This window comes from Halomarina salina (assembly GCF_023074835.1).
Lineage (GTDB): Archaea > Halobacteriota > Halobacteria > Halobacteriales > Haloarculaceae > Halomarina > Halomarina salina.
Map to the genome: position 1 here is coordinate 1,950,227 of NZ_JALLGW010000001.1, position 53,447 is coordinate 2,003,673.

General features: G+C 62.8%; 68 protein-coding genes, 1 tRNA gene and 2 pseudogenes (2 of these 71 running past the window's edge). 47 read left to right on the top strand and 24 right to left on the bottom strand.

What is annotated here, in order from left to right; all coding sequences use genetic code 11:
- A protein-coding gene (locus tag MX571_RS09880) for a dihydrofolate reductase family protein (RefSeq protein WP_247416045.1) crosses the window boundary here: on the bottom strand, positions 1-201 show its 5' portion. The gene continues 363 nt to the left of window position 1, outside the view; the window shows 201 of its 564 coding nt (coding positions 1-201); the start codon lies at positions 199-201; the stop codon falls past the left edge of the window.
- A gap of 117 nt (positions 202-318) precedes the next feature.
- Positions 319-630, bottom strand: coding sequence for an MTH1187 family thiamine-binding protein (locus MX571_RS09885; protein WP_247416047.1), 312 nt, complete (start codon positions 628-630; stop codon positions 319-321).
- Between the two features lie 133 nt (positions 631-763).
- On the opposite strand from MX571_RS09885, the gene MX571_RS09890 reads away from it, so the two are divergent.
- Together MX571_RS09890 and MX571_RS09895 are read left to right on the top strand one after the other, a co-directional pair.
- Entirely contained in the window at positions 764-1,681 is a 918-nt protein-coding gene (locus tag MX571_RS09890) for a DUF4349 domain-containing protein (protein WP_247416048.1), read from the top strand.
- 111 nt (positions 1,682-1,792) lie between these two features.
- Positions 1,793-2,875 carry a YihY/virulence factor BrkB family protein gene (locus MX571_RS09895; RefSeq protein WP_247416050.1) on the top strand — a complete coding sequence of 361 codons (1,083 nt, stop codon included), beginning with the start codon at positions 1,793-1,795 and terminating at the stop codon, positions 2,873-2,875.
- A 43-nt stretch (positions 2,876-2,918) separates the two neighbouring features.
- Here MX571_RS09895 and MX571_RS09900 read toward each other — a convergent pair whose 3' ends face one another.
- From MX571_RS09900 to MX571_RS09910, 3 genes are all read right to left on the bottom strand, one after another.
- Complete coding sequence (locus tag MX571_RS09900) at positions 2,919-3,863, bottom strand: orotate phosphoribosyltransferase (protein WP_247416051.1); 945 nt, start codon at positions 3,861-3,863, stop codon at positions 2,919-2,921.
- 167 nt (positions 3,864-4,030) lie between these two features.
- Positions 4,031-4,231, bottom strand: coding sequence for a hypothetical protein (locus MX571_RS09905; RefSeq protein WP_247416052.1), 201 nt, complete (start codon positions 4,229-4,231; stop codon positions 4,031-4,033).
- A 302-nt stretch (positions 4,232-4,533) separates the two neighbouring features.
- Positions 4,534-4,604: transfer RNA gene (locus MX571_RS09910), tRNA-Gly, on the bottom strand.
- 202 nt (positions 4,605-4,806) lie between these two features.
- On the opposite strand from MX571_RS09910, the gene MX571_RS09915 reads away from it, so the two are divergent.
- The 26 genes and pseudogenes from MX571_RS09915 (at position 4,807) to MX571_RS10040 (ending at position 20,560) form a co-directional block, all read left to right on the top strand.
- Positions 4,807-5,712 (top strand): putative RNA uridine N3 methyltransferase, encoded by a 906-nt coding sequence (locus tag MX571_RS09915; protein ID WP_247416053.1) that lies wholly within the window; start codon positions 4,807-4,809, stop codon positions 5,710-5,712.
- A 3-nt stretch (positions 5,713-5,715) separates the two neighbouring features.
- Entirely contained in the window at positions 5,716-6,717 is a 1,002-nt protein-coding gene (locus tag MX571_RS09920) for a 50S ribosomal protein L3 (protein ID WP_247416054.1), read from the top strand.
- Positions 6,714-7,454, top strand: coding sequence for a 50S ribosomal protein L4 (gene rpl4p, locus MX571_RS09925; protein WP_247416055.1), 741 nt, complete (start codon positions 6,714-6,716; stop codon positions 7,452-7,454). The genes MX571_RS09920 and rpl4p overlap by 4 nt, the downstream gene beginning before the upstream one ends.
- Positions 7,451-7,702 carry a 50S ribosomal protein L23 gene (locus tag MX571_RS09930; RefSeq protein WP_247416056.1) on the top strand — a complete coding sequence of 84 codons (252 nt, stop codon included), beginning with the start codon at positions 7,451-7,453 and terminating at the stop codon, positions 7,700-7,702. The genes rpl4p and MX571_RS09930 overlap by 4 nt, the downstream gene beginning before the upstream one ends.
- Position 7,703: 1 nt before the next feature.
- Positions 7,704-8,438, top strand: a complete 735-nt coding sequence (locus MX571_RS09935; protein ID WP_247416057.1) for a 50S ribosomal protein L2 — start codon at positions 7,704-7,706, stop codon at positions 8,436-8,438.
- Positions 8,435-8,863 (top strand): 30S ribosomal protein S19, encoded by a 429-nt coding sequence (locus MX571_RS09940; protein ID WP_247416058.1) that lies wholly within the window; start codon positions 8,435-8,437, stop codon positions 8,861-8,863. Before MX571_RS09935 ends, MX571_RS09940 begins: the two co-directional genes overlap by 4 nt.
- A 2-nt stretch (positions 8,864-8,865) precedes the next feature.
- Positions 8,866-9,327, top strand: a complete 462-nt coding sequence (locus tag MX571_RS09945; protein WP_247416059.1) for a 50S ribosomal protein L22 — start codon at positions 8,866-8,868, stop codon at positions 9,325-9,327.
- Positions 9,327-10,247, top strand: a pseudogene (locus MX571_RS09950) (30S ribosomal protein S3); the annotation flags it as partial. The gene MX571_RS09945 and the pseudogene MX571_RS09950, both read left to right, overlap by 1 nt.
- A gap of 173 nt (positions 10,248-10,420) precedes the next feature.
- Positions 10,421-10,642, top strand: coding sequence for a 50S ribosomal protein L29 (gene rpmC, locus MX571_RS09955; protein ID WP_247416063.1), 222 nt, complete (start codon positions 10,421-10,423; stop codon positions 10,640-10,642).
- A complete protein-coding gene (locus MX571_RS09960; RefSeq protein ID WP_247416065.1) occupies positions 10,643-10,969 on the top strand; it encodes a ribonuclease P protein component 1 in 327 nt (108 codons plus the stop codon).
- Positions 10,960-11,388 carry a 30S ribosomal protein S17 gene (locus tag MX571_RS09965; protein WP_368409010.1) on the top strand — a complete coding sequence of 143 codons (429 nt, stop codon included), beginning with the start codon at positions 10,960-10,962 and terminating at the stop codon, positions 11,386-11,388. The genes MX571_RS09960 and MX571_RS09965 overlap by 10 nt, the downstream gene beginning before the upstream one ends.
- Positions 11,388-11,786, top strand: a complete 399-nt coding sequence (locus tag MX571_RS09970) for a 50S ribosomal protein L14 (protein WP_247416067.1) — start codon at positions 11,388-11,390, stop codon at positions 11,784-11,786. Before MX571_RS09965 ends, MX571_RS09970 begins: the two co-directional genes overlap by 1 nt.
- A gap of 2 nt (positions 11,787-11,788) precedes the next feature.
- Positions 11,789-12,145, top strand: coding sequence for a 50S ribosomal protein L24 (gene rplX / locus MX571_RS09975; protein WP_247416069.1), 357 nt, complete (start codon positions 11,789-11,791; stop codon positions 12,143-12,145).
- A complete protein-coding gene (locus tag MX571_RS09980; protein WP_247416076.1) occupies positions 12,142-12,933 on the top strand; it encodes a 30S ribosomal protein S4e in 792 nt (263 codons plus the stop codon). Before rplX ends, MX571_RS09980 begins: the two co-directional genes overlap by 4 nt.
- On the top strand, positions 12,930-13,457 hold the full coding sequence (locus MX571_RS09985; RefSeq protein WP_247416079.1) for a 50S ribosomal protein L5: 528 nt from the start codon (positions 12,930-12,932) through the stop codon (positions 13,455-13,457). Before MX571_RS09980 ends, MX571_RS09985 begins: the two co-directional genes overlap by 4 nt.
- A 1-nt stretch (position 13,458) precedes the next feature.
- Positions 13,459-13,635: a 30S ribosomal protein S14 gene (locus tag MX571_RS09990; RefSeq protein WP_247416082.1), complete on the top strand. Its 177-nt coding sequence runs from the start codon at positions 13,459-13,461 to the stop codon at positions 13,633-13,635.
- A complete protein-coding gene (locus MX571_RS09995; protein ID WP_247416085.1) occupies positions 13,635-14,027 on the top strand; it encodes a 30S ribosomal protein S8 in 393 nt (130 codons plus the stop codon). Before MX571_RS09990 ends, MX571_RS09995 begins: the two co-directional genes overlap by 1 nt.
- Positions 14,024-14,602 (top strand): 50S ribosomal protein L6, encoded by a 579-nt coding sequence (locus tag MX571_RS10000; RefSeq protein WP_247418465.1) that lies wholly within the window; start codon positions 14,024-14,026, stop codon positions 14,600-14,602. The genes MX571_RS09995 and MX571_RS10000 overlap by 4 nt, the downstream gene beginning before the upstream one ends.
- The gene (locus tag MX571_RS10005) at positions 14,602-15,570 is read left to right on the top strand and encodes a 50S ribosomal protein L32e (RefSeq protein WP_247416087.1); all 969 of its coding nucleotides are present in this window, start codon (positions 14,602-14,604) and stop codon (positions 15,568-15,570) included. The genes MX571_RS10000 and MX571_RS10005 overlap by 1 nt, the downstream gene beginning before the upstream one ends.
- Positions 15,567-16,013: a 50S ribosomal protein L19e gene (locus tag MX571_RS10010; protein ID WP_247416090.1), complete on the top strand. Its 447-nt coding sequence runs from the start codon at positions 15,567-15,569 to the stop codon at positions 16,011-16,013. Before MX571_RS10005 ends, MX571_RS10010 begins: the two co-directional genes overlap by 4 nt.
- A 1-nt stretch (position 16,014) precedes the next feature.
- A complete protein-coding gene (locus MX571_RS10015; protein ID WP_247416093.1) occupies positions 16,015-16,569 on the top strand; it encodes a 50S ribosomal protein L18 in 555 nt (184 codons plus the stop codon).
- Positions 16,566-17,198 (top strand): 30S ribosomal protein S5, encoded by a 633-nt coding sequence (locus MX571_RS10020; protein ID WP_247416096.1) that lies wholly within the window; start codon positions 16,566-16,568, stop codon positions 17,196-17,198. Before MX571_RS10015 ends, MX571_RS10020 begins: the two co-directional genes overlap by 4 nt.
- Positions 17,195-17,659: a 50S ribosomal protein L30 gene (rpmD, locus tag MX571_RS10025; protein WP_247416099.1), complete on the top strand. Its 465-nt coding sequence runs from the start codon at positions 17,195-17,197 to the stop codon at positions 17,657-17,659. The genes MX571_RS10020 and rpmD overlap by 4 nt, the downstream gene beginning before the upstream one ends.
- Positions 17,656-18,165, top strand: coding sequence for an uL15m family ribosomal protein (locus tag MX571_RS10030; protein WP_247416101.1), 510 nt, complete (start codon positions 17,656-17,658; stop codon positions 18,163-18,165). The genes rpmD and MX571_RS10030 overlap by 4 nt, the downstream gene beginning before the upstream one ends.
- Positions 18,166-18,367: 202 nt before the next feature.
- Positions 18,368-19,846 carry a preprotein translocase subunit SecY gene (gene secY / locus MX571_RS10035; RefSeq protein WP_247416103.1) on the top strand — a complete coding sequence of 493 codons (1,479 nt, stop codon included), beginning with the start codon at positions 18,368-18,370 and terminating at the stop codon, positions 19,844-19,846.
- Between the two features lie 456 nt (positions 19,847-20,302).
- On the top strand, positions 20,303-20,560 hold the full coding sequence (locus MX571_RS10040; protein WP_247416106.1) for a hypothetical protein: 258 nt from the start codon (positions 20,303-20,305) through the stop codon (positions 20,558-20,560).
- A gap of 55 nt (positions 20,561-20,615) precedes the next feature.
- Here MX571_RS10040 and MX571_RS10045 read toward each other — a convergent pair whose 3' ends face one another.
- Complete coding sequence (locus tag MX571_RS10045; protein ID WP_247416109.1) at positions 20,616-20,768, bottom strand: hypothetical protein; 153 nt, start codon at positions 20,766-20,768, stop codon at positions 20,616-20,618.
- 200 nt (positions 20,769-20,968) lie between these two features.
- Here MX571_RS10045 and MX571_RS10050 point away from each other — a divergent pair, with 200 nt between their 5' ends.
- Together MX571_RS10050 and MX571_RS10055 are read left to right on the top strand one after the other, a co-directional pair.
- Positions 20,969-21,649: a helix-turn-helix domain-containing protein gene (locus MX571_RS10050; protein WP_247416112.1), complete on the top strand. Its 681-nt coding sequence runs from the start codon at positions 20,969-20,971 to the stop codon at positions 21,647-21,649.
- A 438-nt stretch (positions 21,650-22,087) separates the two neighbouring features.
- Positions 22,088-22,378 carry a hypothetical protein gene (locus MX571_RS10055; protein ID WP_247416116.1) on the top strand — a complete coding sequence of 97 codons (291 nt, stop codon included), beginning with the start codon at positions 22,088-22,090 and terminating at the stop codon, positions 22,376-22,378.
- A gap of 250 nt (positions 22,379-22,628) precedes the next feature.
- Here MX571_RS10055 and MX571_RS10060 read toward each other — a convergent pair whose 3' ends face one another.
- Both MX571_RS10060 and MX571_RS10065 read right to left on the bottom strand, forming a co-directional pair.
- Positions 22,629-22,805 carry a hypothetical protein gene (locus tag MX571_RS10060; RefSeq protein WP_247416119.1) on the bottom strand — a complete coding sequence of 59 codons (177 nt, stop codon included), beginning with the start codon at positions 22,803-22,805 and terminating at the stop codon, positions 22,629-22,631.
- Positions 22,802-22,969 (bottom strand): hypothetical protein, encoded by a 168-nt coding sequence (locus MX571_RS10065; protein ID WP_247416121.1) that lies wholly within the window; start codon positions 22,967-22,969, stop codon positions 22,802-22,804. The genes MX571_RS10060 and MX571_RS10065 overlap by 4 nt, the downstream gene beginning before the upstream one ends.
- Before the next feature lie 382 nt (positions 22,970-23,351).
- Between MX571_RS10065 and MX571_RS10070 the strand changes: the two genes are divergently transcribed.
- Positions 23,352-23,930 carry an autoantigen p27 domain-containing protein gene (locus MX571_RS10070; protein WP_247416123.1) on the top strand — a complete coding sequence of 193 codons (579 nt, stop codon included), beginning with the start codon at positions 23,352-23,354 and terminating at the stop codon, positions 23,928-23,930.
- A 110-nt stretch (positions 23,931-24,040) separates the two neighbouring features.
- On the top strand, positions 24,041-24,619 hold the full coding sequence (locus tag MX571_RS10075; RefSeq protein WP_247416126.1) for a hypothetical protein: 579 nt from the start codon (positions 24,041-24,043) through the stop codon (positions 24,617-24,619).
- Positions 24,620-24,864: 245 nt separating this feature from the next.
- Here MX571_RS10075 and MX571_RS10080 read toward each other — a convergent pair whose 3' ends face one another.
- Positions 24,865-25,380, bottom strand: a complete 516-nt coding sequence (locus tag MX571_RS10080) for a hypothetical protein (RefSeq protein WP_247416128.1) — start codon at positions 25,378-25,380, stop codon at positions 24,865-24,867.
- Between the two features lie 299 nt (positions 25,381-25,679).
- Here MX571_RS10080 and MX571_RS10085 point away from each other — a divergent pair, with 299 nt between their 5' ends.
- A complete protein-coding gene (locus MX571_RS10085) occupies positions 25,680-26,429 on the top strand; it encodes a tyrosine-type recombinase/integrase (RefSeq protein ID WP_247416131.1) in 750 nt (249 codons plus the stop codon).
- A 657-nt stretch (positions 26,430-27,086) separates the two neighbouring features.
- Here MX571_RS10085 and MX571_RS10090 read toward each other — a convergent pair.
- Positions 27,087-27,257 (bottom strand): hypothetical protein, encoded by a 171-nt coding sequence (locus MX571_RS10090; RefSeq protein ID WP_247416134.1) that lies wholly within the window; start codon positions 27,255-27,257, stop codon positions 27,087-27,089.
- 265 nt (positions 27,258-27,522) lie between these two features.
- Between MX571_RS10090 and MX571_RS22690 the strand changes: the two are divergent.
- Both MX571_RS22690 and MX571_RS10095 read left to right on the top strand, forming a co-directional pair.
- Positions 27,523-27,663: pseudogene (locus tag MX571_RS22690) on the top strand (hypothetical protein); the annotation flags it as partial.
- 923 nt (positions 27,664-28,586) lie between these two features.
- Positions 28,587-29,147 (top strand): hypothetical protein, encoded by a 561-nt coding sequence (locus tag MX571_RS10095; protein WP_247416136.1) that lies wholly within the window; start codon positions 28,587-28,589, stop codon positions 29,145-29,147.
- 148 nt (positions 29,148-29,295) lie between these two features.
- Here the strand turns inward: MX571_RS10095 and MX571_RS10100 are convergent, their stop codons facing one another.
- Both MX571_RS10100 and MX571_RS10105 read right to left on the bottom strand, forming a co-directional pair.
- Positions 29,296-29,604: a HalOD1 output domain-containing protein gene (locus MX571_RS10100; RefSeq protein WP_247416139.1), complete on the bottom strand. Its 309-nt coding sequence runs from the start codon at positions 29,602-29,604 to the stop codon at positions 29,296-29,298.
- Positions 29,605-30,049: 445 nt separating this feature from the next.
- Complete coding sequence (locus MX571_RS10105; protein WP_247416142.1) at positions 30,050-30,319, bottom strand: DUF7344 domain-containing protein; 270 nt, start codon at positions 30,317-30,319, stop codon at positions 30,050-30,052.
- Between the two features lie 285 nt (positions 30,320-30,604).
- Here MX571_RS10105 and MX571_RS10110 point away from each other — a divergent pair, with 285 nt between their 5' ends.
- Positions 30,605-31,321 carry a helix-turn-helix domain-containing protein gene (locus MX571_RS10110; RefSeq protein WP_247416144.1) on the top strand — a complete coding sequence of 239 codons (717 nt, stop codon included), beginning with the start codon at positions 30,605-30,607 and terminating at the stop codon, positions 31,319-31,321.
- Positions 31,322-31,324: 3 nt separating this feature from the next.
- On the opposite strand, the gene MX571_RS10115 is transcribed toward MX571_RS10110, so the two are convergent.
- On the bottom strand, positions 31,325-31,498 hold the full coding sequence (locus MX571_RS10115) for a hypothetical protein (RefSeq protein WP_247416145.1): 174 nt from the start codon (positions 31,496-31,498) through the stop codon (positions 31,325-31,327).
- Between the two features lie 566 nt (positions 31,499-32,064).
- On the opposite strand from MX571_RS10115, the gene MX571_RS10120 reads away from it, so the two are divergent.
- On the top strand, positions 32,065-32,379 hold the full coding sequence (locus MX571_RS10120) for a nucleoside triphosphate pyrophosphohydrolase (protein ID WP_247416147.1): 315 nt from the start codon (positions 32,065-32,067) through the stop codon (positions 32,377-32,379).
- Between the two features lie 50 nt (positions 32,380-32,429).
- On the opposite strand, the gene MX571_RS10125 is transcribed toward MX571_RS10120, so the two are convergent.
- Positions 32,430-33,104 carry a trimeric intracellular cation channel family protein gene (locus MX571_RS10125; RefSeq protein WP_379751947.1) on the bottom strand — a complete coding sequence of 225 codons (675 nt, stop codon included), beginning with the start codon at positions 33,102-33,104 and terminating at the stop codon, positions 32,430-32,432.
- A gap of 186 nt (positions 33,105-33,290) precedes the next feature.
- Here MX571_RS10125 and MX571_RS10130 point away from each other — a divergent pair, with 186 nt between their 5' ends.
- The 3 genes from MX571_RS10130 to MX571_RS10140 all read left to right on the top strand — a co-directional run bounded on the left by MX571_RS10130 (position 33,291) and on the right by MX571_RS10140 (position 35,796).
- Positions 33,291-33,770: a hypothetical protein gene (locus tag MX571_RS10130; RefSeq protein WP_247416149.1), complete on the top strand. Its 480-nt coding sequence runs from the start codon at positions 33,291-33,293 to the stop codon at positions 33,768-33,770.
- Between the two features lie 183 nt (positions 33,771-33,953).
- Positions 33,954-34,445, top strand: a complete 492-nt coding sequence (locus MX571_RS10135) for a hypothetical protein (protein ID WP_247416151.1) — start codon at positions 33,954-33,956, stop codon at positions 34,443-34,445.
- Between the two features lie 148 nt (positions 34,446-34,593).
- Positions 34,594-35,796, top strand: coding sequence for a hypothetical protein (locus MX571_RS10140; protein WP_247416153.1), 1,203 nt, complete (start codon positions 34,594-34,596; stop codon positions 35,794-35,796).
- Between the two features lie 66 nt (positions 35,797-35,862).
- On the opposite strand, the gene MX571_RS10145 is transcribed toward MX571_RS10140, so the two are convergent.
- The 5 genes from MX571_RS10145 to MX571_RS10165 form a co-directional block, all read right to left on the bottom strand.
- Positions 35,863-36,534 (bottom strand): recombinase family protein, encoded by a 672-nt coding sequence (locus MX571_RS10145; protein WP_247416155.1) that lies wholly within the window; start codon positions 36,532-36,534, stop codon positions 35,863-35,865.
- A 1,151-nt stretch (positions 36,535-37,685) separates the two neighbouring features.
- Entirely contained in the window at positions 37,686-39,893 is a 2,208-nt protein-coding gene (locus MX571_RS10150) for a hypothetical protein (RefSeq protein ID WP_247416157.1), read from the bottom strand.
- On the bottom strand, positions 39,890-41,731 hold the full coding sequence (locus tag MX571_RS10155; protein WP_247416159.1) for a 3'-5' exonuclease: 1,842 nt from the start codon (positions 41,729-41,731) through the stop codon (positions 39,890-39,892). Before MX571_RS10155 ends, MX571_RS10150 begins: the two co-directional genes overlap by 4 nt.
- Positions 41,728-42,705, bottom strand: a complete 978-nt coding sequence (locus tag MX571_RS10160) for a hypothetical protein (RefSeq protein ID WP_247416162.1) — start codon at positions 42,703-42,705, stop codon at positions 41,728-41,730. Before MX571_RS10160 ends, MX571_RS10155 begins: the two co-directional genes overlap by 4 nt.
- 152 nt (positions 42,706-42,857) lie before the next feature.
- A complete protein-coding gene (locus MX571_RS10165) occupies positions 42,858-43,076 on the bottom strand; it encodes a hypothetical protein (protein WP_247416165.1) in 219 nt (72 codons plus the stop codon).
- 1,196 nt (positions 43,077-44,272) lie between these two features.
- Between MX571_RS10165 and MX571_RS10170 the strand changes: the two genes are divergently transcribed.
- From MX571_RS10170 to MX571_RS10185, 4 genes are all read left to right on the top strand, one after another.
- The gene (locus tag MX571_RS10170) at positions 44,273-44,734 is read left to right on the top strand and encodes a hypothetical protein (protein WP_247416169.1); all 462 of its coding nucleotides are present in this window, start codon (positions 44,273-44,275) and stop codon (positions 44,732-44,734) included.
- Between the two features lie 295 nt (positions 44,735-45,029).
- The gene (locus MX571_RS10175; RefSeq protein ID WP_247416172.1) at positions 45,030-45,485 is read left to right on the top strand and encodes a hypothetical protein; all 456 of its coding nucleotides are present in this window, start codon (positions 45,030-45,032) and stop codon (positions 45,483-45,485) included.
- Positions 45,482-45,619 carry a hypothetical protein gene (locus MX571_RS10180; RefSeq protein WP_247416175.1) on the top strand — a complete coding sequence of 46 codons (138 nt, stop codon included), beginning with the start codon at positions 45,482-45,484 and terminating at the stop codon, positions 45,617-45,619. Before MX571_RS10175 ends, MX571_RS10180 begins: the two co-directional genes overlap by 4 nt.
- A gap of 627 nt (positions 45,620-46,246) precedes the next feature.
- Complete coding sequence (locus tag MX571_RS10185) at positions 46,247-46,531, top strand: hypothetical protein (RefSeq protein ID WP_247416177.1); 285 nt, start codon at positions 46,247-46,249, stop codon at positions 46,529-46,531.
- Here the strand turns inward: MX571_RS10185 and MX571_RS10190 are convergent.
- Complete coding sequence (locus tag MX571_RS10190) at positions 46,528-48,066, bottom strand: tyrosine-type recombinase/integrase (protein WP_247416178.1); 1,539 nt, start codon at positions 48,064-48,066, stop codon at positions 46,528-46,530. The genes MX571_RS10185 and MX571_RS10190 overlap by 4 nt on opposite strands.
- A gap of 168 nt (positions 48,067-48,234) precedes the next feature.
- Entirely contained in the window at positions 48,235-48,441 is a 207-nt protein-coding gene (locus MX571_RS10195) for a hypothetical protein (RefSeq protein WP_247416181.1), read from the bottom strand.
- A gap of 146 nt (positions 48,442-48,587) precedes the next feature.
- Here MX571_RS10195 and MX571_RS10200 point away from each other — a divergent pair, with 146 nt between their 5' ends.
- The 3 genes from MX571_RS10200 to MX571_RS10210 all read left to right on the top strand — a co-directional run bounded on the left by MX571_RS10200 (position 48,588) and on the right by MX571_RS10210 (position 50,102).
- Positions 48,588-48,800: a Zn-ribbon domain-containing protein gene (locus tag MX571_RS10200; RefSeq protein WP_247416184.1), complete on the top strand. Its 213-nt coding sequence runs from the start codon at positions 48,588-48,590 to the stop codon at positions 48,798-48,800.
- A 106-nt stretch (positions 48,801-48,906) separates the two neighbouring features.
- Positions 48,907-49,527 carry a protein sorting system archaetidylserine decarboxylase gene (locus tag MX571_RS10205; protein WP_247416189.1) on the top strand — a complete coding sequence of 207 codons (621 nt, stop codon included), beginning with the start codon at positions 48,907-48,909 and terminating at the stop codon, positions 49,525-49,527.
- Positions 49,528-49,622: 95 nt separating this feature from the next.
- On the top strand, positions 49,623-50,102 hold the full coding sequence (locus MX571_RS10210) for an SHOCT domain-containing protein (RefSeq protein ID WP_247416192.1): 480 nt from the start codon (positions 49,623-49,625) through the stop codon (positions 50,100-50,102).
- A gap of 83 nt (positions 50,103-50,185) precedes the next feature.
- Here the strand turns inward: MX571_RS10210 and MX571_RS10215 are convergent, their stop codons facing one another.
- The 3 genes from MX571_RS10215 to MX571_RS10225 form a co-directional block, all read right to left on the bottom strand.
- A complete protein-coding gene (locus tag MX571_RS10215; RefSeq protein WP_247416195.1) occupies positions 50,186-51,514 on the bottom strand; it encodes a polysaccharide deacetylase family protein in 1,329 nt (442 codons plus the stop codon).
- Between the two features lie 238 nt (positions 51,515-51,752).
- A complete protein-coding gene (locus MX571_RS10220; RefSeq protein ID WP_247416198.1) occupies positions 51,753-52,079 on the bottom strand; it encodes a hypothetical protein in 327 nt (108 codons plus the stop codon).
- Between the two features lie 78 nt (positions 52,080-52,157).
- Positions 52,158-53,447: the 3' portion of an amino acid permease gene (locus MX571_RS10225; protein WP_247416229.1), read on the bottom strand. 1,023 nt of this gene lie beyond the right edge of the window; only the last 1,290 of its 2,313 coding nucleotides appear in the window; its start codon lies off the right edge, out of view; the stop codon is at positions 52,158-52,160.

Consider the following 53,447-nt stretch of genomic DNA (forward strand, 5'->3'; position numbering starts at 1 on the left):
GTTCTCCAGCAGGTTCTCGTGCTCGACGACCCACTCGTAGGTCGTCGAACCCATGGCGATGGCACCGACCCGGTCGACGAACTGGGCGTACCCCTCTTCAGACTCTTCACTGTCTCCGAACTGGAAGAGCCAGTCGAGGGAGTTCTCCTCGTCGGCGATGTACCCGTCGATGCTCGTCGCGGTGTAGTACTGGGTCTTCATCTGCTCGATTACCCTTCGGGAAGCGCTCCGACGCGATAAGGCTGCGTACCAACGTCGGATGGCCCGGTCGTCCCGCTCTCGTGGTCCGGCGACTGTCGTCGCGGGTCCGGCGATCGTTCAGCGTTCTCGTTTCGCCTCGTGGCCGAGGTGCTCCTCGACGGCGTCGACCTTCTCGCGGGCGGTCTGGTCGCTGGTGCGCTTGTCGTCCACCTTCAGGAGGGTGCTGACGCGGTCGCCGTCGACGGCCTCGTGGGCGGCCTGTGCGGCCGCGAACAGGTCGTCGACGCTGTCGGCCTCGATGGTCGTCCCCATCGGGGTGGTCTCGTAGGAGACGTCGAACTCGTCGAGGGCGGCGACGGCCTTCGCCACCTCCTCGCCCATCGAGCCCTCCTGTACCGGTGCGACGCTGAGGAATCCGATGACGGTCATGGTCGCGTCGCCGTTCGCGGCCACGCGGCGAAAGCGTGGCGGTGGCGAGTGCAAGACGGCCCCGAGTTCGTGTAGGTAAAACGACCGTTTGTTCCTTGGGGCGTGTTAGGTACTGGCACTACGACGCTCGTCCATGGTCTCACGCAGACGCGTCGCGGTCGTCCTCGGAGTGCTCTGTCTCGTCGTACTCGCCGGCTGTGGAACCGGGGGGAGCGGTGGCGACGCTGGCAACGCCGCACCGAACGGGAGCGGCGGTAGCTCCGGTGGCGCGGGGGGTGGTGCGGCCGACGGCGGCGGTGGCGGCGCGGCGACCGAGCAGGCGGCACGCGGTTCGAACGACGGTAGCGCGGCGACGGGCGCACAGGCTGCCGAGCGCGCGCTCGTCCGCGACGGGACGATTCGCCTCGAGGTCTCGGCGTACGACGCCGCGCGGGCGAACCTCACCGCTGCCGTCGCCGCGAACGGCGGGTTCGTCGCCGAGTCCAGCGAGGAGGTCCACGAGGCGGCCAACGAGACGTTCACGACCGGTCGTATCGTGTTCCGCGTACCCTCGGGGAACTTCTCGGCGTTCGTCGAGCGGGTCGGGGCGACGGGCGAGGTGCTCTCCTCCCAGTCGACCACCGAGGACGTGACCGACCGGCTGGTCGACCTGCGAGCGCGGCTGTCGAACGCCGAAGCCGAGCGCGACCGACTCAGGAACCTCTACGAGTCGGCCAACGAGACCGAGGACGTGCTGGCGGTGAGCCGGGAACTGAGCGCCGCCCAGGAACGCGTCGAACGCCTCGACGCCCAGCTGGCCGCGCTGGAGGGTCGGGTCGCGCTCTCGACGGTGACGGTCGACCTGCGCGAACCGCACCCCGAACCCGCCGCGGCCGAAGCGGGGACGGCGTTCCACGAGACGGACGTCGTCGCGGCGCTCGCCTGGTCGGTGGGCGGGGTCGTGCGCCTCGTCCGGTCGCTGGTGGTCGCGCTCGCCTACGCGCTGCCGTACCTGGTCGTCCTCGCGGTTCCGGTCGGTGTGGCGGCCGCCCTCTACCGGCGCGTCGGGTGAGTCGGGGACGAACCTGACAGGCGTCCGAACCGCCGTCTCGGGTCGTGTCGAGTCGTCTCCTGGGCTGCCGCGGCCCCGCGGTTATTTGCTGACCGGTCGCGTCCGGTGGGTATGGGCGGTGTCTCCGAGACGATCGACCGACACGAGGGGCGACTGGAACGAGCCGAGGAGGTGCTCCGTGCCATCGTGCGCGAGGCGCGGGTCGAGAAGCTGACGTTTATGGCCGGTTCCATCGCCTACCACGCGTTCGTCTCGCTGTTGCCCGCACTGGTCCTCCTGTTCGCCGTCTCCTCCACGCTCGGCGTCTCGGTCCAGGGCGGCATCGAGGAACTCACCGGCACGCTCCTCTCGCAGGACGTCTCGAGGCAACTCATCGACGACATCACCTCGACGAACCAGTCGACGAGCCTCTCCATCGTCGGACTGGCGGTGCTCGTCTGGGGGAGCCTCCGCATCTTCCGGGGCCTCGACACGGCCTTCTCGGACATCTACGAGTCCGAGGCCGCCAACACGTTCACCGACCAGATTACCGACGGAGTACTGGTGCTCGGGACGTTCGCGGTCGCCATCGTCGCGGCCGTCTGGGTCCAGTCTCGCTTCCCCATCACGGGCGGCGGTCCCCTGGTCGCGCTGGTCGGGGGTCTCGTCACCGTCGTCGGCCTCACCGTCGCGTTCCTCCCGATGTACTACGTGTTCCCTGACGCGGACGTCAGCGTCACGGAGGTCCTTCCGGGGGTCGTCGTCGCCTCCGTCGGTCTGACGCTGTTCGCACTGCTGTTCAAGGTGTACATCACCTTCTCGGGGAACGCGGACTCGGCGCAGTCGGGGAGCCTCGTCGCCGCCATCATCCTCCTGCTGACGTGGCTCTACTTCAGCAGCCTCGTCATCCTGCTGGGCGTCGCGGTCAACGCCGTCCTCTCGAACCGCTCGCGGGACGTGAGCATCGACCCGGTCGTCGGGGGCGTCCCACGCGGTGAGCGCCGGAAACTCGCCACCCGCGACGAACTCGTCGCGGAACTGGAGGCGTTCGCCACGCTGCTCGACGACGACCCCGAGACGTTCGTCGCACACATCGACGACCAGGAGGTGTCGCTACACCCGCCGCAGGCAATCACGGTCGATACGGACCCGGAACTCGGCTTCGGAGACGGCTCGGTCGCCGTCGAGTTGCGCTGGACGCCCCGAGAGGAGTGAGGCCCGTCTGGGCCTGGAAAGGAGCGCGAGCGATTCGGCGATACTACCGGAAGGACCCGACGGTCCGACCGACCGTACTGACGCCCTTCGCCGCCACGTACCGACCGGCCATCGTCACGAACGACCGCGGGTCCTCGGCGAACCGGACGAAGAGCGGGTCGTACCCGAACTCGTCGGCGGCCTCCCCCGGCGGAATCACCTGGTTCTCGTCGAAGCAGTACACCGGCTTCTCCGCCTGCCGGGCGATGACGATTGCCTGATGTCGCGAACTCTCGACGAACGACGACGCACCGGTCGCCTCGTACACGTCGGCCTTGTACTCGCCGTGGCCGCCCCGTTCGTCCCTGACGGCCTTGCTCGGCAGGTCCCACATCACGAGTTCGTCGTACTCGATGCCGTGTTCGTCCAGCCACTGCTCGGTCTCGGGGCGGTACTGCTCCAGCCGACAGGTGACGAGCCACCCGACGCGCGTGTCGGGAATCAACCGTGGCTCGACCGTCGTGAGGAACTCCCGGTAGCGCGGGCCGTCGTCGTTCTCCTCGGGCGTCGGGTCACGACAGAGCACGCCGTCGATGTCGACGCAGGCGTTTCCGAGCGTCTCCGGGTGCAACAGTTCCCACTCGAACGCACACGGGTCCGCGACGGTCTCGGTCCAGTAGTCGGGCCGGTCGGCTGCACGCTCGGAGACGTACACCGCCGCGCTCCGCACAGTGGCGGAATCGGCGAGGTCGCTCGGCCGGACCCGTCTCTCGACCGACTCGTCGGGTCCGACGTGGTCCGCGAGAACCAGGAGGACCTCGCCGTCCACCGCCTCCTCGCCTCGAATCTCCTCGGTGTCGACGACCGGCAGTCCCGTCGTCTGCTGGAGCAGGCTCGCCGCCACCGAACTGCTACCGTCGAGGTGGACGATGCGGTCGACGTCGTTCGGCAGGTCCCAGGCCAGGCGACGGACGGCCGCGTTCAGGTCGTCGACGCTGCGATAGTCCATCGTCTACGCTCTCCACCGGCCGACGCATTAATTCATCGTACAGAGAACGTAGTAGCGCCACTGACCGGTCGAATGAGATACTGTGACATTGCGAGGGTTCCCGCCGGCGACGACGATTCGCCACGACTCGCGCCTCGACAGAGACGTGTCGGCCGGTGGTCAGAACGTCAGCGAGCGATGTACCGTGCGACGAAGACGATCGGGACGACCGGTATCGCCAACCCCGTTACGACCAGGAAGACGGCGATGAGTATCCGCTCGCCGGTGGTCGAGTCGCCCCACACGGACTGCCAGGCGTCGTCGATAGCCTCCGCGGTTCGTCGAATCAGGTCGGCCTTGCCCGATTCGTGACGCCGAGTGCCCCGCAACGCTTTCCCTGCGTCAGGACCCGTGAACGCTCGACCACGACGAGGACCCGTGGCCTCGTGAACGCCCGACTCGACTCAGCGTCGTCTACACGCCGATTTCGAGAGGTTACGCAGACGAAGTCTCTGCGCGGAGTAGAACTCGGGAGAAGTGCACCGACCGAGATTTGAACCACGGTCGCTCGCTTCCTCGCTCTGCTCGGACTGCGTGCTCCCTGCTTCAAATCTCTTCGTCGAGAATTCACGGGGACCACTCAGTTGCAGCGCGACGAGACGCGCTGCTGGAATCGTTGGTTCCTGAGAAGTGCACTGACCGAGATTTGAACTCGGGTTGTGACCATGGCAAGGTCACGTGATACCACTACACTATCAGTGCGCTTTCTGCATCCCAACCTGGGACGGAGAGGAATAAAAACGTACCGGAGTATCGGTGTCGGTGAACCCTCGTGGCATGGGACTGTCTCTCACCGAAAACGGTCGTGTGAGGCCCCCACACGCCCGTAGGGAAACGCTACCCTTTTAGGAGCGCACTGGGTACCACTGGAATAGTCTCGTGTACAGCGAGGAAGCGCATCGGCATGACACGCACCGTACTCGTGCCGTCGTCGCTGGTTCGAGAGTCCCGTGACAAACGGGAGGCGACCCGAAAGCTCGGGTACGTCGCCCGTGCCGCCACGGTCTTTCGAATCGACCGCCTGCTCGTCTATCCGGACCCGGATGGCGAGGGGCGCTGGGACGACGGGTTCGTCCGCACCGTGCTGGCCTACGCGGCCACACCCCCGTACCTCCGAAAGGAGGCGTGGGGGCGGCGCGACGAACTGGAGTGCGTCGGTGTCCTGCCGCCGCTCCGCGCTGTCGCGCAGACCGGCTCCGAATCTGACGGTTCGGGGTCGTTAAGACAAGGAATCGTGACCGAGGTCGGACCTGACGGGCGCGTTCGGGTCAATTGCGGACTGCAACACCCAGTCTCCCTGCTCGTCCCGCCGCAGATGGCGGTCGAGGAGGGGGAACGCGTGACCATCAGGGTCTCTTCGCGACGGCCGCTCCGGGCCCGCATCGTCGACGAGTCCCTTCCGGGACTCTCGGTGTGGGGCGAGGAGCTGGATACGGCACTCTCCCGGGCCGACGCTGGCGTCTCTATCGCCGCGTCGCGCCACGGTGAGGAACTCGACGTCGCACTGCTGGGCGAAGTCGCCCCGCGTGTGCGCGATGGGTTCACTGCCGTCTTCGGCTCGCCGGAACGCGGCCTCCCGGAGATTCTTGGCGTCCACCCGCCGCGGGTGGACCCACGCGACGAGCAATGGTCGCCCGACGGCGACCACGAGTCCCGAGACGGGGGTACCGAACCCGCCGACGGGACGCGGTCTCACGAACCGGCAGCCCGGTTCGACCTCTGGTTGAACACGGTTCCGCACCAGGGCAGCGAGGTGGTGCGAACGGAAGAAGCACTGTTCGCCACCCTCGCCTGCCTCAACCTGAGGTAAACCATGCCACAACCAAGCAGACCACGCAAAGGCTCGATGGGCTTCGGCCCCCGCGTCCGCGCGTCCAGCGAGGTGCCGCGTCTCAAGACGTGGCCCGAGGACGACGGACAGTCGGGGCTCCAGGGATTCGCCGGCTACAAGGCCGGCATGTCCCACGTCGTGATGGTCAACGACGAGCCCAACTCCCCCCGTGAGGGGCAGGAGGAGACCGTCCCCGTGACGGTCGTGGAGACGCCGCCAATGCGCGCGGTGGCGCTCCGAGCCTACGAAGACACGCCGTACGGCCTGCGACCACTCACCGAGGTCTGGACCGGCGAGTTCCACGAGGACCTCTCCCGGACTCTCGACCTCCCCGAGTCGGCAGGTCAGGAACAGCTCATTCGCGACGCGCTGGAAGCGGGCGACCTGGGCGACGTGCGTCTCATCACGCACACCGTCCCGAACGCCACGAGCGTCCCGAAGAAGAAGCCCGACGTGATGGAGACGCGAGTCGGCGGTGGCTCGCTCGACGAGCGCGTGGAGTACGCGCTCGACCTCATCGAGGACGGCGGCGAGCACTCGTTCTCGGACGTGTTCCGAGCGGGCGAGTTCGCCGACGTCGCAGGCATCACGAAGGGGAAGGGCACCCAGGGCCCGGTCAAGCGCTGGGGCGTCCAGAAGCGCAAGGGGAAACACGCCCGGCAGGGGTGGCGCCGACGCATCGGCAACCTCGGCCCGTGGAACCCCTCGCGCGTGCGCTCGACGGTCCCCCAGCAGGGGCAGACCGGCTACCACCAGCGCACCGAACTGAACAAGCGCATCGTCGCCATCGGCGACGAGGACGTCACGCCCGACGGCGGCTTCGTCAACTACGGCGAGGTCGAGGGCGACTACGTGCTCGTCAAGGGGTCGCTGCCGGGCCCGAACAAGCGCCTCGTGCGCTTCCGCCCGGCGGTCCGACCGGCCGAACAGCCGCGTCTCGACCCCGAAGTGCGCTACGTCTCCACGGAGAGTAACCAAGGATGACTGTCGTATACGACCTGGAGGGCGAGGAGACGGGGGAGATCGACCTCCCCGAGGTCTTCGAGACGCCGTACCGTCCGGACCTCATCCAGCGGACCGTCCGCGCCGCCCAGGCCAACCGGAAGCAGGACTACGGTGCGGACCCCTACGCGGGGATGCGCACCCCGGCCGAATCGTTCGGTAGCGGTCGCGGCATGGCCCACGTCCCCCGTGAGAACGGGCAGGGTCGCCGCGTCCCGCAGACGGTCGGTGGCCGCAAGGCCCACCCGCCGAAAGCGGAGAAGGACCGCTCCGAGAAGGTGAACAAGAAGGAGCGACAGCTCGCGACCCGCTCGGCGCTCGCCGCGACGGTGGACGCCGAACGCGTGGCCGAGCGCGGTCACCGGTTCGACGGTGACTCGCTCCCGCTCGTCGTCAGCGACGAGTTCGAGGACCTCGTGAAGACCAAGGAGGTCGTCGCGCTGCTCGAATCGCTCGGCGTCTACGCCGACGTACAGCGCGCCGACGAGGGCAAGAAGGTGAAAAGCGGCCGCGGGACGACCCGTGGCCGCAAGTTCCGACGCCCTTCGTCCATCCTCTTCGTCACGACCGGCGAGCCGTCGAAGGCCGCCCGCAACCTCGCGGGCGTCGACGTCGCCACCGCGAAAGAGGTCAACGCGGAGGACCTCGCACCCGGCGGACAGGCCGGTCGACTGACCGTCTTCACCGAGTCCGCCATCGAGGAGGTAGCCAACCGATGAGCATCATCAAACACCCGAACGTCACGGAGAAGGCGATGAACGAGATGGACTTCCACAACAAGCTCCAGTTCATCGTCGACGCCGACGCGACGAAGCCGGAGATCCGTGACGCGCTGGAAGAACAGTTCGACATCGGCATCGACGACGTGAACACCCAGATCACGCCGAAAGGGAACAAGAAGGCGACCGTGCGTCTGTCCGAGGACGACGACGCACAGGAAGTCGCCTCGCGCATCGGGGTGTTCTGAGATGGGGCGACGAATCCAGGGCCAGCGCCGTGGCCGCGGGACGCCGACGTTCCGCGCACCGAGCCACCGCTACAAGGCCAACCTCGACCACCGGACGGTCGAGACGGACGTCGTCCGCGGCGAGGTCGTCGGCATCGAGCACGACCCCGCACGCAGCGCGCCCGTCGCCGCCGTCGAGTTCGAGGACGGCGACCAGCGCCTCGTCCTCGCCCCCGAGGGCGTCGCGGTCGGCGACGACATCCAGGTGGGTGTCAGCGCCGAAATCGCGCCCGGGAACACGCTCCCGCTGCGGGAGATTCCCGAGGGCGTCCCCGTCTGTAACGTCGAGCGACAGGCCGGCGACGGTGGGAAGTTCGCCCGTTCGTCGGGCGTCAGTGCGACCCTGCTGACCCACGACCGCAAGGCCGCGGTCGTCCAGCTCCCGAGCGGCGAGATCCGCCGCCTCAGCCCGGACTGCCGGGCGACCATCGGCGTCGTCGCCGGTGGGGGTCGCACCGAGAAACCGTTCGTCAAGGCCGGGAACAAGCACCACAAGATGCGTGCCCGCGGTACGAAGTGGCCGCGCGTCCGTGGTGTGGCGATGAACGCCGTCGACCACCCGTTCGGTGGCGGCGGCCGCCAGCACCCCGGTCGACCGAAGAGCGTCTCCCGAGACGCGCCGCCGGGCCGGAAGGTCGGTGACATCGCGTCCCGCCGGACGGGCCGCGGCGGCAAAGGAGGGCGAGACAAGAAATGAGTTCAGACTACCAGATCGGCCGCGACAAGGACGAGGAGTTCACGTACCGCGGTCACACGCTGGAGGAGCTCCGCGAGATGGACCTCGAGGAGTTCGCGGAACTGCTACCCGCACGCAAGCGGCGAACCATCGAGCGCGGCCTGACCGAGGAGCACCAGAAGCTGCTCGCGAAAGCCGACAAGCGCGACGCCGAGACGTCCGCGAACAACCCGCTCCGAACGCACCTGCGCGACATGCCCATCGTGCCGGAGTTCGTCGGGAAGACGTTCGCCGTCTACAGCGGTCAGGAGTTCGAGCGCGTCGACGTAGAGCCCGAGATGCTCGGGCACTACCTCGGCGAGTTCGTCCTCACGCGCAAGTCGGTGACGCACGGTCAGGCGGGTATCGGGGCGACGCGCTCCTCGAAGTTCGTCCCGCTCAAGTGACCATGGGAATCAGTTACAGCGTCGACGCCGACCCGGAGACCACGGCGAAAGCCATGCTCCGAGAGCGTCATATGTCCCACAAGCACAGCAAGGAGATCGCGCGAACCATCAAGGGCGAGACCGTCGCTGACGCCGTCGAGTACCTCGAAGCGGTACTCGCTGGCGAGCGCTCGGTCCCGTTCAAGTCCCACAACTCGGGCGTCGGACACCGTTCCGACATCGAGGGCTGGGACGCGGGTCGCTACCCCGAGAAGGCCACCGAGGCGTTCCTCGACCTGCTGGAGAACGGCGTCTCGAACGCCGACCACCAGGGGTTCGACGGGGACAGCATGCGCATCATGCACGTCGCCGCCCACAAGGTCGGCGAGTCCCCGGGGCGCAAGCCCCGCGCGTTCGGTCGCGCCACCTCGTGGAACACGCCACAGGTCGACGTCGAACTCATCCTCGAAGAGGTGGATGACTGATGGCAGACGAACACGAGTTCATCGAGAACGGCCTGCAGCGCACCCAGATCGACGAGTTCTTCGGTGAAGAGCTCGCTCGCGCCGGCTACGGCGGCATGGAGGTCGCGAAGACCCCCATGGGCGTCCAGATCGTCCTCCGGGCGGAGAAGCCCGGGATGGTCATCGGCAAGGGCGGGAAGAACATCCGCAAGATCACGACCGAACTGGAGACGCGCTTCGACCTCGACGACCCGCAGATCGACGTGCAGGAGGTCGACGAACCCGACCTCAACGCACAGATCGTCGCGGACCGACTCGCGAACGCGCTCGAACGTGGCTGGTACTTCCGGAAGGCCGGCCACACGACCATCGACCGCATCATGGACGCCGGCGCGCTGGGTGCCGAGATCGTCCTCAGCGGGAAGGTGACGGGCGCACGCTCGCGCGTCGAGAAGTTCAACCGCGGCTACATCAAGCACAACGGCGAACCCGCCGAATCCATCGTGGACGAGGGTCAGGGCGTCGCGGTGATGAAGCTCGGTACCATCGGCGTGACGGTGAAGATCATCCCGCCCGGAGCGCGCCTCCCCGACGACTTCCAGGTCGCCGAGGACGCCGACGTCTCCGAGTGGATCGTCGAACCCGAGGAGGACGAGGGTGTCGAGGAGCTGCTCGACCGCGACCCCGACGAGGTCGCCGACACGGGCACCGAGCCCGTCACCGAGGCCGAGGCCGACGACGAGAGTCCGCCGACCGCCGACGAGGAGGTCGTCGAGGAGGAGGTCCTCGACGAGGAGCAGGAGGTCGCTCCCCCCGAGGACGGCGACGTCGAAGAGGAACTCGACGACCTCGAAGAGGCCGTCGAGGGCGAACTCTCCGAGGAGAGCGAGTCCGAAGCCGAGGACCTGCTCGACGAGATGGAGAACGAGGACGCCGCCGAAGCGGACGTCGAAGAGACCGTCGAGGGCGAGGACGACGAGGCTGGCGGGACCGACCGCGCCGCCGGTGCTCCCCAGGCCGACGCCGACACCGAACCCGAGGAGGGCGAGGACAGCGAGGCCGCTGCCTCGGACAGCGAGGCCGCCGACTCCGAAGACGAGGAGGGCGATAACTGATGGCCATCCTCTACACCGACGAGATCCGCGACATGACGCCCGCCGAACGACAGTCCGAACTCGAGGAGCTCGAGACGGAACTGCTCAACGCAAACGCCGTCCAGGCCGCCGGTGGCGCACCGGAGAACCCGGGTCGCATCAGCGAGATGCGCCGGACCATCGCCCGCATCAAGACGATCCAGGGTGAGGAAGGCGACGACGTGGGCGGAGGAGTCGAATAGATGTTGACCGCCGAGACCCTGCCGCGACACGAACTCGTCGGCCTGCACGTGCGGGTCGCCGACTCGTCGGACCCGACGCTCGTCGGGACCGAGGGCGAGGTCGTCTCCGAGACGACCAACACCCTCGTCGTTAGCGTTGCGCGCGAGAGCGGGCGACGTCAGGGGTCTCGGTCCGTGCGGGTGCCGAAGGCGGTCGCGACGTTCGAGTTCCGTCTGGACGGCGAGTGTTCGGAGGACGCCTCCGAGTTCGTCGTCGTCGAGGGAGACCGACTCGTCGCGCGCCCGGCCCGACGCACCGAACGCACAGGTGATTCACGATGGCAATAGGACTGAACGTACCAGAGCCAGAGGAGACCTGCTCCGACCCGAACTGCCCGTTCCACGGCGAACTGTCCGTGCGCGGTCAGACGATCGAAGCCGAGGTCGCCTCCACGGCGATGGACAAGACCGTCGTCGTCGAGCGAGAGTACGACGTGCGCGTGCCCAAGTACGACCGGTACATGAAGCGCCGGTCGCGCATTCCGGCACACCACCCCGCATGTCTCGACCTCTCGTCCGGCGACATCGTACGTATCGCAGAGACTCGACCGCTGTCGAAGACGAAATCCCACGTCGTAGTGGAGATCGTCGAGGCGGCCGAGGAGTCGGGCGGCATCACTGCCCCCGCGACAGAGACCACCGAGGACACCGACGGTGACGTCACCGAGGGTGCCTCCGGAGACCGCTCGCCCGAGGGTGAGAGCTGATGCAAGCGTTGAACGCCGACGTGACGCAGGGCCTGGAGAAGGGTTCGCTCGTCAACTGCGCCGACAACACCGGCGCGCGCGAACTCAAGGTCATCAGCGTCTCGGGCTACCACGGCACGAAGAACCGCCACCCCAAGGCCGGCGTCGGTGACAAGGTCACCGTCTCGGTCACGAAGGGGACGCCGGAGATGCGACGTCAGGTGCTGGAGGCCGTTATCGTCCGCCAGCGCAAGTCCATCCGCCGGCCCGACGGCGTCCGCGTCAAGTTCGAAGACAACGCGGCCGTCATCGTCGACGAGAACGAGGACCCCCGCGGCACGGAGATCAAGGGGCCCATCGCTCAGGAGGTCGGCGAGCGGTTCGGCAGCATCGCCAGCACGGCGACCATGATGTACTAACGATGACGAAACAACCACGCAAACAGCGCAACCGACGTGCCAACGCGCCGCTCCACGAGCGCCAGAAGCAGGTCCGCGCGACCCTCACGCCCGACCTCCGCGACGAGTACGGGCAGCGGTCCGTCCGCGTCAACGCCGGAGACACCGTCGAGGTACTCCGGGGCGACGGGGCCGGAACCGAGGCGGAGGTCCAGAAGGTGGACCTCCGGAGCGCGACCATCCACGTCGAGGGCGTCACGATTCAGAAGGCCGACGGCGAGGACGTCCAGAAGGGCATCGACGCCTCGAACGTCCGCGTCACCGGCCTCGACCTCGACGACGATCAGCGCGAGGCACGACTAGAGGGTGATGACGAATGAGTGACCACCAGAAACGACTGTCCGCACCGACGTCGTGGCCGGTCGCACGCAAGACGAAGAAGTACACCGTCAAGGCGGGCGCGGGCCCCCACGGTCAGGACGGGGTTCCGCTGCTCATCCTGCTTCGCGACGTGCTCGGCTACGTCGACTCGAAGAAGGAGGCACGCTACGCGCTCGAACAGGGCAGCGTCGTCGTCAACGGCCAGCAGGCCACCGACGAGCGACGCCCCATCGGGATGTTCGACATCCTGGGCTTCGTCGAGCGAGACGAGTACTACCGCGTGTTCCCCGACGAGGGCGGTCGGCTGGCGCTGACCCCCATCGACGCCGAGAGCGCCGACTCGAAGCTCGGCAAGGTCGTCGGCAAGACGACCGTCTCGGGCGGGCGCACGCAGTTGACGCTCCACGACGGGCAGACGCTGCTCGTCGAGGACGACGCCATCGGCGGCAGCGACTCCGTCGTCGTCGACAACGACGACAAGAGCGTCGTCGCGCACTTCCCCTACGAGGAGGGTGCGCTCGTCACGGCCGTCCGCGGTCAGCACGCGGGCGAGATCGGTACCGTCGGCGACATCGCCATCACGGCCGGCTCCGGCCCGAACAACGTCACCGTCGAACAGGACGGTGACGCGGGCTTCGAGACGGTCGAGGACTACGTCGTCGTCATCGACGAGAACTTCGTCGAGGGCGACGGCGAGAGCGCCGACGCGCCCGAGGACGCGACCGAAGAAGCGTCCTCGGACGTCGAGGCGGACACGAGTGACGACGACGAGGTGAGCGACGAATGAGCTCCGAGAGCGAGAGCGACGGACTCCACGAGATGCGCTCGCCGACCGTCGAGAAGGTCGTCGTCCACATGGGTATCGGCGAAGGTGGGCAGCCGCTCGCCAACGCCGAGGAGATCCTGCACGAGGTCACCGGTCAGGACCCGGTCCGGACCGTCGCCAAGCGCACGGTGCCGGAGTTCAACATCCGCGAGGGCGACCCCATCGGTGCGAAGGTGACCCTCCGGGGGGACCTGGCCTACGAGTTCCTCGACACGGCGCTGCCGCTGGTCGACATCAGCGGGAGCCAGTTCGACGAGACGGGGAACTTCAGCTTCGGTGTCGACGAACACACCGAGTTCCCGAGCCAGGAGTACGACCCGAGCATCGGCATCTACGGGCTGGACGTGACGGTCAACCTCGTCCGCCCCGGCTACCGCGTCCGCAAGCGCGACGTGGCCACCCAGCAGATTCCGTCGCGACACCGTCTGAACGTCGAGGACGCGGTGCGGTTCCTCCAGACGGAGTTCGACGTGGAGGTCAACTGAGATGAGCGAAAGCGAGACAGAAGAGACGGGCGACTCCGACTCCCCGCGAACCGGCCAGCTCGAAGCGTGTCAGCGCTGCGGCCGCAAGCAGGGACTCATCGGGAAGTACGACGTGTGGCTCTGCCGCCAGTGCTTCCGAGAGATCGCCCGCAACATGGGATTCAAGAAGTACAGCTAATGACGGGCAACGATCCACTGGCCAGCGCGCTGTCGGAGCTCAACAACGCCGAGAGCGTCGGCCATCTCAACCAGACGGTCCAGCCCGCCTCGAACATCATCGGCTCCATCCTCGAGGTCTTCTACGACCGAGGATACGTCGACGGCTTCCAGTTCGTCGACGACGGTAAGTCGGGCCGATTCGAGGTCGAACTGAAAGGTGCCATCAACGAGTGTGGCCCCGTGAAACCGCGCTACTCCGCCAAGGCGGACGGCTACGAGAAGTGGGAGAAACGGTTCCTCCCCGCGCGCGACTACGGGACGCTCATCGTCTCCACATCGGAGGGCATCATGAGCCACTACGAGGCCCGCGACTCGGGCATCGGTGGCCAGGTAATCGCCTACGTGTACTGATGAGAACGCATATCGAACTTCCGGACGACGTGGACGCGTCGCTCGACCACCTTGACCTCACCGTCGAGGGTTCCAACGGGTCGGTGACGCGCAAGCTGTGGTACCCGGACGTGACGGTCTCCGTCGAGGAGGTCACCGTCGAAGGCGACGAGGACGAGGACGACCGACAGGTCGACGCCGTCGTCGTCGAGAGCACCGAGGACGACCGCAAGACGGTCGCCACGGTCGGCACCTTCGAGAGCCACGTGCGGAACATGGTGTTCGGCGTGACCGACGGGTGGGAGTACCAGATGGAGGTCTTCTACTCTCACTTCCCGATGCAGGTGAAGGTCGAGGGCGACGACGTCGTCATCTCGAACTTCCTCGGGGAGAAGTCGCCGCGCCGCACCCCCATCCACGGTGACACACAGGTACTGGTCGACGGCGAGGAACTCGTCCTCAGCGGTCCCAACATCGAGGACGTGGGCCAGACCGCCGCCGACATCGAACAGCTCACGCGCGTGAACGACAAGGACACCCGCGTGTTCCAGGACGGCGTGTACATCACGCAGAAACCGAAGCGAGGTGAGGCCTGATGGCAGTTCCAGAGACTCTCGAAGACATCGACGGCGTCGGCCCGAGTAAGGCAGAAGCACTCCGAGAGGCGGGCTACGAGTCCGTCGAGGACGTTCAGGCCGCGACCGTCGAGGACCTGACCGAGGTCGAGGGCATCAGCGAGTCCCTCGCCGAGGACATCCTCGCGGACGTCGTCGCCGAAGAGTCCCCGGAGACGGGGACGGCACAGGACGACGACGCCGAGGCGGCGGCCGACGACGAGTCGACCGACGCCGACGAGGAACCGGAGGGTCCCGCGGACATCGAGGACATCTCCGGCGTCGGCCCGAGCAAGGCCGACGCGCTCCGCGACGCTGGCTTCGAGACGGTCGACGACGTGCGCGGGGCCAGCCAGTCCGAACTCGCGGACGTCGAGGGCATCGGGAACGCGCTCGCCGCTCGTATCAAGGCCGACGTCGGCGGACTCGAGGTTCGCGACGAGGAGGAGACCGAGGCCGAAGTCGAGGACGAGGGCGAACCCGAGGCGGCAGTCGACGAGGACGTGGAGACGGAGCTCCAGGCCCGTGGACACGCCGACAAGACGCCCGACCTCGACGACGAGGCACAGCGACTCCTGACCCAGCGGAAACGCGAGGGCAAACCCGCGTTCCGCCGCCAGGACTACCACAAGAAGAAGCGCACGCCCGAGTCGTGGCGACGCCCCCGCGGCCAGCTCTCGAAACAGCGCCGCGGCCAGAAGGGCAAGGGGCCGAAGGTCGCCTCCGGCTACCGGACGCCGAAGGAGGTCCGCGGACTCCACCCGAGCGGCTTCGAGGAGGTCCACGTCGAGAACGTGAACGACCTCGAGGGTGTCGACGGCGACACGCAGGCCGTGCGCATCGCCTCCACCGTCGGCGCTCGCAAGCGCGAGCGCATCGAGGAGGAGGCCGAGGACGCCGAGATTCGCGTCCTCAACCCGACCTACGTCGAAGTGGAGGTCGACCAATGAGTGACCTGAGTACCCAGAAACGACTGGCAGCCGACGAACTCGACGTCGGGAAGAACCGCATCTGGTTCGACCCCGACGCCGGTGGTGACATCGCGGACGCCATCACCCGCGAAGACATCCGCGAACTCATCGCGGACGGCTCCATCGACACGAAGCGAGAGGCGCGAAGCAACTCCCGCGGTCGTGCACGCGAACGCAACGAGAAGCGCTCGTACGGCCACCGCAAGGGCCCCGGCTCCCGGAAGGGACGCAAGGGCGCTCGTGACGGGAAGAAAGACCAGTGGATGCGACGCATCCGCGCACAGCGTCGCCGCCTGCGCGAACTCCGCGACGAGGAGGAGCGGCTCGACCGCTCCGAGTACCGTGAAGTGTACGGGATGGCCTCGGGTGGGGAGTTCGACAGTGTGAGCGACCTCGAACGATACGTGGAGAACAACTACTGATATGGCAAGCGGACCACGCTACAAAGTGCCTATGCGGCGACGCCGCGAGGCACGCACGGACTACCATCAGCGGTTGCGCCTGCTGAAATCCGGCAGAGCACGCCTCGTTGCTCGCACGAGCAACAAGCACGTCAGGGCGCAGCTGGTGACTACAGGAGACCAGGGAGACAGAACGCTCGCTTCCGCACACTCGTCGGACCTCGCCGAGTACGGCTGGGAGGCACCCACGGGCAACCTGCCCGCGGCCTACCTCACCGGCTTCCTCGCGGGCAAACGCGCGCTCGCCGAGGGCGTCGAGGACGCGGTCCTCGACATCGGCCTCAACACCGCGACACCGGGCAGCAAGGTGTTCGCGGTGCAGGAGGGGGCCATCGACGCCGGACTGCAGGTCCCGCACAACGACGACGTGTTCGCGGAGTGGGAGCGAACCCGCGGCGGACACATCGCCGAGTACGCGGAACAGCTCGACGACCCGCTGTACAGCGGCGACTTCGACGCGACCGACCTACCGGACCACTTCGATGACGTACGACAACGCATGGAGGACGAGCAATGAGTGACGGCTGGGAGCCGCGAACGCGCCTCGGACAGCAGGTGCTCGACGGCGACATCACGACGATGCGCGAGGCCCTCGACTCGGGCCTCCCGCTCCGTGAAGCGGAGGTCGTCGACCGACTGGTGCCGGACCTGGAGGACAACGTCCTCGACATCAACATGGTCCAGCGCATGACCGACTCCGGGCGCCGGGTGAAGTTCCGGTGCTCGGTCGTCGTCGGCAACCGCGACGGCCTCGTCGGCTACGCGGAGGGCCGCGACGACCAGGTCGGCGGCGCCATCCAGAAGGCCATCGGCATCGCGAAGCTGAACATCATCGACGTCTCCCGTGGCTGTGGCTCGTGGGAGTGTGGCTGTGGGCGACCCCACACCGTCGCGCTCCGCACGACCGGCAAGGCGGGCAGCGTCGAGGTCGAACTCCAGCCCGCACCGCGCGGGCTGGGCCTCGCGGGCGGGGAGACCGTCCGCTCGGTGCTCGAACTCGCCGGTATCGAGGACATCTGGACCCGCTCGTCCGGGCAGACCCGGACGACGGTCAACTTCGCGAAGGCGACGTTCAACGCGCTGCGCAACACGGCCGAAGCCCGTGTGCCCCAGCGCGCCGCCGAGAAGCGCGAGGTGATAGAATGAGGGCGCTCGTGCAGGTTCGCGGCGAGGTCGACATGAGCTACGAGGTGCAGGACACCATCGACATGCTCAACCTCGGTCGCGTCAACCACTGCGTCCTCGTCCCGGACACCGACACCTACCGCGGGATGGTCACGAAGGTCAACGACTGGGTCGCCCACGGCGAACCCAGCGCCGACGTCGTGGCCGAACTCGTCCGGACGCGCGCCGAACCCGCGAAGGGTGACGACGACGTCTCCGACGAGTGGGTCTCGGAGAACACGGAGTACGACAGCATCGACGCGCTGGCAGAGGCGCTCGTGGACGAGGAGACGACGCTGCGCGAGCAGGGTCTCTCGCCCACGCTCCGCCTCCACCCGCCGCGTGGCGGGCACGACGGCATCAAGCACCCGACGAAGGAGGGTGGCCAGCTCGGCAAACACAGCACCGAGGAGATAGACAGCCTCCTCACCCAGATGCGATGACGAGCAAGAAACGACGACAGCGCGGCTCGCGCACGCACGGCGGCGGAACCCACAAGAACCGGCGCGGTGCCGGTCACCGTGGTGGCCGTGGTCGCGCAGGGCGCGCGAAACACGAGTTCCACAACTACGAACCGCTCGGCAAACACGGGTTCGACCGCCCGGAGAAGGCCAAGGAGACGGTCGCGACCGTCTCCCTGCAGAAGCTCGACGAGGACGTCGCGGTGTACGCCGCCGAGGGCCTCGCCGAGGAGACCGGCGACGGCTACGCGCTCGACGCGCGCGCCATCGTCGACCCGGCCGCGGAGGTCGACTACGTCAAGGTGCTGGGCGCGAACCAGCTCCACACCTCGCTCGAAGTGACCGCCGACGCGTTCTCCGAGAGCGCCGTCGAGCTCCTCGAGTCCGAGGGCGGCGAGGCCGTCCTCACCGAACGCGGTGAGGAGCGCGCCGAGGCGATGGCCGACGACGAGGAGTCCGAGGCCGACGACGAAGACGCAGACCAGTAACTCCGATTCGCCGCCGTTTCTTCGCCCGTTGCCGCTCCAGCGACTGCACTCGCTCGCTACCGAATCAGCGACCGCCCTGGCTCTGTCGTTTCTTCCCACCGGCAGGGCTCAATATGTGCCCGACGGCGGACGGGTTGGCTGGGCGAGGGCTAGTCAGTGAGTCGAAGGACATACATGGGGCCGAAGGTTACCCTGCGTCAGAATGAGTTGGAAGGAGACCGCCGCACCCGTACTCACGCGGATGCCCACCGTGGCTCGACCGGAGGGCCACGTCCCGTTCAAGCGAAAGCTCACCTGGACGGGTGGCGTCCTCGTGCTGTACTTCTTCCTGACGAACGTCCTTCTGTTTGGACTTCAGGGTCAGGGTAGTGACGCATTCGGGCAGTTCAGAACGATTCTCGCAGGAGGGCAGGGAAGTATCCTCCAGCTGGGTATCGGACCCATCGTCACCGCGAGCATCGTCCTGCAGTTGCTCGGTGGGGCGGACCTCCTCGGGTTGGACACCAACGACCCCCGCGACCAGGCGCTGTATCAGGGCCTCCAGAAGCTCCTGGTGGTCGTGATGATCTTCCTGACGGGTATCCCCCTCGTCTTCCTCGGCGGGTTCCTGCCCGCGAGCCCGCAGCTCGCCCAGCAGTTCGGCGTCTCCCAGTTCGTCATCAGCTGTCTCATCTTCGCGCAGATCGCGGTCGGCGGTATCCTCATCCTGTTCATGGACGAGGTCATCTCGAAGTGGGGCGTCGGCTCCGGTGTCGGGCTGTTCATCGTCGCCGGCGTGAGCCAGGCCCTCGTCGGCGGGTTCTTCGGCTGGTCGGGGCTCACGAACCGGACCGGCTTCCTGGAGGCGTGGTACAACATCCTCACCGGGTCGGCCACGACGCCGCCCCTGTTCTCGATGGAGGGCCTCCAGTTCCTCATCGGCTCGGGCGGTGGGCAACTGCTCGCACTGTTCACGACGCTGCTCATCTTCGGCATCGTCGTCTACGCCGAGTCCGTCCGCGTCGAGATTCCGCTCAGCCACGCGAAGGTCCGCGGTGCACGCGGTCGCTTCCCGGTGAAGCTCATCTACGCGAGCGTCCTGCCGATGATCCTCGTCCGCGCGCTGCAGGCGAACATCCAGTTCCTCGGGCGCATCCTCTACTCACAGATGGGCGAGGGGATGCCGAACTGGCTGGGCGTCTACGCACAGAGCAACGGACAGCTCACCCCGACCGGCGGGCTGTTCTACTACTTCGCACCCATCTACTCGCCACAGGGGTGGGTCAACGCCATCCAGACCAACACCGTAGACATCCTCATCCGCATCAGCGTCGACCTGACGTTCATGGTCATCGGCGGAGCCATCTTCGCGGTGTTCTGGGTCGAGACCTCCGGGATGGGCCCGGACGCCACGGCGAAACAGATCCAGAACTCCGGGATGCAGATCCCCGGCTTCCGGAAGAGTCCGAAGGTGATGGAGAAGGTGCTCGAACGCTACATCCCGCAGGTGACCGTCATCGGCGGCGCACTCGTCGGCCTGCTCGCCGTCGCGGCGAACATGCTCGGCACCATCGGGGCCGTCTCCGGGACGGGCCTGCTGCTGACGGTCTCCATCACGTACAAGCTGTACGAGGAGATCGCCGAGGAGCAGCTCATGGAGATGCACCCCATGATGCGACAGGTGTTTGGCAGCGCTGACTGAATATCTGCAGAGAAGAGGTGTTGAGACACGCTGAACACCTATCCCTCTTCGCCGTAGTATTAAGCGATAAATCTCCTGTGAAAACAGGCTCGGATGCTGTTACTACCCTACTGGGAGACGTACGCGACAAATCCGTCGCCGCACCCTCCACATGTGATTTCCTCGGCGTTCCCCGCGCGGAAGATGTTGTGCTGACGCCGTTCCTTCACATCGTGCACAGTGTGCGCATCTACTTTTGCGGTTGAGCCACAGTGCGGACAAGATACTGATTTCATCGTCATTGCACCACATCCTACGCGCCACTGTAATGTAATTCTAACTGAATATCTAGTTAAGTGATGATATGAGTCGAGGTACCGCGGTAGGACGTACCAGTTCTACGAGAATCACACTGTCTTGATTTACTATATAATTGACATATGGCTGCGAACCGTCTGTTCAGACGGTGTTCACAAAATGACTGACGATATCGACTGGCACAGAAACCAGTCCATGGGCGGCAAGACGACCCGGGTCCGGCCAGCAATCATCTCGCGCGGGCATAACGTCAAGGACGTCCCAGACGCGCTCGTGGAGGACATCATCGAACACACAACCGCGCGCATCGTCTGTCCGGACTGTAAGGACGATAGCTTCTACTTCATACCAGAATTCGGTGGTCGCCCGCAGCCGGAGTGTCAGGGCGGCTGTGGCAACACGTTTGTCTTGCGCTGACTACTCCTTACCCGTCCGGGGGCGACATGGACCGTTCGCGTGCCTCGCCTGAGAGCTATTCTGCAGTCTCTCGCGCTCGTTCGATGATGTTTGGGCTGCGATGGTAGTATGCCAGCGCCTCATAGACGTCTCTCACAGTGATGTTGTAGTCGTGGGCTATCAGCTCGGCATCGATGTCGTAGACTTCGTAGGCGTCGTAGACCTCCAATACTGAGGGTTGTCAGTAATTTCTGCCCGCCGAGCTATCGCTCATATCCCAACTCGAAGTCGATAGGGTTCACACGCATGCTCTGAAGAGGTCTTCAAACTACGTCTGTTATGTGTCACAATCTGAATCTCTCATAGAGATTCGTCGTTCTCCACCAACACGCCACCAAACCTTTGCGGTTGTTGGAGACTCGATGAAACATGGCAATTGACAAGACTGCACGTCGCATCCTCACGGTTCTCGACGAGCACGGCGAACTGCCAGGACCGCGTATCGCTGACCGCTTGGATGTCGCATCGGGGTCAGTATCGCACTCGATGCGCGAGCACCTGCTCCCGCGGGGACTCGTCGAGACGGTTCGAACGGAGACGAACCCAGGTTCGGCAAGAGACACGCACCATTATCAGCTGACTGAACAGGGTCAGGGGTGGCTGGACGAGCACGGGGACAAGGTCACTATCGACTCGTTGGATGACCTGCAGGATGGAGTCGAGCAGGCGGTTGAGGTCGCGGAGTCGGCGCGTGAGTCCGTGCAGAGCTATCGGCAGAAGCTGGCGAGAGCTAACGACCGTAGCAAGGAGAACAAGGACCGTATCGACGAGATAGATGGCGACTATGCCTCAATGGTCGAACTGCTGCGCATCCAGAAGAACGCCCGCGAACACGCTGACGAGCACGCGGACGACCTGGACGCGCGTATCGATTACACTCAGGAATCCACCAAGAAAACGCTCCAGAGGCTTGCTCGCGAGTTGGACGCGCAGCGGAACCGTGTCATTGACCGAATCGAGGAACTCGAAGAGACTGTCGCGAACCAGCAGGAGCGCATCGACGAGCAGGCGGAGCAGATTGAGGGACTGGAGTCTCGTCGTTGGTTTTGACGGGCAACCATGATAGTGAATTAATTTTATTTGTCTGTCATTCATAGTCTCGCTGTCGGGTTGTCAGACCCGGCTGTCAGGGGCTCCTTCCCATTCCCCTCTCGTCCCCTGTTGGAGCCCTTTCTCAAACTGACTCTCTTGAATGAATTTGATTGTCAGCCGTTGGTTTGATTGGTCTTCACTGGATGGTTTCGGCCGCTGGGTCACACCCGGTGGGCGACCACTGTCGCTGCCATCATCACGACGGTGGTCGCGCTTCCCGTTGACTTCGATTGGGGTCCTTGGACCCTACTTATATACGAATCAGTTCTGCAGCGCCTCACGCCGACGAAAAGCCAGGGGTATTCGCGCTCAGAAGTTGTCGCCGAGACGATATCGAACAAAGACGTAGTCCTCGTGTCGTGGTGGGCGCTGGTGCGGTAGGGGTGGCAGGTGCGGATGGGCGTGTTCGTCCATTGCATCGGCCTCGCGAGCGCCCGCGGAGGAGTCTCAATTGACGATGATGACTCGCCCATCATCATCTCCGGGAGTCGGGGCAAGGTCCTCGACGACCTCGGCGACAGCATCGTCGAACTGGTTTTCGTACGCGAGCCCGTCGTGGATGTGCTTGGTCGTCTGGTTCTTTTCGGCGCTTGCTCTGGCCTCGGCGCGGACGTTGTCGAGTCGGTCAGTGATGTACTCGTCCCATGTGCTGCTGACCCAGTTGTCGTTAGTCTACATCACAACTAATTGACTTATCGACGGGTGCAACGGGGTTGGGGTGCTCGTAGAAGAGCAATAGGGCGCTGGCAGACTCGATGCTCTGGGGGCTGCAATATCGCCTCCATCCGACTCGTGCAATCACGCTTGTCGAACATGTAATTCGGGCGTCCTGCGTGTCGCCCGTGGGAACAAAATCGACGAGGATGCAGCAGGACATATCCAGATTCCGAACGTCGGGTACGGCCTTCGACTTCGACCTCGACGAGGGAGCGGACGGTCACCGCTGAGCCCCCGCGTGGAGGTCGCCCAGCGCCACGCCAATGACGAAGATAGCGAGAAGGCTCACACTGACGACGACCGTGGTCGGCACTGCGCCGTTCGCGAGCTCCGTCGCACCGTAGGCGAGTATTAGTTCACCCGCGCCGAAGGCAACGGTCGTCCGAACGAGACTCATCGGGTGGGGCGAAGGGCGCTAGCGACGAAGAAGACGAGGGGTGCGGCGAGGATGAGCGCGAGCATCCCGCCGTCGTAGCCGCCGACCGCGTAGGCGGTGGTGACGGCGAGAGCGAACGCGAGGAGGCCGGTCGGGATGGCGAGGGTCTCGCGGGTGACGCTCATGGGTGCGTGTCAGTCGGTGGCTCGCATAGTGGTTGGGGTCAGCCGCCAGAGGTAGCTGAAGTTTTCACTCGACGCGAGGGGTGGTGGGTCGCGTTCGGCGACTCTATAAAAATGGGCAACACATTTAGTATAGAGTAATTCTCGTGTTAGTATATGTTGGCTCTGCAATCGGCGGGGTTTTTCGACGCGATAGCGTGGGCGCTCACCAAGGGATTCTGGGGGGTCGTTCTCGCGGTCCTGGTCTTCGGTGGTATCTGGCTGTGGAACAACCCGACGTGATTGCCGTGGAGCTGGTGAGTACTCGTCTGTATCGCGGCTGCGACAGTTTCACTTCCAGTGGGCACATTGCGACCCTTTTTGTCGATTCCCAGTAACTCTGGGTATGCGGAATCGTCTGGAGACGGTCGTACTCGGCATCATAGGGAGCATCATCACATATTTCATTCTCCCGTTCCTTCCCACGACCCCTACTGCTGTTGACTTCCTTCAGTACGGGAACGACCCTCGGGTTCGGTTTGTCTTGTTTCTCGCCGTGGTTTGGTACGGTCTCTGGCGTGGCCTCGATGCATTTCGGAACCGACGAGCAGCGAAGAAGCGTGGCTCTGGCGTCTATACGTTCAATATGGGGCAGCGAGAAATCAGATTCGTCGACTGGTCGGGCGTCAGACGGCACTTCGGCGTGGACTGGGAGGTGACGTACGGGTCGACAATGATTGGTAAGGACTCGATGGCTCGCGTCGATGGTCCGTATTGCCCCGAGTGTGGGACGGAGCTGATGAAACACGAACAAGAGCGTTACATCCAGTGGAACCGAAAGATGTGGAAATGCCCCGGCTGTGGCTTCAAGCACGCGCGGCCCAAGGAGTTCCTCTACGAGGAGCGAGAGGCGGTGGCCAAGGTCGTTGAGCGTGACCAGGAGGTAGAGACGAACCGACTTGATGACCTCGCCCCCCCGAGCTGAACGAGAACGAGGGGTGACCGTCTCGGACCGTGGTCAGCGGGCACCCCACCGTTGAGCTCTCGCCGACTACGAGGGAGACGTTTTTATCGATTCTTCACCCTGGTGTGGGTATGACTGTTGATGGATATGACACCTATATTCCCGAATTCACTCCAAACGAAGAGGCTCCGGACGCATCGTTTATCCGAGGTAACCTCTCGAAGCGGTTTGATAGGATTGACCGAATGGCTGCGGAGTACAGCGAGCTATCTGATGCGTTCTTCGACGGCGAACAGACAGTCACAGAGGTGGAAACATCGAAAGTGTTAGAGCTGCAGAATGGGTTGGATGATGAGCTCCGACTGTTCTTCGTAATCGCGAACGCGACGTTCAATTTCAACTGCGCCTCTATCGCCTACCAGTATCTCGTTCGGCCAGAGCTTCGGACGGGGGCGCTTCTGGAGTTATTTTTAGAAGAGGTTCCACAAGACGCACTGGAGCAGATGTTGGTTCGGACGGGGTTACTCGGAACAACGTTGGTCGGACACATGTCCAATATTCAAGGGAAGCGGGCGATGTTCTCTCATGACGTAGTTGTTACCTCGGATTGGGAGGGGACGTTGCGTCCGTGGGCGTCCCGTACGTTGCGTATCAACGAAGCATTGTACGACTTCAATCCACGCGAGAGTATCGAAGGGGAGATGGAGTGAGCGAGGTGGTCTCTCTATCGTAGCTCCGCTGTTCCACCAGTCTACCTCAGCTGACTCAGATACACCACGTAACGCCAGTACGTCACTACCGTCATCACAGCCACCGTAGTTCACCATGCCAGCGACGATATCCCAACGCGCGCGTTGGTTCACAAACGTGAAACGCTCCTTCCGGACGCCGTGCCCAGGGCGTTGCATCGATTGCCGGTACTGATAGACGTAGAGCGTGAGTCTATCAGAGGCTATCACTCCTCTTGCAACGGGATACTGTGGTCTCTCAATACGCGTTTGCCCGTTTCGAACTGCTGTTGGGCTCCGAATCCATGCATATCCATGTACACCTGCCTGACCTGTGATTCATCATCGTACACGATGCGAAAGCGGGGACTCCTGATGCCCTTCGCGGACCGTATCGAGACGTAATTCACTCTCTCTAACTCGATTGGCGTCTCAAGGGTGAACGTCGACTGGTAGAGGTTAAATCCCGCGATTGCCACGACTGGAACGCCAATGATAATCAGATTCCGAACCGCTCGCTCCCGGTTGACCAAGTAGATGCCGGGGTCGACAATGAGCCCTATCAGCGTCGAGACCACGATGAAGAGGGCGCTCACGCAGAGCGTGGCGACGATGAGTTTGTGCTGTCGGTAGTGGCGTCTGAGCGGTTTGAGGCGTTGCGTCTCGAAGTGAAGCGCTCCGTTCTCGACCCACAGGTAGCCATTTCGATAGTGGAACCCCGACTGTGATTCGCGGTCTGGCATCTGTTGTGTATCGTCGCACGCCTGTTCAAGAAATAATATCTCGCATTAGAGAGACCGTGCCAGCGACGGTCAGTACCACGAAGGAGGTGATACACACGCGGCACAAGTCTATCAGTTGAATCAGCGAATATCGGGCGAAATTAACGCATGGACTGGTGCGGACGCGGGCCCATATGATTTGATTCGAGACATTGTTCGAAGCAATCATGACGGTCCGCCCAACGCGTCTGGGTGCGATGTCTCAGCCCCATCGCGGAGGCCCGGTCCCTCCGTACGACGGTGCAGAGCGTACAGACCACGTGACCGAAGCTCCCTCGACAGCCCGCTCGGGCCGTGAGTTCTGGCGTGACCACCTGACCGGCACTGCCTCGACAACCACCTCGAAGGAGGACGCGCTCACCGACCGCCAGTTCCAGTTACTGTTGGAGGGAGCGCGTCGCCTCGACGACCCGTTCGCGCGGCAGGCGCGGTTCGTCATCTTCGCGACTGGTCGGTTGGGGATGCGAGCGGGCGAAGTCACCCATATGACCGCCGAGTGGATTGACTGGCGCGAGAAGACGATTCACGTTCCCTCGTTCGACCGCTGTACGAAGGGCCGTGGTGGCAATGGCCCCTGTGGATACTGCCGCGAGCAGGCTCAGTCGATAGCGGCCAACAACGAGGACATCACCGTCGAGCAGGCACTGTCGACGCGCTGGGCTCCGAAGACGGCCGCCGGAGCGCGGGCGATACCGTTCGACTTCGAGACGCGTGTCGAGATGACCGTTGAACGATTCTTCGAAGCATATGACACGTATCCGCACTCGTGTGCGAGCATCAACCGCCGGGTGAATCGCGCCGCGGAGGCAGCCGATGACCTCGACAGCCAGCGGGTTTACCCCCATGGTCTCCGCGCGACCGCGAGTACGTTCCACGCGGCGCGGGGACTCACCGGATTACCGCTCCAGTCGTTCATGGGCTGGGAGAAGCTCGCCACCGCCGAGACCTACCTCAACGGAACGACCGAAGCGACCCGCCGCGCCCTCCGCTCGGTTCACTCCTCGCGGTAGCTCCCACGCTTTATTCCGCCGAAAGTTGCGCGATTCAACTGATTGACTCGTGCCGCGAGTGTATCAGTCTCGATTCCGCTTGACGCGGAGTATCTCCACATCGTAGCCTCCTCCGTGCGGAGTCGTGACTGCATATCCTCCTTCCACATTGACTCCATTACGTTCAGCGGCGTTGATGAGACTGCTCAGTTTGTCGTGCAACGCCGCCTCGCTGTCGATGGATTCTGTCGGTTCGGACATAGGCTGGCTTTGAACGAGTGGTCGACGAGTCAGAAACACGTTTCAACGAATCCGGCGTTCTCGGCGGCGTGCTACGGTGTGAATGAACGCTCCGCACTCGTTCCCGCCTGTATGCACACTTGAAATAAATAAAAATATGGCATGGTCAGTCATGCCACGACAGCAAACGGGGGGATGGGAGCCACGCCCACCTGCATGACATGGGGGCAGTGGGCATAATCGGAGCTAACGTGCTACTGACACTTGCCCCCATTCGGGTATGGCCGTGAGTGTATGTAAATCTGCGCTACTCCCGTCTTCGAGGACTCTACCCCATCACTGAAGATACCGCCCCGATACCGTAGTGATATTCTCTCCCGCTCGCTCTCTCGAACGGACCGTTGGATAGAGCTGTGCCGTGGGTGTACCAGTGGGGAACTACCGACGCACTGGATTCACCTGTACATCGTAGAGCGACCGGTGAGTCGTCGTCTCGCACTCATAGGACCCGGCGACATCGATGCCGTTCTTCTCGGCTTCGTCTAAGAGGTCGGTCAAACGCGTTCGAAGCCCGTCTTGGTCGTGGATTGGCTGTGAATCGTCGGTCATGCGTACCTCGGCGGACACCCCGCTCGTCACAGTATTAGGGGGTAGCCAGTTAACACTGTGGCGTGGTCATCCATGCCTTGATTCATCAGACTGTGACTCCCACTTTTAACCGCCATTGTATCAATCATAAAACAGACTCAAGTAGAACGGGCGATAAGGAAGTAGCGCCAGTATGAGTGAAGACTATCCAAACGGGGTGCCGCTCACCCACCGAGAACAGGAACTGCTTCAGACCGCACTGAATAGTGGATAATTCGAGGTCCCTCGCCGGACGAGCACGGTTGCACTCGCTGACGAGGTGGGGGCTTCCTCACGCGAGGTCTCCGAGCAACTCCATCAGGCCATGGGGAAGGTCCTCCGGCATTCGAACTGGACTGTATCATCCTCCGTCACTGGGAACGAATGAGAACAACTGACTGAGGGACCCACGCACTGGGTCTCTCGTCGGACTCGTGCTACGTGTGTATCGCGTCAAACGTATCGAGTTGCCGGATGCTATCGAGAGTTGGACACTCAATCTGTCATCCGAAATCAATAAATGCCGTCGGTATTGTACCAAAACGCGACGACGACACCCCAATCGGAATGAGGTTGTCAGAGGCACACTCCTGTGGGGAGTCTGTCGTCAGGAACTAATCGTTTCGAGTAACGGACAAGCATCCTCACACTCGCCACCTGTTGTCCGTTCCAACGAGTGTTCCTACCCACGGATTTGGGTCAGATACTCATAACGCTACCGACAAGTATAGGACTCGAACAGTATCTCCTAATTGTGTTGCTTTACTCAGGAGTGATACACTCACGCTCAGTCTCTATCGAATAGGCCGAGTGAGCGACGTGTACCGCGAGTGTATCGCCTGCAAATTCTACTTTCGATGGAATTTCATGTCGTCTTACTCTCAACGCAATCCTCAGTGTAGATTTGTCTAACAGTACTTTCCGTGAAACTATCGGACACAATTATGCAGATTCCCCCACAACCGTTACTTGGGTGCCTCGTTCGGATGCGGGAGGATGGGGACGAGGAATGCTGGAAGAGACTCCCAACGTGCTCCGGGCGAGTGGCCTAACGCGGGGACAGTGCCTCTGACAGCCTTTTCCCCCGTTTCCGCACGTAATCGAGATGCCTGCAACGAGTATCAAGGCTCTCCCCAAATACTCGGGTATGACGTGGCTTCTCAACCCAATCTGGCGCAGCTTCGAGTACATGGGTCTGATAGACTCACGCTCTCTGTCTATCGAACGGACAAGCGAGAGTTGGTTGTGTGTCTATCGGGATGTCTGCGAATCTCCCGAACAATAATGTTTTTGTAGAAATGTTTTCAACTCATGGTCCCTGCCCGCTCTCGCTCTCTCATCCTCTTGGTCGCCTGTGTAGTCCTGTTAGCAGGTTGCACAGGGTTCGGAGGGACGCCGTCACCAACCACATCGACGACAGCGTCCGCTATCAGTGCCGAAACCACATCGTTCGCCTTCGACCCAGCCTATGCGAGTGATGAACAGGGGGAGCCCGACTACTTCGAACATCCGGCAGATTCCCGGGAAGCTGTTCAGGTCAGGTGGTCAGACGACCACCTCATCGTCTCGGGGGCCACTATCGGTATCGGCGACCAGAACTGCATCGACGTACAACTCATAGAGGCGCGAGCAGTGAACGCGACCGCGCTCAGCGTCGTCATCGAAAACGATGCAGTCGTCCCATCGGACAAAAGCGGGTGTAATGGGTCTGCAGCCCCCTACGAATACCGGGCGAACATCAGTATCTCGGGGAACTCTCCCGAGCAGGTGATTGTGACGCATCGAGCTGGTGGAACTGGAGAGACACAGTTCGAGACGGTCGTTCGGCGGGCGCAGAACGGAACCGTCATCCCGTCGATTCAGGACCCCTGAACCGATACGGCCCCGCTCACCACGACGGAACCTACTCTTGGAGATGAAACACTCACGCTCTGGGTCAACCGATTGCCAGAACGGTGGGACGTACGCTCCATGCATTCTGAGCTCTGAGACATTACAGTCTCGGCTTCGGGGTGCCCTGTCACAGTGGTGGTTCCGATGCCGTGATGATGATTCGCTCCGGCGTGACACCGACATTATAGTCACAGTACTCGAACCACACAGAAACGGAGGTCGCTCCCGAAGTACTATCGTCCATTAGCAAGGCGTCAAGTGCCCCCGGGTCAACCGCCTCGTACAGCGGCTCGGGGAGTTTTCGTGGGTCACACTCCATGACTTCTGCTAGTGCATTGACGACAGCGATGCTCCTTGGTACATCTCGGTCCACCTCGAATACTGCGCGGTTGGGCTGTTCCGAATCGTCGTGTGGTGTCAACTCACTCTCGGCCATCGACGGGCCCCCACGCTCCGACGCATCGTCGCGCGACGGTGTCGCTGAGTGTAGTCGACTCGCACTGGAATACTGTTGAACTGAAAGACGCTCGTGCCTCTGACATAATTTTTCTGAACGAGTAGCCGTGGTACAGGGACAGTTCTCAGAGAAGTCGGTCTCCACAGGGGGATGTCACGGTCGGCAGGAACCGACGGTGAGTCGTTCGTATCGTGTACCCGCAGCCCCACGGATAGCTGTTATCGTTAGCCTCACCGGCCTCTATCCCCTCTTCAAGACCGACAGGAGCACTGGAGTGTACTAGGGTAGCGATTGACTCCCCTCGGGGACGACCTCACAGTGAGTGCGGTCGTGAACGATGCAACGAGAGACTGGCTATCAGCCATAGCCCACCCTCTGAGTCGTTCGTTCAGTCGAATCGACGGAGTGGTCAGTCGGCTGAAAGTTAGAGGAGCGGGTCGAGGTCATCGATGTGGTCACCTGTCGTGACACGCTCGTTCTCGAAATCGAACTCGACGACATCGGCGTCGGCGAGCTTCGGCAGGTCCCGATGGAGCAGAGCAACGACGACGCGTTTCTGGTGCTCCTCGCCGACGTCACTGGGTTGGATGTCTGATTCACGGGCAACGAGTTCAGTCGCGAGGCTGCTGACATCCCACTCCTCGCTCTGATTCAACAGGAGGCGGAGTGTCTCGCGACGAAGCTCCTCGGCCACGAGGTCGTATGCCTCGTCCTTCGAGAGGTCATCGGGTGTCCACTCATTCATATCTGAACATACTTGCTGCTGAACTGGTAGGACTTGGGGCCGCTGCCGCAAGGGACTGACTGATAGACTTACGCTCTAGATGTTTCGAACGGTCCGAAGGAAGGGATAGATAGCATAAGTGGCTATTAAGTCACGATTCTCGAATAATTCGGTTGCAGACTGCCGGTACTTTTATTCTAAATCACATCTTCGACCCTGATATACAATGGTGGTCTGTCAGGGGTGTTTATGCTGATGATTGTCGAGTTCACGATTGACCAGCCCACGCTTCTCCAGTCGTTGCGACAGGTACCGTCGACTCGTATCACGTGGGAGCAGACCGATACGACGGCCAACGACGAACGACTCATGCTGTTCTGGGCCGAGTCCGACGATTACGACGCCTTCGAGACAGCGATGTACCACGACTCAACCGTGACTGCCCCTCGAACGCTTACGAGGTTCAGCGACAGGCGGTTGTATCAGGTCGAACAGGTCGGTGAGGGTGTCGCGCAGTCCATCTATCCGACAACCGTGGAGGCCGGAGGAATCATCCAGCAGGGGACGGCGACATACGCGGGCTGGTGGTTTCAGGTCGCCTTCCCCGACAACGACGCGCTCAGGCACGTACACGAGACCTGCACGGAACACGACCTCGACTTCTCTCTCGAACGCAAGTACGAGCTCGCCACCGAAGATACCCCTGCAACCAGCTATGGACTCACCGAGAAACAACGCGATATGCTCATCCACGCCGTCCAGCAGGGGTACTACGACGTCCCACGGGCGACGTCCCTCGACTGCATCGCAGACGAGCAGGACATCTCCCACCAAGCCGCCTCGGAACGCCTCCGACGAGCAATCGACGTTCTAGCGCGAAACACGATTGTGACCAGTCGCGAACAGACCGACCAGTCGGCAAAGATGGGGAAGGGAGACGAGGCTGGTGATGATAGCCGATGGGCGAACTGACGCTTACGCTGGCGTGACTGCAGAGACGAGGAGTTCGTAGTCCATCGGCGTCTCGGTGTCTCGACAGGTCCACGCTCCTTCGACATCGACGCCATGGTGGTGTGCTGACTCAATGATAGCGGCGAACTGGTCGACCAACGCTGCTTCAGTCGTGATGGGGAGATGTGATTCGTCCATTCGTTGTAGCTGTGACACCAACGTACTCTCGCCCGCCAACTATGCGATTTTCTGCGCGACGGAAGAACGCCCGCAGTTGTCTGCATCTCTAGCAACGCCGCTCGGACGAATAGGGACACCGCCTGCGCTGGCAGGACGGTACTGACGGGGGAGAAGGTGGAGATAGCCTCTGACACTGCCCGGTCCCCATATTCGTAATAACGTGACAGACACAATAGAATTTTGCCTGCGAATCAATACCGCTCGCCGATTGTGAGCGCCGCGAGTCCACACGGAGGTAAGTCGACCACTGCTGGCGATACACTCAATAGAGTATGGTTATTGGTACCGGCTGACTCGACGACCGTTCACAGGGTGGAACTGGTCACCTCAGCTGACGTGGCAAGACGTGACGAGTCAGACCCCGAGACACTGGCACAGGACGAACAGTTCTGTTAGATGTCGATGAGGTACGAATCGCACGTGTCGAGTTAGACCCGTGCTGCGAGTGTATCAGCGACACACCGAAACGGAGGCTCTCTCGTCAAACCAGTAGTGCTTCGGGAGAGCCCGCGGTTTCTCAGACCATGGCAGACGAATACGACAAGCTGGTTCGAGACGACATCCCAGAGATAATCGAAGCGAACGGTGAACGCCCCGTTGTTCACCACGTTGAGGGCGAAGAGTACACACAACGGCTGCTCGACAAATTAGACGAAGAAGTCGGCGAGTACCGGTCGGACCAGACCGTCGAGGAGTTGGCCGATGTACTCGAAGTTGTCCATGCGCTCTGTGAGACCCACGGCGTTGACTGGAGTGAACTCCAACACCAACGAGAACAGAAAGCCGACCGACGGGGACACTTCAAGAACGGAGTCATGCTTGAGCGCGTCGAGAGATAGACGCTCTCAGTGTATCGCTCATCTCGGACTGCTACTAATCATATATCGCACTATCGGTGTTCTCTACCTCTGTCATTTGTCAGCCCGAGCATCTGTGCCGTTGGAAGTCTCCAGCCGTAGTTAACTGCGGCCAGACGTGTCCCAACGGTTACGACAGCACAGACCGCGACGGCGATACGTTCTGCCCCCATACCAGCTGTCACTATCCAATAGGCACTCCCACCCAGAACGGCACAACTCGCGTAGAAGTCCTCGAAGAGGATGAACGGCGGCCGGTCCAGTAGAATATCGGCGACCGCGCCACCCCCGACCGCGTTAATCGTCGCAATCGCAACGACACCAACGGCCGAGACGCCACTGTCTGTTGCCACAATCGCGCCAGCCGTAGCGAACGCGGCGAGCCCCACCGCATCAGCAACGAGTGTGAACGGATGGTCCTCTGGAGACCCAAGTACCACACAGACTCCGAGTGCGACCCCCACACCGAGTGCTCCGAACCCGATTTCGCCCAATGACTGGAGGGCCAGCGGCACGCGATTCACGAGAAGGTCTCGCATCGTCCCCCCGGCGAACGCTGTGGCGAGTCCGACGACGACGATTCCGAAGACATCGAAGTCCTCACGGATTGCCTTGGTCGCCCCGACCAGCGCAAACGCGACGAGACCGACTGCGTTCATCACAGTGAACGGGTCAACGGGCAACACCCCGGTGAGGTCCTGAATCACTACGTCGACATATGGAATCGAGAGTATTGAGCCCACGGTATCGGCACACACCGATTGTGGCCCTCTGATAACGAGAAAAAAGATAGACTCACGCTCTGGGTCTCTCGTTCGGTGGATGCCGCGTGTGTATCTGTATACGGTGGCCACCACCAGAAGGTACTTGTTCGCCAATAGATACCACTTCGTATGAAGCGCCGTGCCCTCCTCGGCCTCTCTGGGGCCGTACTCAGCGGTCTCGCAGGCTGTTCGACGGGAGCGACAGACAGTAGCGGAGCGCCGAAGCGGGTCGCCACCGGTCCTGCTGGTGGATGTCAGAGCAAAATCACGGCACAGCAGTATCCAGACCCCCCATCGACCCTCACTGAAGAACGCGTCGTTGAGTTCGTGAAACGATACGAGCGGGCGCAAATTATCAATCAATCCGCAGGCGACCACGGCAGCCTGAGCGTCCGAATTACGGTTGAGTCCGTGAGCCAGACGGACGATGGCTGGCTGATTCAGCTTGGGGGCGGTATGTCACAGGAGGGCTGTGGCGACGGAAATTCGTACGTTTCCGACGGCATAGTTGCCGCTCACTACTTCGTCAACGAAACTGCCGTCTATCGGGCCGATACGTTCGCCGAAACCGCTGGTGACCCGCGGCAGAACGGAACGAAAGTCGCGTAGATTCTGTGCGCCCTCGAATTGATAGACCCACGCTCTCTGTCTATCAATATGCAGGCCCCAGTCGGCGCACTCTCTGCTTCGCGTCGCTCTTGAACCACTGACAGCTACGAGCAACCGCGCGGGGAGACTGTGACTATTATGTATTCACACAAGAGTTATACAAAGATAGCAGATTCGTGAGATATGGAACGACGCACGGTATCGATTGTCCTCCTCCTCCTGAGTTTGCCACTGTTCGCAGCCCCTGCAATGTTACCGGTCGAAGACGTTCGAATGCACGACACCACATCCTACCTCGGAGAGAACGCCACCGTTACTGACAGCCCCGCTGTCCGGGTCGTCGCCTACGAAAATCTCAGCACCCACGCCCAAGACCTGTACCGGCAAACCCTCGAACACGATGGCACGTACAGAGTGGCCATCGATGACGGAGCCAGCGATTACAGGTACTACAATGGCAACGGCCAGTTCAAATCACTCGTGATTGAGCGTCCAGCGAACAGTACACTGCCACCCGCAGATGAGTCCTATCACCCGCAGTACGAACTCATGACCACATCCACCGTCCGCCCACCACTGTTCTCCGGCGCGTACGTCCCCCAGATGATGCTGCTCTTCCTCGCCATCTGTTCGCTTCTCAGCGGGCTGTACCTGTTCTTCAACGACCACGCGTAGTCACCCGTCGGTATCTGATACACCTACGCTCTGCGTGTATCGAACGGCTGAGCGAGAGAATCGACTGCCGAACCGAGCGTACCTCCCACTCAAAGACGTGACTCACCCCTATCAAGGGTTATACCCACCGACCTCTACTCTCTTCGACATGAACGATAGCGACGACAATTCGCTCGCTCCCGACTCAGAGACGGGCGCACCACTTCGACTGGAGGTGAAGCCGACGTACTCGAACGTGGTCGGGCGGAATGACGCACGCGTCGGCCCTGACGTGATACAAGTCCTCGAACTCAGTCCGGGTGATTGTGTCGAACTCGCGGGCGACAGGACGACTGTGGCCACGGTGTGGCGCACTGATGTCGACGACTGGGGCACCGGGACGGTCCTGCTCGACGAGTTTACCCGCGAGAACGCAGGCGTCAGCGTCGGTGAGACAATTGACGTTCGACCCGCCATCGTCAGCGATGCGACGTCGCTCACCGTTCAGTCCTCGACGGACCGTCCAATATCGTTCGATTCCTCCGAGATGAATCGGGTCAGGGACGGCCTGTCGTACCGCGTCCTCACGGAGGAGGATATCGTCTCGATTCGAGATGCTTCGGGGTCGGCAGCTTCTCCCTCCCACCCGTGGGCGGTTCGTGTCCACACCACCGACCCACGCGGTCCGGTCCGTGTGACGCCTGAGACGACTATCGAGTTTCAGGACCCTCAGTCGGATACTGACCGCGCGACAGTTCCCGACTCGGGGACGGACGACGCGGTCCGACTCCCGGTGAGAGAGATGTACGAGGGGAGCGTGGGAAACAACGCTGCCTGCATTGGGCATAGCGTAATGGAGCTTCCACCCTACCATCAGAACAACCGTGCAGACCAGACGCTGTACGTCAGACCGGGCGACTACGTCGAACTCACCGGCGAGAACACGACCGTTGCGCGGGTCTCACCCACCGATAAAGCAGACTGGGATACTGAAACCATTCTTCTCGACGAGTTTACCCGTGAGAACGCGGGCGTCGCTATCGATGACACGGTCGTGGTTCGGCCAGCAACCGTCGAGGACGCCACCTCGATAACCGTTCACTCCTCGACGGACCGTCCGGTGTCGTTCGATGAGGAGACCGTGGCGGTGGTCGGAGAGCGCCTGTACAAGTGGGTCCTTGTGGAAGGAGACATCGTCCCACTACCGGGCACGGACGGCCCAGTGCCGGTCTCCGAGGCCAGTGCGGTGCGGGTCGTCGACACCGACCCAGCCGGACCGGTCCGTGTGACCTCAGTGACTGACATCGAGATGCAGGACCCTCACTCGGGCGACTCATCCCACTACCGAAGGCGGAGAGACTACGCCTACTGATTCAGCCAGCGAAGGAACTGATAGACTCACGCTCTGAGTCTATCAGTACCGGCAATCGATGCAAACTCACTCAATAGGGAGGTCATAGAGTTCGGGGCGGTCCTCGATGCAGCGTCTCACAGTTGACCGCGATGAATCGAGTTCGCGAGCGGCGGACCGTTTAGACTGTTCACCCTGGTGGACGCGGTTAATGACCGCACGGATGTGAGGATAGTTTTCCGCTTCAATGAGCCTCCCGTCGTCCTTTACGAATCCGAGCGGGGCTTGTCCATGCTGATACTCCTCGCTCGCTTGCCGCGCGGCAATGCCCTCTCGCGTCCGCTGTTGGGCGATAGAGGCTTCGAGTTCGGCAAAAACACCCAAGAGCTGAAACATCGCGCGTTGATACGGGTCATCGTCATCGACTCGCAGGACGAACCCCTCGGAGATGATGTGGAGTTCAGCGCCCGCATCGTCGACGATACGCTCGGCGGTCCGGTCGAGGTCTCGGATGGAGCGGGCGATGCGGGAGACGCTGTGGACTACCACGGCGTCGACCTCGCCGTCCTCGACGTCATCCATCATCGCCTGGTAGCCTGAACGGTCGGTGTTGGTCCCGGTCGACCTGTCGATGTGTTCGTCAGGCATCTTCGCGAGGTTGATGTCCCAAATTCTGCGACAGTAATCGGCGGTGCTCTGTCGTTGTCGTTCGAGTGACTGGTTCTCCGTGCTGACTCGATGATACCGTCTGATATGCATACCAGTTTGACCAGCCCTATCTGTTTATAAAATTCGGGAGTCGTGACCAGCCTGGTCGCGGACCGAGGTACTCGACCAGCCATTGTACACGTTACTATAGAAAGTCACGCAACCAACGAGAGCAGCCCGAGGACCGCCCCGGTGTCACTCTTGTCTAAGCGGGGAGTTCGACAGCCTGGTCAAGAGCCGCAGGCGGGTTGGTTCGAAACATGAATCGGCTCACGAGCAGCACGGCTCGGAAGCAACGATGAGTAGGATTAATCGGCATCGTCGCCGAACGACGAGACGCCACTTGCCGAAGGGGGCCGCCGTGTTACTGGCGACCCCGCCTCAGCTCGCAGAGTTGCATCGCCCCGATGACGATGACAACGACTTCAGCGACGAGTTGAGCGACGGGGATGGTTTGTGCATCCATGTGGTTTAGCGACCGCTCTGCATAGTTTCTACACAAGCACCGACACGGTATCGACCCCGCCGCGTTGGACGAGGGTTGACACCGACCGCCCTCAGAAATGCCACCTGCCGAAGGGAGCCGATGTACGAGTGAACCATACCCTGGGAATGTTAAAAACATAAACGATTCTCCCCACGCGCATGCGGGCGGGGACCACGTTCATCTGAGTCCGACTACCGAGCGGAGGGTCTACCCCTGTGACGAACACTGCGTACCAGGCAGCGACGAATGCCACTCATAAACAGAGAGACCGAGAGTAGTCATCATCGCTCTCTCCATCGCCTTCCACTGTAGTGGTGAACTCATTCCACGCCGCTCATGAAGGGTCCTCTCCTCGGTGAGTTGCGGCATCAAAGGCAGTGGGGAGACGCTCAATAAGAATCACTTCGAGCTCGGAGATGTTGGTCGAACGAATCGCGTGGGTGTTCGAACGGACGGGCGCTACGCGTCGCACGATGGGTAACCGAACCGATTACCGACGGTGAGGAAGCGTTCGTCGGGATACGTAGGGCCGAGCGCATTAGATGGAGAGCTTCAGTAGTCGTTGACCGCACACAGCAGATTGGTCGTCAACCAGGGCGACGAGCTTCGAACGCACAGCCCCTCAACCGACCGCTCGCAACTCTCGCACTTCAGAGCTGTTCAGCAGCGGACACGACGCTTAGGTTTCTCCGTGCGGCTGACTCGACATACGGAGTTAGGACAACACCACTCCCCAATAGTACTCGGCTCTATCTCGGTCGTGAGGATGGAGCACCCCATCATCGTCGGGCGTAATCCCGAACTCCTTGCCAACACCGACTATCACCGCGTAGGGTGGTTCGTCAGGGTCGAAGCCGTAGTTGAGGACAGCATCCCGTCCAAGTGACAGTAGCTCTATCGGCGTGAGGTCCAAGAGGAACGACTGGGAAACGTCCGTGTCAACGTAGCCTTCGGCGAGGGCGACCAGTGCGAGGCCGTTCTTCCCTGTGCCATCAGACGCACGCCAGTAATGCCCATCGTCGTCGACCGCAATGCTGAGGTCAGTGGGGTCGAGCTCGCCCGCCGCAACCACGTCAGAGGCGTCACGAGTGAACCACGAGGATGCGTTGTCGGAGTACTCCCAGTCGCCACTACCGAACCCGTGGTCGTAGCCCCGGTCTTCGATGGCGCGGAGGATGGCCCCGAAGTCCCCGCTGTCGTACAGCTCGCTGTGAGCAGGCGGTTCGCAGATGCCCTCCTCACGGGCGACGTGGGCGAGCACCCCACGGGGAGCCGGGTCGTGGCTGGCGAGGATGCCCTCGTCTTTCGCGTGTGTCCAGGCGACGTAGTGTTCCTCATCAGAGAGTGGCCCCATTGGGGTGTTGGGGTTGCGCACCCCTGCGTCACACAGCAAGAACGTCAACGCGTTGTACGTGACGTGGTTGTCCTTCTCACCCTTCTTGTAGTCCATACCGAAGTCGCCCCTGACTTTGAAGTAATTCTTCGAATCGCCGGTGTGTCCACCAGGGAGGGTGTTCAGCCCACGGTCGCCGTCGGGGATACCCGTGACGTCGGTCATCGTGAGGTCGTACAGTGCGCTCACTCGCCCGTCACTCTCGATGTCCGACCCTGCACCGTCGGCGTCGCGCTCGGGCGTGGTCGACTCACCGAACGCGCGCTCCTCGTCAGAGAGCTGCCCGAACGGCGTGGCACAGACGAGCAGCTGGTCGAACTCTGCCCGCCCGTCGACCACCGCGTCGGCCGTCCACTCGCCGTCGCGTTCGCTCGGCGGCACGAACCGCGAGGCGAGGTAGTCCCCGAGGTCGACCTTCTTGCCATCGCGGGGGAGCTCCACGAGGCGTGCGTCGAACCCATCGTCGGCGAGCAGCCACATCGACCGGAGCGCGCCGCGTCGTCCCTCTGAGGTGAACGGGACCGACAGCGCCTCGCCAATGGACTCGTACGTCTCGTCGTCGAGGATGGTATCGGTGGTCTCTTCCTCGCCGCTGACCGTCCGCAACGGGTTGAACTGCGCCTCCTCGGCATCAGGGACGACGTACACCCGGTCGATGCCATGGTCGGCCAGCAGGTCAATGACCTCCTCGTACGCCGACAGCGAGAACTGCGTTGTGACCGGCGAGATGGTCGGGTGGCCCGCCTGGATGGCGTGCATAGCGTCCGCGACCCCTTCGGCGATGACGACGTAGTCGCGCTCGTCGAGGGAGTGCAGCCCGAAGATGGTCTCGTCATGGGTGACGTACTCCGCCTTCCGGTGCTTGCTGTACTTCGAAGAGAGAAAGTCACGGTAGTGGCCGTCGTAGCCCGCTTTCCCGCCCCCCTTCGCGCCGGTCGTCCGGGTAATCGTGAATACCGGCTCGCCCGTCTCGTCCCGGTAGACGAACACGTACCGCCCTTGAGAGAGGGTCTTCGGCTCGAACGTCTCGAAGTCCTCACCCTCGTCTTCGTTCGGTTCGGTGAACAGCCCCGTGGCGAGTATCTCCTCGCGGGTGTAGCCGCGCTTTCGAAGAACGTCGAATGCTCCACTGTTCGGAGGTGCCCAGCCGAGCTGGTTGGCATCGATAGTCTCATCGGTGAGGCCCCGCGACCGGAAGTACTCACGAGGCGTGTCCGGACGGTCGTCGTCGTAGAAGTGCTCGCCGAGGCGGTCGTCGACGTGGGCATGCCAGAATTCGACGAGTGCCGCCAGTGCACTCTTCTCCGGGGGCACTGTTGGGTCGGTAAATACATAGCCAGCAGCGGTCTTGTCGAGCTCTCCGGCGTCGACTGCTGTCGCGATTGGGCCGTTGGCGAGCGTGACGTTCCCCACACGCTCGACGGCTTCGGCGAGGGGCACGTAGTCGAGGGGCTCATCTAGGGCGTAACCCTCGGTGGCGAGCGTCCGTTGCACCTCGGTCCAGTCGACCGCGATGCCGTGGTCACTCATATCCACATCCCCTCCTCAAGGAACGACTCGGTGAACGAGAACGCGTCCCGAACGATGGTGAGGTGTTTCTTCGACCTCGTTAAGGCGACGTACCAGACTCTGTGGACTTCTCGCCACTCCTCGGAGCCGAAGTTGTCGTACCCCTCGCGGGTCTTGCTCGTGATACCGTCGAAGCAGATGACATGGTCGGCTTCCTGGCCCTTTGCTCCGTGAAATGTACGGAGAGCGATGTTCGCCTGGTGCGGGTCGAACACGTTTTCGTTGCGCTCCAGCGCCGCCTGGAGGTACTGCACCCCCAGCAGCTCACCGACGGCCTCGTTGATGGATGCCGAGTCGAGGAACTCCAACGGGGCGTCACCGACCAATGCACGGGACGCCTCGATGGTGAGGTAGCGACTGAACTCACGCATCGGGATGAACGTCTGCTCGGGCTCGCTCCGAAGGTCCTGCACCGAGAGTGGCCCGTCTGCGAACGTCGCCTCCGACGGGACGTGGCCGAGCACAGTCGCTGCCTCGGCGAGTCGCAGCGGCTCGTTCGCGTAGTCGCCGTGATAGGGGCTAAGCACGTCGCCGTCTGGTTCAGCAAAATCCTCGGGGTCGTATTTTGCGAGCTTCTGGAGGGCATTGTACAACCGGAGTCGGTGGGTCGTCTGGTTGTTCTCGTGAGTCCACGCCCGCGACCGCGAGGACCCCGTGAACAGGTACCCTGCGCGCAAGAGGTACTCCGCGATAGGCTTGAGCTGGTAGGTCGTCGAGGCTTCGAGGAGCACCGTCTCCGTATCCGTAGCAGCCAGAGCGTCTTCGAGGAGCGTCTCGGGCGTCGAGATACCCTGGGGCGCATCGGGCGGGTCCCCATCGGCGTGCATCCGGTACTCCACCGAGCGTACCGCGAGCGTACCATCCGAGGTCTGCGGCGTAAGCTTCGGTGGGTCGTGGGCTACCGACAGCACGTCCGTCGCCAGCATCCAGTGCTGTTCGGGCACGCGCCATGTGTCTGGCAAGAACACCTCGGGAAGGTCGATGTCGTGGAACGTCTCGGTCGCCGCGCCCTGATAGGAGTTGACCACTTGCATCGGGTCGCCCGTGACGATGACGACACCGCCCTCGTTCTGAATGGCGTCCATCCAGAAGTCGAGTACCTCCATCATCAGCGGGTAGGCGTCGTGGATTTCATCCACATAGAGCACCTCCACGTCGGGCACGAGTTCGAACACAAGCACCGAGCGGAGCCAGTCGTCGTAGTCGTGGACACTGTGTTCGGATTTGTACACCGCCCACTCGTCGATGAACTCGACGACGTGAGGTTCGTAGCCGTAGAGCTCGTCGAACTGCTCGTAGTACGGACACTCGTTCACCCGCTTGATGTCGATGAGCTGCTCCATCAGCCAGTCTCGGATTTTGAATAGCAGCTCGCCGGGACCTGGGTCGTCGCCACTGCCGTAGTAGTCGATACCCAGCTCTCCCGTGCAGAACCCCTGTCGCCGGTACGAGGCAAGGGACGTCGAGTGGCCCTCGGCGTCTAGGAGCCGACGGGCGACCGCATGAATCGTTCCGAGCCATGTCGTCTCGTCACCCTCGAACGCATCGTGGGCGGCGAGCTCGTTCGCCAGCTGGTGGCCTTTGTCGCGGCGGTAGCTGATGGCACAGAGGTTTCCCAACGAGAGCCCCCCACGTTGGCGGGCGTACTCATCGAGGCGTTCCTCGGCCTGTGTCGTCTTACCAGCTCCCGCCGCTCCGTTGATTTTCACCGAGGAGTCAACGGGGACACGCTCCTGGTCGACGATGGAGATGCGCGTGCGAGGGGTTGGCTCTCCCTCATCGTCAGAGGTGTGACTCATTCGGGGTCACCTCCGACAGCCCGCACACCATCATCGAACGTCGCTGCCTCAATGAACGCGCGTGGCAACTTCCAAAACCGCTTGGTGCCCTCGCCGACGCTGATGTGCTCGGATGCCGCCCCGTCGATGACGCTGAGTGCTTTGAGCTCCTCCTGCATCGCCCGATAGGTCACATCGTGCGCGTCGCCGACACTCTTCAGCAGCTGCGTGTAGACGTAGAGGTGCGCGTCGTCCTCGGGTTTCTCGTAGACCTTGGAGACTTGGACGGCCTGTTCGGGGTCGGTATCGACCCCTTTTTCCAGTCGAACGCTGAGCTTGCTCCAGAGCTCTTCGACGGCCTCGCGGCGCTCAGAGACGTAGTGCTCGACGGTCGCGTTGCGCGACATGAACGGACGGAGGAACTCCTCTTTCCACACGCCGTCGTTCTTGTAGTTCATTCCCGCAATCTGTGCGCCCGCGTCCAGCGACTGATTGGCGATGAGGTCGATGAAATTCGAGTGGTTGTTGTGGTTCGAATCGCCAGTGTTGACAGTGAACGTCTCCCGGTAGTCCTCGGGAGCCTCGAACTCCCAGAGGTGGGAGACAGTGCCCGATGACCCCTTATCGCGCTCCTGGACGAGCGAGATAAGGTGCTCTTGTATCCACTCGTCGAGCGGGAGACGGCGGAACTGCGCGGTCGTCGAGTCGTCACGCTCGTCGGCGCGAGTGTCGATGTTGTTTTTGATGAAATCCTCAACCCCATGTTGGCCGAGGTCGAGCTCAGACGCGAACTGGGCAACCAGCTCGTCGAGGTCGTCATCGTCAAGGATGCCGTCAAGGTACGCGTCGGCGAGTACTGGGTCGACGAACTCTCCGAGAGCGGGGTACTTTTTGAGTCCTTCCTCGTGGACGGCCGCAATCACCTCCGTCGCGGCGGTGGAGGCGTCGGCTGTTCGGGTGATGTCGAGGTCGTCGAGATGAGTTTCGAATGACATTGGTATATGTTGAAGAGTGTGACACCCGCTGGCGGCCATCGGTAGGTCTATAGCCCCATCTTCCCCAGGAGAGAACACGGGAACCACCACCCTCAGACCCGCTAGTGGGTTGTCTCGGGGGAGAGTCACTACCTCTCCCCCGTTCGGTCTTCTTAGAACCTCACCTCCGAGAGCGAGGGGTGGGTCTTCAAGGGCGTCACCAGCACGCCCACGTCCGGAACCATCCAGACACAGACGTCCTGGGATTCGTTGAGGGAGTCGCTGGCCGTGAGGTACTCCGCACCCTTGTCGGACAACGACGCTCGGTTCGTTCCGTCCAGCGTACGCACACCGAGGAAGGTGGCGTCGAACGGGAGGGGGTTGTACTCCATTTTGACAATCACCCATTCGAGATGCTACTTAAATACTTTTCGTCTGGAGGGTACAAACAGCAGATAAAGCGCCTCAGAAACCCTCACGCGTCGAAACTCTAAGACACTTATAATACTATGTCGTCCTTCGCCTTGGTCGACTAGAAGGGTCCACAGTCACCGAGCGGAGGTAGGCGGGCTGGCGACAGCTATTAATAGATGAGACACGCGCGCGCATAGTTACGGGTGGTCAGACCCCCTAAACGCCGGTTTATCGAAATGGGGTGTCATCACCCGAGGAAGCCTCTATACTACCCATATTCTATACAGAGATGCTTCACAAGGGGGAGTGGTGCGACCCGTGAACCCGAGGAATCGCCGCTACTGTTTGATTTTGAGCAGTACAGAAGAAACCATCACTTACCACGGTGTTCGACGTGCCACTACACCACACGATACGCCATGTCACTCGCTCACTCGGAGACGGACCCTCTCTCCTGAGCTAATTCTTCGACCTCCACCAGCGATAGCAACCAGACCGTCACCTACCCTTCCTCGCGCATGGTAACGCGCGCAAAAGGAAAAATGGTCTGAGGGGGTTTGACCACCCGAAGTATTGCGCGAGGGCGCACGTGTAGAGCGCCACCACCTGGAACGGGGCTATACCACCACAGAGCTCCGCGGAATCGCCCAACTCCGTCCCAGGTAGAGTATCGTCTCATTCGTGGATGAACTGCGCGCTCTCAGCGCAATCTGATGCGGTTGAGCAGAAGGGGTGTCCGAGGGGGTGCTCAGCGCCGTTCCGCGCTACCACAGACGGTGCACTCAGTCCACGTCGCGCCACCCCAGTCTTTGTACGTTTCTTGGTCGCAGTCGGGGCAGAACAGATAGCCGGGTACTTCTAGCATGCGGACGGAACGAGAGCCGACCACAATAGGCTGGTGGTGGGCTTAATCAGACGACCAACCGAAGTATTCCTGTACTGGGTGTCCTCCTATTTCGCTGAGTCGCTCACCGTATCTGCCGCGCGCTCTGTACCGGACACCGTGGTCTCCTCGTCGACCTCTGGGAGGTAGATGAGTGCCGTCGTGGTCATCCCGAGCGGAGGCGATGTGTGCTAACCAGTCAGGGCAGTCTCTGGCACTGGTGCGAGAACGGGGTGCAATAGTGGTGGATGGCCCCGTATAGACTTTGCATTGGTGACACTATCAGGGTGTATGAACCGCATATCCCCCTGGCACGGCGATGCCGAGAAATTCCTCGGCACAGGCTGTCCTGAGTGTGGCCGTCACTGGCTCTCGCCGGTTCGGGGTACCGAACAGAACGGGCGCGTCGTCTGGTGTTCGGACTGCGGATTCGTCGGCGAAGTCTCCGTTGGAGAACACACCGGTGACCACCCCCACGTCGACGAGCGTACCGACCCACCGACCATCACCGACTCGGACGTGCCAGTATCGGACGTCATCGAGCTGTACGAGCGTGAATGGACACGATACGAGATTTTCGACGAGCTAGATATCCCTGTCGAGGCAGTCCAGGATGCCGTCGTCTGGCATCTCAAACAGTTCCGCGATGAGTGGCGTGAGGAGGGTGAGAAGAACTTGGCGTACAATCTCGGTGAGCATGGTCGCAACGAACAGTTCGAGGACTGGTATCGCGCGCGCGCGCTACGGCCGTGAGCCCACCGACGTTACCGTCGACGACCACGAGAACGAGCGCGTCTATCTCGGCTACTCGCTCTTAAAACATGAGAACGCTATCCAAGGCGAGGCGTCAATCATTCGGACGACTGACGAGCCCGGTGAGTCCGAGGTCGTCTCGGAGTTCGAAAATGGGCGTATCCCGAATGGCTACTACGAGTTCGTCCGTCGCTCGCTCGTCGAGCAGTGCAAGCGGACTGCTGAGTACTATGAAGACGACCCGGATACCTGAGCGACCCGACCGTTGATATCGTCCGCGTACTAACACGAAACCATGGTCGAACCGCCCAGTCCGTCGCCGCCGGCCGCGGTCGATGAATCGATACAGAACCTCCTGGAAGCGCTCACGGCTAAAGACGACGCCTGGTGGGACCAACTGGCCGAACGCGCGGAGGACGACCCGCGGCTGACGGTTCGCCGTCGCCCACCGACCCACCTCACTCGGCTGGAGGACCCACCGGCTGTCCCGCTCGCTGCCGACCGTCCCGAAGACCTCGTGTGGCTGGAGTGGGTGACGTGGGACGACGATTCACCGGTCGAGCACGACCACTATCATCACCCGCTCGGGCACGTCGCACCCGATATCGACTGCCATCCCGCTGACACCATCCGCCCACCCGTCGTCCTCACCCGTATGCCCAGAGCCGACGAACTGGGAGCCGACCCGTGTCCTGAGTGTTGGCCCACTGACCACGCCGAGCCGACGATTCGCGGAAACGGAGACCGATGAGCGACGGGCTAGCGGTGGCGTTCGCAGCCCATCTCCGTCAGCAGGCCCTTGATGCGGCCGTGGCGGGACTCATCATCTCGATGGTGGTCGTGACAGTTATTGTACCAGTGTGGCTGTTCGTCATGCTGTGGTGAGCTACGGCTCGGTCAGTCCGTAGAGCTCAGAAGCGAGAAGCACCGCAAGCCCTCTACCGAGTACGGGGGCGAATCTTCCCAGTGCCCACACAGTAGGCAGGCGACACCAGTGACGCGAACGAACATGACAGGGTACCAACCGTCGGGTCCTCCCCTGATAGTGCTCTCGTCGTTGCGTGGCCTCTCACGTCTTTTTCGTCGTCGGTCGGCGCGACTCATCCTGCCGTAATGTCTTTGCACCGTTGTTTGACTGTAATTGACATGAAGTGTGAACAGTGCCGCGGTAAGATTACTGGATTGTGTGTCAACGGGTCGTCGCCGTCCAAGGCGACGTGTCTCTGGTGTGCGTTCAACTCGTGACCTGAATCGTACCCGGCACAATTGACCGCAGGGTTCGTCTGTTGTCACAGAGGAACTGTGGGCGACCGAGCGCATGACCATGTCCGGGGTCTCTCGTTCTCATCGTCCTCGCCGCGTTCGCGCTCGTCTACACCGTTGCACTCGCCGCAATCGTCATCCTGGCCTCAGCCTCGTCTAACTCATCGTTCGTCGCGTGATTATCTATGGATGAGACGGTTGTCCACTGTTATTTGGTGTCTCTCCTAACACTAGACCACTGTACTCCAGATGGCTAGGGCCGAACTGTTGGTTGTTGTCGACGAGCGTGAGCACCTGATTCATCCTGACGGGTCGTGGGAGACATCGTCCGAACTGGTCGCGGATGTTCACCATGGAGACCTGCGAGGTCGCGAGTTCGTCCGAGAGCGTGATGACGTGACGTTCAGAATCGAGGAGGAGCCCGAGGATTATCGCGCGCCCGCAGATGGGTTGACGGGCACGGTGTTATTGTTACCGGGGGCGACCGACCACGGGGTCATCGGCCACGTCCACTGCATCGACGTACTGGATTAGCTTCCCTGGTCGTCATCATCGTTGAGGAGCGCACGTATCCCGGACGTGCCACCCATGCTTCCTACTCCGTCGACATCCATGTCGTCGGGCGCGTCCAAGGGCCCGTCATCACCGAACAGGTCGTCCCACTGCCGTGCGATTTCTCTCGCCTTCTCTTGGTCATCCTCCTCCATATCAGCGCGTGCAGCCTGTCGCACGAGGTGTTCATGCAGAGTCTCCGTGACCTGTTGATAGCCGAGGTAGCCGAGGTCGCTCGCATCTGTTACCTCCTGTCGCTCTATGAGGTCGTTCGCGAATCCTTCGTCATCGGTTATCTCAGCGAACAGTTCCAGCCACTCTGGTGTGCCGCCCACTCGTTCTGCTGGGTCAGTTGTCACGCCACATCGTGGGCAGGTCTTGCTAGTGATTCCTTCCTCGCCGCAGTTCCAGCACGCAAGCGCTTCAAATGACTCATTCTCTTCCTCCTCAGCTGTGGGCAACCCTGCAGCCTCACGGATGTTGTTGTTTCGCGTCTTGTCCCCTGTCCGGTCGTAGACGTTCAGCATTCGCAATGCATCATCTGTCCACCCAGTCATGTGCTGAATCTGCGAGGGGGTGAGTTTCAAGTCGTTCACGAAGTGTGTGATAGCGGCAGCACGGAACGAATGTGGGTTGATTGACTTGTCTTCGACACCTGCTCTGTTTGCTATTCGACGCAGCGCACTGCGAATACCATCAGGGCTCAGCGCACATTCTTCAGGGTTATTACTGTCGTAATTTGTGACGGTGAACAAGGGGGCCTGATTATTCTCGGAGTCTGGGTGGTCTCTGAGCCATTGACGGACATCGGCTGCAGACCAGATTAGAGTACGCTCTGAGTCTGGTACACCTTTCTGTCCGACCCCATCCTCATTTGGCTCCCAGGTCGGGTCGTCTGTGTTCTGGATATCGACGTCCCCGACTCGCAATTGCGATACCAGGGTCACTCGGTGGCCGTCGCTCAAGAACGCGATGATGGCGCGGTCTCGACTATTGTTGCACGCCTCCTTCATTGACTCAACGTCAGAGACCGTCAACAAATCATCGTCATCTGGCTTGGACGCGTCGGGAGACTGGATGGCGATACTATCATACCACGAGTAATCCCTCTCTCCGTGCTTTTCCGTCTCATCCTCAAGCCAATAGTAGAAGCCCCTCAACGCACGTTGATAGCCGTACATCCCACTCTCACTCAAATTATATTCGCCTTCGAGGGTACTGAATAGTGAGGACAACCTATCGAAATCGAAATCTAATAGTGGCCATTCAGCACGCTGTGCAGCGTTTCTTAGTGTCGAAGTGTCAGCTATGCGCGTGTTGATGGATTTCCCCCGGGTTTTCCGGAACGCCTCGTATTTGATTATCGCGGACTTGTCTCGGTCGTCTATAACTGCATCGTCCAGGTGTTCTTTGAAGTCTTTATCGCGGTCATCTGGGTGTTTCGCTGCTTGTACGACCTGTTCCTTACGTCGACGTAGTTTACCTTTGAGGTCGCCCGCGTCGTTGACGTCGGCCATTGTGTCTCAAATGTAAGTGCTTCAGATATTTGGTTGCTACGCCACATGACGCGACAGGTGTTCGGCAGCGCCGACTGACGGTTCGACGCGGTTCGACGCACGACAGACCCCTCTCGACGCTCTCCTGTACGGCCGACTCGACTACGGTCGGCACGCTCCGTCCGACAGCTACCGGAGTCGGTTCTCGATGCGACCCCTCGTAGCAGGGACGACGGCGAGTGCGACGACCACGAGGACGAGTCCACCCAGGACCGACAGGAGCGTCGCCTGCGCGATCGCCCCGAGCGCCAGCAACAGCAGGACGAACCCACCGCCCCAGGTCAGTAGTCGCGGAATCCCTCCCTCCTTCGTTACGCCGGACGCCTCTGGCGGCATGGTACCAGCCTCCGAGACGCAGGAGGTGCATAGAAGTTCGTGTTGCTCGGAGTGGACCGGCCCCCGGCTCCGAGCCACCCGGTTCGGGTGCCGACCCGGGGGGAGTGGAAAGGGCTATTACCTCCTGTTCCTCCCGTTCGAGACGTATGGGGTCAGACCAGCCAGCACTCGTGCGATGTGGGGACTGCGACAAGGTACTCACTGGCCGGCTCGACGACGGAGGCGAAGCGAAGCTGTCGAGTGGCCGGTCGTGCCCGACCTGTGGGGGAGAGTCGTTCGAAGCGGTCGAGGAGGGTGTCCACGAGGTGGACGCGTCGCCCGACGGAGGGACGGACGCGTCAGGAAGCACGGTCGACTGACCGATGCCGTCGGGTGTGACGACGTCCGTCACATCGACGCCGCGTCGGTGGCCCGTCGCGCGACGAGTCGCTACGTTCACTTTCCCCGCGACGGAACGGGGGGATGATGGTCGATTTCGCTCCGGGTGGATTGCGGTACGCGACGGTGTCGTTGCTCGCTAGCCTCGCCGCTGTCGTCGTCTCGCCCGTCGCGGCCGTCGTCGGCCTCGCGACGACCGGGTTCGTCCTCGCGTTCTACCGCGACCCGGACCGACAGGTCGCACCGGGCGGCGTCGCGTCGCCAGCCGACGGTCGAGTCTCGGTGATTCGGCGCGACCCGGACGGTCGCCTCCGCGTCGGCGTCTACATGAGCGCGGCCGACGTGCACGTCAACCGCGCACCGCTCTCGGGGACGGTCGAGGCGGTCACCCACCGGCCGGGGGCCAACAGGCCCGCCTTCTCCAAGGACTCGGACCGGAACGAGCAGGTCCGCGTCGACTGCGGCGCGTTCGACGTGGTGCTCGTCGCGGGGTGGTTCGCGCGGCGCATCCACCCCTACGTCGAACCGGGCGACGCCGTCGAACGCGGCGACCGCATCGCCCACATCTCCTTCGGCAGCCGTGCCGACGTGGTGCTGCCAACCGGGTTCGACGAGGCGGACCTGACCGTCGAGGAGGGCGACCGCGTGGTCGCCGGGCAGACGATGCTCGCGGCCGAACCGGGAGTCGAGTGTCGGGAACGAGCGTGAGGGAGACCCTCGGACACGTCCGGTAGCGACGGAGACACGGCGGCGCCCGACTCGCCAGCGGTGGATAAATGGGTGCGAAGCCGCTACGTCGGGCTATGCTCGCAGCCCTGCTCGTCGCGTTCGTCGTGCTGACGTGCCTGCTGGTCGCGGTGCTCGCGGTGGGGGCACTGACGGCGCTGGCGACGCTCTCCGCACCCGTCTCGGTGTTCCTGACGAGCGTCGTCCCGTACGTCGCGGCCGCGGCCATCCTCGGCGTCCTCGAAGTGGTCGTCGTCGTGGCGCTGGCGTGGACGCTCGTCAAACGCTCGGAGTTCAGCGTCCGTGGCGGTCGCCTGGAGTCGCTCGCGAACCACGCCGAGCGACACAGCGACGTCGCCCGGTCGCTGGGGCTCTCCTCGCTCGTGGAACGGCCGCCGGAACGGAGACGCGAGGACGCGCTGGATACGCTGAAGCGGCGGTACGCCGACGGCGAACTGGACGAAGCGGAGTTCGAGCGTCGACTCGGGCGGTTACTCGACAACGACGACGTCGACACGGCCCGCGCACGCAGAGAGCGGGCGAGACTCCGCGAGTAGTACGGACGCCCTCCCGCGACCGTCGTACCCCGACTGCGCCGTCCGTGAGGGGCCGCGCTTTACCGCTCAGCCCGCTGCCGCGCTCAGTCGTAGCGTGAGGCGAGTTCCGTCGGCGTGACCACGTCGACGTCGCCGCTGGATTCGAGTTCCGACACCCGGTCGACGAGCGACGAGAACGCCGCCCGGTCCGTGAGGTGTCGGGTCGTGAAGACGAGCATGGCGACCTGTCGGTGCTCCGCGGCGGCCTCGACGCAGTCGGTCGCCAGCGAGAGGTCGTCCGCGTCGACGGAGAGCACCGTCCGCGTGTCCGAGAGCGAGGTGTTCGACCCCAGTGACCCGCCGACGCCGACGAAGGTCAGGTCGAACAGGTCGTCTGCGTAGCCGAGCGTCTCCGCCGTGTAGCTGCCACGCGGCGGCCGGAAGACGTTCGTCGCCCCGTCGAACCCCTGGTCGTTCAACTGCGAGACGGCACCTTCGACCGCCTGTCGCTCCTCGCCACCGAGGCTGGTGAGCCGCTGTCGTCCCAGAGTGAGCGGTCCGACGTCCCAGCCGTCGGACTGCATCGTCTGGTAGTCGTCGGACGTGGGCGTGCTCGACCCGCCGAGGTTGTCCGGAGCGAGGAAGACCCCGGCCGCGTAGCCCGCCTCGTTCAGGACCGGGTAGGCCAGCGAGAAACTGTTCTCGTGGTCGCCCTCGAAGGCGAACACGACGGTTCCCTTCTCGGCGCCTGGGTGCGTCCGGAGGTCGCTGACGAGACACCGCGAGGCGTTGTCGCCCAGCCCGTAGTGCTGGACCCGGATGCGAGTCACCTGCGAGAGGTCGACGGGGTCGGGACTGCTCGCCCCGGCGTCGACGCGGAGCCACTCGCCCGCCGCCTCCGAGGGGACGATGTCGGTGTACTCGGCGGACCGCCCGTTGATGTCCTGGACGCGGATCATCGTCTCCGTGGCCGAGGCCTCCGTCGCTTCGAGTTTGACCGCTATCGAGAACTCCCGCCCCGAGAAGTCGATGGGCTGGTAGTACCGCCGTTCCATCCGGGCGACGCCGCCGTCGCCCGTCGTCATCCGAACGGCCGGTCCTCCCAGGAACCCCTCGTTGTCGACGAGGGCGACCTCACCGGACTGTACCTGCCAGTTCTCCTCCAGGTCGGCGAAGTCGGTGTACTGCTCCCCTTCGCTGGCCATCCACGCCGGGGGCTGTTGGGGTGCGGGGGTCTGTGTCTCGGTCGGGGTGCCGTCGGGCGTCGGTGTCGCGGTGTTCTCGGGGGTCGACGTCGGGGTGCTCGTGACCGACCCGGTCCGCGTCTCGGTTTCGGAGGGACCACTGTCGTCCGAACAACCAGCGAGGCCCACGAACGCGGCGCCGACGGTTCCGAGGAAGGCACGACGGCGCACGCGATGTTTGGGTGCCATGTTCGTCCCGACCAACGTCCCACACTACCTTGGTAAGAACGTTGCTAAGGAGTGAGTTTCATTCGTGAGAGAGGGATGCTGTTCGAACGAGCGGAGCGCGCCTCGCTGGCTCCCCGCTCCCCTCAGCGACCGGGCGACGCCACGAACCGGGCGTTAACGTGTCGTTAGTCGTCGGCAGTGAGTTGCTCTGGACGGGGACGGGAGGGGGTCACCGTCGGTAAGACGAGACTACCGGCCGTTACTGGGTCGTCTCGTCGCCGCTCCGCGTGGGCCGTTCGTCGAGCAGTCGTCTCCGCTTCGCGTACGCGTGGAGGAACCCGACGGCGGCGAGACAGTAGACGGCCACCAGCGTCACGACGAGGCCCGGCACGCCGATGGTCGCGTCGAGGAGCGACGGGACGCCGAGGGCCAGCGTACCGCCGATGCCGAGCAACACGACCGGGAGACCCACGGTCGTGTACCCGATAGCCGTCGAGCGCGTCATCTGCCGCTGTCCACAGTGCGGACAGTTCGACGCCTCGGCGGGGATGTCGGCCCCACACGAGACGCAGGGCAGTTCGCTCACATCTACCACAATGCTATCTACTGTAATGAATGTTCGGTATCTGGAGGATAGTCTGACGGCCGTCAGCCGACCGGCGTCTCACTCCGGCGACACTTGCCGGGGGCCGCCGGAGGAGAACAGCTTCCGGGCGTACCGGTACACCGGGAACAGCGTCGACGTGATGGCGTCGGGCACGCCGGTCGAGTGCGCGTAGACGGCGACTGGCACGTCGTGGTCGTTCGCCAGGTCCACCGCCCGGTCGGGGGTGCTCCCGAACATCCAGCGGTCGAGACGGCGCGTCCGCGACGCGCCGACGACGAGCGTCCCGCCGCGTTCCTCGGCCACCTCCACCAGGCCAGCGGCGACGGTTGGTGCGGTGACGTCCACGACGTCGACCTCCACCCCCTCCAGCCGGGTGAGGGTCGACTCGGGGTGCTCGCTGGTGCCCCCCTCGCTCGGCGTCACGTTCGCGACGACGACCGGGATGCCCGCTTCGCCGAGTCTCCGGACCATCGACAGCAGCTCCACCTGGTGGGGGCCTTCCCCCGTTCCGATGACGAGCGGTCGGTCCGACGACGGCTCGGGCACGTCACCGACGAACAGCACGCCACAGGGTGCCTCGTACTCCACGCGCTCGGTCACCTCGGGGTGCTCCTCGGGGAGGCCCATCATGATGCGGTCGGCCCCGTCGTCGCGTGCGGTCTGGACGATGTCGAACCCGATGTCCCGACAGATGTGGGACTCGACGAGCAGGTTGTCGGTGTCGACGTCCGCCTCGGCGAGCGACTCCCGGAGCGCGGTGAGGCGCTCGGCGTTCTCCTCGCGCATCAGTTCGCTCGGGGTCTGGTCGGGCGTGTCCGTGACGGTGACGAGTTGGACGACCGGGTTCTCGTGGTCGGCACCGGCCAGCGACCGGGCGAGTCGGACGTACTTCGGCGCGCGGTCGGGGCGCGCGATGGGGACGAGGACGCGGAACGCCTCGGCGTTCGAGAGCGACTCCTCCCCGGAGGTGCTCCCGCCCAGCGCCGTCGGCGTGACGAGACTCGCCCGTTCGGACATCTCGTCGACGGGCGTCGTGCCGCCCCAGGCGAGGTAGACGCCCAGCATGACGACGACGACGGCAGTCCCGATGAGGACCCCGACGGTCGGCAGCATGTAGATGAGCGCGAGGTTGGCGACGATACCGACGACCGGCAGGACGGGACTGCCGGGCATCCGGAACCCTCGCGTGAGGTTCGGCCGGTTGCGCCGCGAGAAGACGAGCGCCCCGTTGACGACCGCCAGCGGCAACAGGAGGTTGAACGTCGCGAATCCGGTGAGCGGTTCGAGTCCGAGCACGTCGTGTGCGACGAGGCCGTGGTGGCCGAGCAGCGACATGAAGACGATTAT

Coding starts and splice junctions, on each gene's coding strand:
- MX571_RS09885 (WP_247416047.1), bottom strand. CDS start 630: ATGACCGTCATCGGATTCCTCAGCGTCGCACCGGTACAGGAGGGCTCG.
- MX571_RS09890 (WP_247416048.1), top strand. CDS start 764: ATGGTCTCACGCAGACGCGTCGCGGTCGTCCTCGGAGTGCTCTGTCTC.
- MX571_RS09895 (WP_247416050.1), top strand. CDS start 1,793: ATGGGCGGTGTCTCCGAGACGATCGACCGACACGAGGGGCGACTGGAA.
- MX571_RS09900 (WP_247416051.1), bottom strand. CDS start 3,863: ATGGACTATCGCAGCGTCGACGACCTGAACGCGGCCGTCCGTCGCCTG.
- MX571_RS09915 (WP_247416053.1), top strand. CDS start 4,807: ATGACACGCACCGTACTCGTGCCGTCGTCGCTGGTTCGAGAGTCCCGT.
- MX571_RS09920 (WP_247416054.1), top strand. CDS start 5,716: ATGCCACAACCAAGCAGACCACGCAAAGGCTCGATGGGCTTCGGCCCC.
- rpl4p (WP_247416055.1), top strand. CDS start 6,714: ATGACTGTCGTATACGACCTGGAGGGCGAGGAGACGGGGGAGATCGAC.
- MX571_RS09930 (WP_247416056.1), top strand. CDS start 7,451: ATGAGCATCATCAAACACCCGAACGTCACGGAGAAGGCGATGAACGAG.
- MX571_RS09935 (WP_247416057.1), top strand. CDS start 7,704: ATGGGGCGACGAATCCAGGGCCAGCGCCGTGGCCGCGGGACGCCGACG.
- MX571_RS09940 (WP_247416058.1), top strand. CDS start 8,435: ATGAGTTCAGACTACCAGATCGGCCGCGACAAGGACGAGGAGTTCACG.
- MX571_RS09945 (WP_247416059.1), top strand. CDS start 8,866: ATGGGAATCAGTTACAGCGTCGACGCCGACCCGGAGACCACGGCGAAA.
- rpmC (WP_247416063.1), top strand. CDS start 10,421: ATGGCCATCCTCTACACCGACGAGATCCGCGACATGACGCCCGCCGAA.
- MX571_RS09960 (WP_247416065.1), top strand. CDS start 10,643: ATGTTGACCGCCGAGACCCTGCCGCGACACGAACTCGTCGGCCTGCAC.
- MX571_RS09965 (WP_368409010.1), top strand. CDS start 10,960: ATGGCAATAGGACTGAACGTACCAGAGCCAGAGGAGACCTGCTCCGAC.
- MX571_RS09970 (WP_247416067.1), top strand. CDS start 11,388: ATGCAAGCGTTGAACGCCGACGTGACGCAGGGCCTGGAGAAGGGTTCG.
- rplX (WP_247416069.1), top strand. CDS start 11,789: ATGACGAAACAACCACGCAAACAGCGCAACCGACGTGCCAACGCGCCG.
- MX571_RS09980 (WP_247416076.1), top strand. CDS start 12,142: ATGAGTGACCACCAGAAACGACTGTCCGCACCGACGTCGTGGCCGGTC.
- MX571_RS09985 (WP_247416079.1), top strand. CDS start 12,930: ATGAGCTCCGAGAGCGAGAGCGACGGACTCCACGAGATGCGCTCGCCG.
- MX571_RS09990 (WP_247416082.1), top strand. CDS start 13,459: ATGAGCGAAAGCGAGACAGAAGAGACGGGCGACTCCGACTCCCCGCGA.
- MX571_RS09995 (WP_247416085.1), top strand. CDS start 13,635: ATGACGGGCAACGATCCACTGGCCAGCGCGCTGTCGGAGCTCAACAAC.
- MX571_RS10005 (WP_247416087.1), top strand. CDS start 14,602: ATGGCAGTTCCAGAGACTCTCGAAGACATCGACGGCGTCGGCCCGAGT.
- MX571_RS10010 (WP_247416090.1), top strand. CDS start 15,567: ATGAGTGACCTGAGTACCCAGAAACGACTGGCAGCCGACGAACTCGAC.
- MX571_RS10015 (WP_247416093.1), top strand. CDS start 16,015: ATGGCAAGCGGACCACGCTACAAAGTGCCTATGCGGCGACGCCGCGAG.
- MX571_RS10020 (WP_247416096.1), top strand. CDS start 16,566: ATGAGTGACGGCTGGGAGCCGCGAACGCGCCTCGGACAGCAGGTGCTC.
- rpmD (WP_247416099.1), top strand. CDS start 17,195: ATGAGGGCGCTCGTGCAGGTTCGCGGCGAGGTCGACATGAGCTACGAG.
- MX571_RS10030 (WP_247416101.1), top strand. CDS start 17,656: ATGACGAGCAAGAAACGACGACAGCGCGGCTCGCGCACGCACGGCGGC.
- secY (WP_247416103.1), top strand. CDS start 18,368: ATGAGTTGGAAGGAGACCGCCGCACCCGTACTCACGCGGATGCCCACC.
- MX571_RS10040 (WP_247416106.1), top strand. CDS start 20,303: ATGACTGACGATATCGACTGGCACAGAAACCAGTCCATGGGCGGCAAG.
- MX571_RS10050 (WP_247416112.1), top strand. CDS start 20,969: ATGGCAATTGACAAGACTGCACGTCGCATCCTCACGGTTCTCGACGAG.
- MX571_RS10055 (WP_247416116.1), top strand. CDS start 22,088: ATGGGCGTGTTCGTCCATTGCATCGGCCTCGCGAGCGCCCGCGGAGGA.
- MX571_RS10060 (WP_247416119.1), bottom strand. CDS start 22,805: ATGAGTCTCGTTCGGACGACCGTTGCCTTCGGCGCGGGTGAACTAATA.
- MX571_RS10065 (WP_247416121.1), bottom strand. CDS start 22,969: ATGAGCGTCACCCGCGAGACCCTCGCCATCCCGACCGGCCTCCTCGCG.
- MX571_RS10070 (WP_247416123.1), top strand. CDS start 23,352: ATGCGGAATCGTCTGGAGACGGTCGTACTCGGCATCATAGGGAGCATC.
- MX571_RS10075 (WP_247416126.1), top strand. CDS start 24,041: ATGACTGTTGATGGATATGACACCTATATTCCCGAATTCACTCCAAAC.
- MX571_RS10080 (WP_247416128.1), bottom strand. CDS start 25,380: ATGCCAGACCGCGAATCACAGTCGGGGTTCCACTATCGAAATGGCTAC.
- MX571_RS10090 (WP_247416134.1), bottom strand. CDS start 27,257: ATGACCGACGATTCACAGCCAATCCACGACCAAGACGGGCTTCGAACG.
- MX571_RS10095 (WP_247416136.1), top strand. CDS start 28,587: ATGGTCCCTGCCCGCTCTCGCTCTCTCATCCTCTTGGTCGCCTGTGTA.
- MX571_RS10100 (WP_247416139.1), bottom strand. CDS start 29,604: ATGGCCGAGAGTGAGTTGACACCACACGACGATTCGGAACAGCCCAAC.
- MX571_RS10110 (WP_247416144.1), top strand. CDS start 30,605: ATGATTGTCGAGTTCACGATTGACCAGCCCACGCTTCTCCAGTCGTTG.
- MX571_RS10115 (WP_247416145.1), bottom strand. CDS start 31,498: ATGGACGAATCACATCTCCCCATCACGACTGAAGCAGCGTTGGTCGAC.
- MX571_RS10120 (WP_247416147.1), top strand. CDS start 32,065: ATGGCAGACGAATACGACAAGCTGGTTCGAGACGACATCCCAGAGATA.
- MX571_RS10130 (WP_247416149.1), top strand. CDS start 33,291: ATGAAGCGCCGTGCCCTCCTCGGCCTCTCTGGGGCCGTACTCAGCGGT.
- MX571_RS10135 (WP_247416151.1), top strand. CDS start 33,954: ATGGAACGACGCACGGTATCGATTGTCCTCCTCCTCCTGAGTTTGCCA.
- MX571_RS10140 (WP_247416153.1), top strand. CDS start 34,594: ATGAACGATAGCGACGACAATTCGCTCGCTCCCGACTCAGAGACGGGC.
- MX571_RS10145 (WP_247416155.1), bottom strand. CDS start 36,534: ATGCATATCAGACGGTATCATCGAGTCAGCACGGAGAACCAGTCACTC.
- MX571_RS10150 (WP_247416157.1), bottom strand. CDS start 39,893: ATGAGTGACCACGGCATCGCGGTCGACTGGACCGAGGTGCAACGGACG.
- MX571_RS10155 (WP_247416159.1), bottom strand. CDS start 41,731: ATGAGTCACACCTCTGACGATGAGGGAGAGCCAACCCCTCGCACGCGC.
- MX571_RS10160 (WP_247416162.1), bottom strand. CDS start 42,705: ATGTCATTCGAAACTCATCTCGACGACCTCGACATCACCCGAACAGCC.
- MX571_RS10165 (WP_247416165.1), bottom strand. CDS start 43,076: ATGGAGTACAACCCCCTCCCGTTCGACGCCACCTTCCTCGGTGTGCGT.
- MX571_RS10170 (WP_247416169.1), top strand. CDS start 44,273: ATGAACCGCATATCCCCCTGGCACGGCGATGCCGAGAAATTCCTCGGC.
- MX571_RS10175 (WP_247416172.1), top strand. CDS start 45,030: ATGGTCGAACCGCCCAGTCCGTCGCCGCCGGCCGCGGTCGATGAATCG.
- MX571_RS10180 (WP_247416175.1), top strand. CDS start 45,482: ATGAGCGACGGGCTAGCGGTGGCGTTCGCAGCCCATCTCCGTCAGCAG.
- MX571_RS10185 (WP_247416177.1), top strand. CDS start 46,247: ATGGCTAGGGCCGAACTGTTGGTTGTTGTCGACGAGCGTGAGCACCTG.
- MX571_RS10190 (WP_247416178.1), bottom strand. CDS start 48,066: ATGGCCGACGTCAACGACGCGGGCGACCTCAAAGGTAAACTACGTCGA.
- MX571_RS10195 (WP_247416181.1), bottom strand. CDS start 48,441: ATGCCGCCAGAGGCGTCCGGCGTAACGAAGGAGGGAGGGATTCCGCGA.
- MX571_RS10200 (WP_247416184.1), top strand. CDS start 48,588: ATGGGGTCAGACCAGCCAGCACTCGTGCGATGTGGGGACTGCGACAAG.
- MX571_RS10205 (WP_247416189.1), top strand. CDS start 48,907: ATGGTCGATTTCGCTCCGGGTGGATTGCGGTACGCGACGGTGTCGTTG.
- MX571_RS10210 (WP_247416192.1), top strand. CDS start 49,623: ATGCTCGCAGCCCTGCTCGTCGCGTTCGTCGTGCTGACGTGCCTGCTG.
- MX571_RS10215 (WP_247416195.1), bottom strand. CDS start 51,514: ATGGCACCCAAACATCGCGTGCGCCGTCGTGCCTTCCTCGGAACCGTC.